The organism is Ruania rhizosphaerae, from assembly GCF_009805705.1.
In the GTDB taxonomy this organism is placed as follows: Bacteria; Actinomycetota; Actinomycetes; order Actinomycetales; family Beutenbergiaceae; genus Ruania; species Ruania rhizosphaerae.
Genome location: NZ_VSMB01000020.1, coordinates 1 through 57,671 on the forward strand (window position 1 = coordinate 1; position 57,671 = coordinate 57,671).

The following is a 57,671-nucleotide window of genomic DNA, read 5'->3' on the forward strand; positions in this document are numbered from 1 at the left end:
CGCAGCACCTCCGAGCCGCGCGACTTGCCAGCGTTGCCCGGGGTGTAGGCAGTCAATCCGGCCAGCACGGGGTTCCGCAGCAGATCCTCGACGGTCGTGTATCGCCAGCCTCCGCGCTTACGGTTCGTCTGCGACGCCCGGGGGAGTGGCGCGTTCTCTTCGTCGAGCCACTGCACCACGCTGTAAATCGAGCCGCCAGCCAGAACGCGGTCCACCATGCCGCGCACGTACCCGACCCGCTCCGGGTCCTGCGCTAGCACCTTGCCGTGCCCGTCCGGGTTCGGCACGTTGCGCCAGCCATACGGCACTGTTCCGCCCACCACGCGCCCAGCCCGCAGTAGGTGGTCTCGGGCAGCCCTCACGCGGGCGCTGATGCTGGCAGCCTCCATCCGGGCGAACGCCGCAAGGATCGTCGCGAACAACTCACCCTGGGCAGTGGTCATGTCGATGGGATCTTCCACGCCGACGATGCCCGCCTTGCGGTCGCGCAGGCTCTCGTGCGCCGTGAGGAAGTCCAGCGTGGACCTGGCCAGGCGGTCGATCTTCCAGATGATGACGGCGTCGTACTGGCTGGGGCTGGCCAGCAGAGCCCGCCAGCCCTCGCGGTCCTGCGGGCGGTTGCGGGTCGCGCTCACGCCGTCGTCTATGAAGACCTCCACCACCTGCCACCCCCGAGCGGCGGCGTACTGCTCGGCAGCCTGCACCTGCCGCTCGATACTGACGGACTCCTCACTGGTGATGCTGATCCGGGCGTACACCACGCAGCGGCGGGCGGTGCTCGGGCTCATGCCTCGCTCCTTGCGTCGAGGTCCGCCTCGATGGTGTCCACGAGGCGCCGTCGCTCGGCGGCGGTGAGGTCCGCGTCGCGTGCTATCGCCATGGTCACCCCGAGAGCGTAGTTCGTCAGCTCGCTGTAGGTGCGGGCAGCAGCGGCGAGCGAGCGCCAGTTGGCCTCCATCGCTGGAGTGCTGGTGGCGGTCATCGTGCCACCGTCCAGGCTGCACGCGGCGCGTAGGGGTGGCCCGGGTGATCACCATCGACCAGGTACACCACCGGCTCCGCGCACTCGTCACAGTTGTAGTCGTGGTGCTCGTCGCACTCGGTCTCGCCGGCGATGTCCTCGCCGGAGGCCACGCCGCCTACCTGGAACTGGAGCGGCCAGTTCGGCTGATGCGCCAGCAGTACCTCGGCGCCCGGGTCGCACTCCTGCAGCTTCTCGATGAGTTCTTCAACGGTCATGGTGCCCTCTCCTTAGGACGGTGGGGTTGGCGGCGCTCAATGTACTTGGAACCTTCAGGGCAACACCGGTGCGGGTAAGACCACGCTGGTGGCGAGCGCACTCTCCCTGGTAGCGCCCGGCGAGCGGATCATCTGCATCGAGGAGGCGGCTGAACTCGTCCCCACCCACCCGCATGTGGTCCATCTGCAGGTACGCCGCCCCAATGTGCAGGGGGCAGGTGAGGTGACACTGCCGGACCTGGTGCGTACGGCGATGCGGATGCGCCCTGATCGGATCGTGCTCGGTGAGTGCCGCGGTGCGGAGGTGCGGGACGTGCTCGGGGCGTTGAACACCGGCCACGACGGCGGGTGGGCCACGATCCATGCCAACACCGCTCGCGATGTGCCGGCGCGCCTCATCGCGTTGGGCGCATTGGCGGGTATGCCTCCCGGGGCCGTTGCCGTGCAGGCCAGGAGTGCCATCCACGCTGTCTTGCACCTGGTGCGACGCCAGGGGCGGCGCATGCTCGCCGAGGTGGCGGTGCTGCGCCCGGACGGCGCCGAGGACTTCGCCTGCGATCTTGCGCTCACGCTCGGCCCGGACGGCGATCTCATCGAGGCCGGTGCCTGGCCTGGGCTCGCCCGCACGCTGGACTCGGGCGAGCCGCGCTGATGCTCGCCCTCGCCGCCCTGTTGCTTGTTCTGGCGACGGCGTTGCTCACCGTTCCCGGACGTCGCCTGCCGTCGATGCCCGCCACTGCGAAGACGACTCGTCCGCGCCGTCCGCGCCGTCCGCGCCGTCTGGGCCGTCTGGGCCGTCTGGGCCGTCTGGGGCGGCTGCGCCGTCGGGATGCGCGTGCCCAGACCCCGGTGGGCACCGTGCTGGTGGAAGTGGCCGCCCGTCTGCGCACCGGGGCGTCGGTCCAGGCGGCGTGGCGGGAGACGTGCGAGCGGTACGAGGACGTGCCCGTGCCGCTACGTGAGCTTGCGGGTGTAACCGGCCCGGGTGCACCCGGGCCAGGTGTGACCGGGCCCGGTGCGCCAGCCGCTGGAGCACGACAGGCAGTGCTGGCGAGCGGTCCTTCACCACGGGCAGACGCCGTCGCAGGGGCGGTGGCCGCGGTACGCATGGCCGAACGCCTCGGCGCACCGTTGGCCGACATCCTGGAGTCCTGCGCCCACGGGGTGGCCGAGGCCGAGGAGGCGGCCGCGCACCGGCGCACCGCGCTCGCTGCTCCACGTGCGACGGCGCGGCTGCTGGGCTGGCTCCCGCTTGCCGGCGTCCTGCTCGGGGTGGTCCTGGGCGTCGACCCGGCAGGAGTGCTCCTCGACGGAAGCTGGGGCACGGCCAGTATGGTGCTCGGTCTCACGCTCATGGCGGCCGGCCACCGGTGGACCGGCGCCCTGGTCGCCGCAGCCGAACGCACCGGCCGGTGATCTCGTGGATGCGCTGGTCCTGGTCCTGGTCGCCACGTCGTTGCTGCCCTGGGCACTGACCCGTCCGGTCACCGGGCGCCCGGCCGGACGCCCGATCGCGGCCCGGTGGCGCCGACGCCGCGCACACCCGGGGCACGTCGATCCAGCCGTACAACTGGACCTGGTGCGCAGTGCCCTCGCCGCCGGCGCATCGGTCCCCGCCGCGCTCGATGCACTCGGCGACGCGCTGGGCCGGGATGCCGGCGCCCAGCTGCGCCGTGTCGTGGCCGCACTTCGGCTGGGAGCCGACTGGGACGAGGCCTGGGACCTCATGGGGCCACCGGAGACGACGGCGTCGACCCGATCAGCGCTCCAGACCTCCGATTCCAGCCGGATCCGCGACTGCCTGGCACCGGCATGGCGGGACGGCGTGGACCCGGACCCGCTGCTGCGACAAGCGGCCGCGACGATTCGCAGCGGCCGTAGCGCTCGAGCGCGGGAGGCGGCGGCACGGCTCGGAGTGCGGTTGGTGCTGCCGCTCGGCTGCTGCCTGCTCCCGGCGTTCGTGCTGCTCGGTCTCGTCCCGGTGCTGCTCTCCACCGGTGCCAACCTCTTCCAGCCCTGATCGCCGTGACCGTGCTGATGACACTGCTGATGACCGTGGTGGCGAGCGGATGCTGATGTGTCCACAGCCCGCCCACTCCGGTCAGCGGCGCTGGCCGGGTGCGGCGCAGCCTGGTGACTCCCGGGGTCGACCGACCCCCGAACGAAGGAGAACACCATGACATCGACCACCATTCGGCCGGCTCATGTGGGCCGACCCGTGGCACGCACTCTCGCCCGGCGATGGGCCCGGCTATGCCGCCGGTCCGAGGCAGGGATGGCCACCGCCGAGTACGCGATCGCAACCCTCGCCGCTGTCGCCTTCGCGGGGCTGCTGCTGACGATCATGGGCAGCGACCAGGTGCGCGGCATGCTGCTGCAGATCATCCAGCAGGCCCTCTCGATCGGTTCCTGATGACCGGCGTCCGCGCACCGCACGATCGCGGTTCGGTGACCGCCGAACTGGCGATCCTGTTGCCCGCCGTGGTGCTGATGCTGGTGGCCGTTCTGACTGCGGCGGCAGCCGGGGTCGCTCAGGTGCGGTGCGCGGACGCCGCCCGTGCGGGTGCACGCGCCGCCGCACTGGGGGAGAGCACCGGACAGGTGGTGGCCGTCGCCGAGCACGTCGCCGGGGCGGACGTCGAGGTGGGCGTCTCCCGCGACGGTGAGTGGGTCACGGTCGGGGTTCGCACGGGCCTCCCGCTGGGGCCGCTCGGCCGGCTGATCGAGGTCTCCGCCGACGCGTCCACCCCCGTGGAGCCGGGATGGGCGGAGGGCGCGCCATGATCCGCCGCACCCGCGATCGCCGTGATCGTGGCTCGGCCACCGTTCTGGTGCTCGCCGTCGTGGCAACCGGCCTCGTCGCCCTTGTTCTCCTCGGTGGCCTGGTCCACGCCAGCCTCGCTCGCGGTACCGCCCAGGCGGCAGCCGATCTGGCGGCCATCGCGGCCGCACGCGATGCTACGCGAGGTGCACCGGACCCGTGCCGGATCGCCGCCGAGGTGGCCGAACGCAACGGCTCTGATCTGACCTCGTGCGTGGTCGCCGATGGCGCACTGGTGGACGTCCGGGTCGATGTCCCGGCCGAGCCGCTACCGGGATGGTCACAGGCCGCCGCGGCCGAGGCCCGCGCCGGCCCGGTCGGGATGGGATGACGATGCGCACGGGATGGCGGTGGCCCCGCCCTCTTCTGCCCGCCTGTCTTGAGACACTGCCCGCCTTGAGACACTGATGGAGTGACCCACCCGGACCCCCTGACGGCGCTGCTCACCCCACGGCGGCAGCAGGCCGGTCTCGTGCACGTGGAGACCGTGCCGGCCCGTGCGGGTCGCCACGCACCGTGGCCGTCGTGGGCAGACGCCGACCTCGTCGCCGGCTACGCCGCGCGCGGGGTGCAGCGCCCGTGGGAGCACCAGGTTGCGGCAGCCGAGGCCGCCTGGGCAGGCCGCCACGTGGTGCTGGCCACCGCCACCGGGTCGGGCAAGTCGCTGGCCGCGTGGCTGCCCGCCATCACTGCCGTGCGCGAAGCGTCCCGGAACCTCGGGACCAGTATCGCCGCACTCAACCGGCGCCCCACCACCCTGTACCTGAGTCCTACGAAGGCGCTCGCGGCCGATCAGCTGCACGGGCTGGAGACGCTCCTGCGCAGCGCGCAGATGCGGGACGTGCGCGCCGCCACCTGCGACGGTGACACCGCCCTCAGCGAACGCGACTGGGTGCGAGACCACGCCGACCTGGTGCTCACCAACCCCGACTTCGTGCATTTCTCACTCCTGCCACGCCACCAGCGGTGGCAACGTCTGCTGCGCGGGCTGCGCTACGTCGTCGTGGATGAATGCCACGCCTACCGTGGCGTGCTCGGCGCGCACGTGGCCGTGGTGCTCCGCCGCCTCCTGCGGCTCGCCGCTCATTACGGTGCTCGTCCGACGGCGATCCTCGCCTCTGCCACCACCGGAGACCCGGCCGCGTCGGCTGCCCGGCTGCTGGGCGTCGATGCCGACGCATTGGTCGCCGTGACCGACGACGCCGCGCCGGCTGGTCGCCGGACCGTCGCCCTCTGGCAACCGCCGGTGCTCGACGACGGTGTTCCGGTCGAAGAGATCGGTGAGGGGGAGGACGGTGTGACCGCGTGGCGGCCCACGGGTGCCCCGGCGGACGGCCCCCGGCGCTCCACCCTCGCCGAGACCTCGGAGCTGCTCGCCGATCTGGTGCGTAGCGATAGGCGGGCACTGGCCTTCGTGCGTTCCCGGGTGGGGGCCGAGGCGATCGCCGATCAGACCCGGTCGATGCTGCGGGACCGGCCCGGCGCTCTGGACAGAACCGCGACGAAACCGGCCGACACAGTCGCCGCCTACCGCGGCGGCTACCTGCCCGAGGAACGCCGCGAACTCGAACGCGCACTCCGCACCGGCGACCTGCGGGCGCTGGCCACCACCAACGCCCTCGAACTCGGCGTGGACATCTCCGGACTGGACGCCGTGCTCATCGCGGGCTGGCCCGGCACCCGCGTCTCCTTCTGGCAGCAGGTCGGCCGCTCCGGCCGGGCCGGCGCCGAAGGGCTCGCTGTGCTCATCGCCAGCGACAACCCCCTCGATGCCTACCTGGTGCACCACCCCGAGACGATCTTCTCCACCCCGATCGAGGCGACCGCCTTCGATCCCGGCAACCCGTACGTCCTCGCCCCGCACCTGTGCGCAGCGGCCGCCGAAGTCCCCTTGACCGAACAGGACCTGGAGGTCTTCGGGCCCACGGCTGCCGACCTGGTAGGTGAGCTGGTCGCACGAGGCATGCTCCGCCGTCGCCGGAACGCCTGGTACTGGAACTACTCCCGGCCGGAGGATCCGGCCGCCCTGACCGACCTGCGCGGCGGGGGAGGGCCACCGGTGCAGGTGGTCGAAGAAGGCACCGGGAGGGTGCTGGGGACCGTGGACGCCGGCCGAGCCGACGCCACAGTGCACACCGGAGCGATCTATGTGCACCAGGGCAGGACCTTCCTGGTCCGGGACTACGCCGACGACGTCGCGATCGTCACCGAGGCGCAGGTCGGCTACCGCACGCGCAGTCGCAGCGAGAAGCAGATCAGTGTGCTCGAGACCCGGGCGGAGCAGCAGTGGGGGCCGGTGCGCTGGTGCTACGGCGCACTCGAAGTCACCGACCGGGTGGTGGGTTACGACAGGCGACGTCTGCCCTCGCTCGAGCTCATCGGCTCCTACCCGCTGGACCTGCCCGAGCACACACTGCGCACCACCGGCTGCTGGTGGACCGCAGCGCCGGAGGTGTTCGACGACCTCGGCCTCGCACCGGCGGACCTACCCGGGGCGTTGCACGCTGCCGAGCACGCCGCGATCGGGCTGCTCGGGCTGGTCGCCACTTGTGACCGCTGGGACATCGGAGGCCTGTCTACCGCAGTGCATGCCGACACCTACCAGCCCACCGTCTTCGTCTACGACGGCTACCCCGGCGGGGCAGGATTCGCCGAGCGAGGATTTGCCGTGGCGAAGCAGTGGATCACTGCCACCCGGGACGCCGTCGCCGGCTGCTCCTGCGAGACCGGCTGCCCAGCGTGCATCCAGTCACCCAAGTGCGGGAACAACAACTCCCCGCTGGACAAGGCGGGGGCGCTCGCGGTGCTGGGGTTGCTGGTGGAGCTGGCACCCGGGGACGAGCGACCGGCCGGCTCGCGACCTGTCTCAACGACCATTGGCGAGTGATTCAAGCGCCCGAACCCGGCACGTGGTGAGGCAGGTCACTTTTCCTGGTTAGACTCACCGGACACCCGCACCACCTGAGCGGGTCTTTGGTCTGTTCGTCGAGGAGGACGGATGCTGCAGCTCGGAACATCGAGCCTCGTGATCGTGTCGGTGATCGCTGTCGTGGCGGTCGTGGCCCTGGTGCTCGCCGTGGTCCTGCGACGGCAAGTACTGGCGGCCGGCGACGGAACCCCGGCGATGCAGTCGATCGCCACCGCGATCCAGGAGGGAGCCCAGGCCTACCTGAACCGGCAGTTCCGCACCTTGGCGATCTTCGCCGTCGTGGTGTTCGCCCTCCTGTTCCTGCTCCCGGGCGACGGTGGCGTGAAGCTCGGCCGCTCGATCGCCTTCCTCTTCGGCGCAGCGTTCTCCGCCGCGATCGGCTACCTCGGCATGTGGCTCGCCACCCGCGCGAACCTCCGCGTGGCGGCAGCGGCCACGGGCCCGAACGGACGCCAGGAGGGCGCACGAATCGCCTTCCGCACCGGCGGCGCCGTCGGGATGAGCGTCGTCGGTCTCGGCCTGGTGGGTGCCGCGGCGGTGGTGCTCGTCTACCGCGGTGACGCCCCCGCCGTCCTGGAGGGTTTCGGTTTCGGCGCCGCACTGCTGGCGATGTTCATGCGCGTCGGCGGCGGCATCTTCACCAAGGCTGCCGATGTCGGCGCCGATCTGGTCGGCAAGGTCGAGCAGGGGATCCCCGAGGATGACCCACGCAACGCCGCCACCATCGCCGACAACGTGGGCGACAACGTCGGTGACTGTGCCGGTATGGCCGCCGACCTGTTCGAGTCCTATGCGGTCACCCTGGTCGCCGCGCTGATCCTCGGCAAGGCCACCATGGGTGAGGCCGGCCTGGTGTTCCCGCTGATCGTCACCGCCATCGGGGCGCTGGTGGCGGTGCTCGGTGTGTTCATCACCAAGGTGCGCGGCAGCGAATCCGGACTACGCGCCATCTACCGCGGCTTCTACGTCTCCGCCCTCATCGGCGCTGCGCTGGCGGCCGTGGCGGCCTTCGTCTACCTGCCCTCCTCCTTCGCCGACCTCACCGGTGTCGGGGAAGCCCTCGCGGACCATGACGGCGACCCCCGCCTGGTCTCGGCCGTCGCCGTGCTCATCGGCGTGGTGCTGGCAGGCGTGATCCTTGGCATCACCGGCTACTTCACCGGCACGACGGCGAAGCCCACCCGGACCGTGGCCGCCGCCTCCCGTACGGGTGCGGCGACCGTTGTCCTCTCCGGTATCGGCGTCGGGTTCGAATCGGCCGTCTGGACCGCGGGCATCATCGCCGCCGCGTTGTGCGGGCTGTTCCTGATTGCCGGTGGCTCGATCTGGTTGGCGCTCTTCCTCATCGCCCTGGCCGGTTGTGGTCTGCTGACCACGGTCGGGGTGATCGTCGCGATGGACACCTTCGGCCCGGTCAGCGACAACGCGCAGGGCATCGCGGAGATGTCCGGCGAGGTTGACGAGGAGGGTGCGCAGATCCTCACGGATCTGGACGCCGTCGGGAACACCACGAAGGCGATCACCAAGGGCATCGCGATCGCGACCGCGGTGCTGGCGGCAACAGCCCTGTTTGGTTCCTACGGCGACGCCGTCAGCATGGCGCTGGCCGAGCTCGGCGCGCAGGTCACCACGGACGGCACGGTCGCGGCCATGCTCAGCTACGAGATCATCAACCCCATCACGCTGGTGGGGGTGATCCTCGGTGGGGCGACCGTGTTCCTGTTCTCCGGGTTGGCGATCGATGCGGTCACTCGGGCCGCCGGTGCGATCGTGTTCGAGGTTCGCCGGCAGTTCCGTGACCACCCCGGCATCATGACCGGTGAGACCCGGCCGGAGTACGGCAAGGTCGTCGACATCTGCACCAAGGATTCCCTGCGTGAGCTTGCGACCCCGGGCCTGCTGGCGGCGTTCGCGCCGATCGCGGTCGGTTTCGGGCTCGGCGTGGGCCCGCTGGCCGGTTTTCTCGGTGGTGCGATCGGGGCCGGGGTGCTGATGGCGGTGTTCCTTGCCAACTCCGGTGGTGCCTGGGACAACGCGAAGAAGATCGTCGAAGACGGTCACTTCGGCGGAAAGAACTCCGAGGCACATGCAGCGACAGTGATCGGTGACACGGTCGGCGACCCGTTCAAGGACACCGCCGGTCCTGCGATCAACCCGCTGCTGAAGGTCATGAACCTGGTCTCGGTGCTGATCGCGCCGGCCGTGGTGATGCTCAGCGTGCCCGAGGATGCCAACCACACGCTGCGGATCGGGATCGCGCTCGGCGCCGCCCTGATCGCGTTCGGAGCGATCGTGGCTGCGAAGGTGCGTGCGGGCAAGATCGACATCACTGACGGCATCGATGAGAAGGAGACGGTCAGCACCGGTTCCTGAGCCTCAGTCTGACGGCAACGACACGGACGCGCACATCTGCGGCTGCCTGAGCCTGCAGACCACGTATCCGTGTCGTTGCGGTCACGGACTCCACTCGTCGACCGATGCGGCGAGGCTTAGCATCAGGTCATGGCTACCGCCCGCACGTACCCCGGCCCTGCCCGCACCGCCCTCATCACCGGCGCCTCCCGCGGGATCGGACGCCACCTCGCCGTCGGTCTCGCCGATGCTGGCCTGGACGTCGCCCTCCTCGCCCGGGACTCGGGTCGGCTGCAGGAGGTCGCCCACGAGATCTCCTCCCACGGGCGCAAGGCGCTCGTCCTGACGGCGGACGTCACCGATACCGACGCCGTCACCCGGGCGGTGGCCACCGCCGAGCAGGAGCTGGGCTCGGTGGACCTGCTCATCAACAACGCCGGGGTGATCGATGCGGAGGTGCCGCTCTGGGAGGCCGACCCGCAGGAGGTGCGGCAGGTACTGGACGTCAATGTCTACGGTGCGTTCCTGGTAGCCCGGGCGACGGTGCCGGGGATGCTCCTGCGCGGCGGGGGCCGGGTGGTTGACCTCAGCTCCGGCGCGGGCGTGCGGGACATGGACGTCATGGCCGGCTACAACATCGCCAAGACTGCGCTCTTCCGCATCGGCGGCGGGTTGCACGAGGCCGGGTACGAGCGTGGCCTACGCGCCTTCGAGGTGGCACCCGGGGTGGTCGCCACCGAGATGACGGCCGGCATGATCGCTCACGCGGACCGCACCGACTGGACGCCGCCGGAGGCCGTGACCGCGATCATCCGCGCGATCGCGACCGGCGAGCTGGATCATCTCTCCGGCTGCTACCTGCGGGCCGGGACCGACACGGTCGAGGATCTACGGGCGCGTGCTGCAGCCGCGACTGACGGGCAGCCCACTGGACGCCGCCTGACTGTCACGGATTGGGAGAGTCCTCTGGGGCAATGACCGGTGCGCGCGGCTACTCGCCACCTCTCGTGCCTGGCACCGTCTCGACATGAGCGGTTCAGCGGGTGGCCTGGCTCGTGACAGGTGTCCACAGCCGGTCGAGGGGCATGACGTGGAGGCGGTCGGCATAGGTGTAGGAGCGAGTCCCGGTGGTGAAGACGACTCCGCCCGCGAACCGTGGACCAAGGAGATCGCGCAACTGGGCCAGACCGCGAAAGTCGGAGCCGGGTGCGCGTTCGTTGGCCTTGACCTCGAACGCGAGGACGGTTCCGTCATCGTACTCGACCACCACGTCGACCTCGGCGCCATCGCTGGTTCGCCAGTGACCGACGGTCACCGCCTCATCGAGCCAGGACAGTTGCTTGCGGATCTCTCCGACGATGAAGGTTTCCAGCAGGTGCCCGAAGTCGGTCAGTGATGCCGGGTCAAGTCCTGCGAGCTTGTCGGGTGTGAGCCGCAGGAGTCGGGCGGCCAGGCCGGAGTCGACGACGTGGACCTTGGGTTTGGCGCTCACTCGCGAGCGCAGTGTCTTGCCCCAAGCTGGCAGTCGTACGACGAGGAAGAGGTCCTCGAGCAGCCTGAGGTGACTGTCGGCGGTGGCCCGGCTGACGCCTAGCTTGTCCGCAGTGGCGGAGGTGTTCACGAGTTGCCCGGTCTGCGCAGCGAGCAGGCCCAGCAGGTCCGTCATTGCTTGTCGTTCACGGATCCGGCTCAGTTCGAGAGCGTCTCGTTCGACCGATGCCCGTACGAAGTCGTCGAACCAGCGCGCTCGAGCCGAGCCGGAACGCCGCACTGCCAGGGGTAGCCCCGGCGCAGACGCGTTCCACGTAGTCCTGGCGGACGGTCTCGGAGGTCGGGATCTGCCCGACCGCGCCGTCAGGGTCGGCCCTGAGCGCCTCGAGCAGGTTCTCCCGGACTCCGGCGACCGCCGCCAGGTTCCCGACGACCGCCTCACGCACCTCGACGTCGTCCAGGTCGAGAACCGACCCTCGGGGGTCGGCTGCGAATCTACGCAGCACCGTGGATTCACCCACCGAGCGGGCCGTGCAATGCGATCACCGGTTCCACGGCGACCAGATCAGCCAGGCGCTCGCTGAGTCTGCGTGGCACGAGCGATTCCAGAACCATGGCACGAACTCAGCAGACATGAAGCCCACTACCTAGCAAATGTGAGTCACCGTACTGAGCAAACGTGAGCCGTTGAACGAAGCAACTATGCGAGCAGCTCGCCTTGCGACGTGGAGCAGGGGTGCCGACGCGCCAATGGCACGGGGGCAACGCCGCGTAGGAATACGGAGCCCTGCTCGACATCGACGCGGGTTGAGCGCGACGGTCCGGCTCGTGCGGCATAGCGCTTCCACACGAACAGGCGAGAATCCGGCCAGGGAATTTGTGGAGGGGTCGGTCGCTCCGGGCCGCCGGATGAGGATCCCCGTTCGGACCGACACGCAGATCAACACATCGTTTGATCGACCTCTACTGTCGTGTCATGTTGAGCGACTTCCTCATCGGAGCGGGCGCCTCCGCGTTGACGGGCCTCGGCCTGTGGGCCTTCCTGCCGCGAGGAGTCGCGCTCACACGCCGATACGGAAACGAGCCTGAGACGTGGATTCTCCAAAACATCTCGCCTGTGCCTGTGCGGATAATCTCGGTCGAGTGGCAGGGAGTCGACACGATGACAGGCGACCGGATCTTGTGGCAAGCGGTCCCCGTCGGTGCGCAACACGACGCTGCCGTGAGGATCGTTCCGGCCGAGGACGACCGCTTCTACGCGCTGACCCTCGAGCACGAACGGTGGTCTGGCTTCGTAGTGCGGCCAGGCGACAGTCTCCACGCGAGGGTTCTATCGAACCGCACGGTACGGATTCGATACCGCCGGGAAGGATGGACTGGCCTCTTCGAGCGGCGTGAGATCCGGATCGACGGCGGCACGTGAGCATCGGCACCAACCGGGATACTCGACACGTGGCCAAGTCTGAGAAGAAGACCAAGAAGGCGAAGGCGGCCCCAAGGTGGGAAGCCGACCCCGCCGGCGTCTTCTTCAGCGACCGGTTCAACGTCAACCCGGCGGTCCTCGACAAGTACGGGGCGTTCGACATCTCTGTAGTCTCCGACCTCCCGGTCTTCATCGACCCCTTCTTGCTGTTCAACAGCAGCAACAGGAAGTACGCGGCGCTCCACCACCAGATCCTTGACTACCTGCGGTTCTTGCGCGACCAGGCCTCCGACGACCTCGACCCTGGCCTCATCAAGAGCTGGTACACGTTTCGAGAGGTCAGGCAGAACTGGCTCGGCTTCACCGTCGGTGGCAACGACGGGCGCGGCCTCGGTCCCAAGTTCGCCAAGGCTCTGCACGCGGCGCTCGGCGAGATTCTTAAGAACTTCGGCGACGAGACCATCACCAGCTCTAGCCACCTGGAGAAGCTCGCACTCATCCGGCCCGGTGTCGGCCGGGACAGCATCTCCGACTTCGCGACCAACCTCATCAAGCACTTCCTGCTCGACTACACCGAGCAGTTCGCGAGGAAGCACTTAGCCGAGAGCGATGTCAAGCAGGTGACGGTCGAGCGCGCCGCGTTCAACTACGGCACCGAGACGTGGATGTCCCGCACCTACGCCCTCCCGTGGACCGAGGGTGACTTCGTCATCCTCACCCCGACTGACCTGCTTACCAGGGACGAGACCTGGATCAACCGCGCCGACATGCTCAGGAGCTTCGACCGCCTGCCCGGCGTCGTCGACAACGACCAACTCCGGGCTGACGTCAACCGGTACTTCAAGTCCATACTCACTCGAAAGCCCACCCAACTTGAGCGCGACCGTGCCCGCACAGCCACGATCACCGCCTTCCCTGAGCTAATCGACTGCTACATCAAGCTCAAGGAAGACACTGGCGACCAAGCTGTCGCCACCAGCAAGGAGAAGGTCGGCAGTACCCTGCGCCTGGTGCGGCAGGTGCAAGTCGCTGCACGCGACATCACCGATAAGACCGACCTGTTCGAGAAGCCGTGGACGTCCTTCGACGAGGCCCTGGCCGCTGTGCACATCTTCAAGGACTACGTTGAGAACCAGGACGGGTACCGGATCATCAACCGCGGCGACGGGAAACCGTTTGCGAGCGAAGCTGAGGTGCAGGCATTCTTCGGCCTCCTGCTCCAGGCCAGCCGGTTCGACGTCAACCGCGAACCGAACAACGGCCGCGGTCCCGTGGACTTCAAGCTCTCGATGGGCTTGGACAAAAGTCTCATCGAGTTCAAGCTCGCGAAGAGCAGCAGCCTCGAACGGAACCTGTCCAACCAGGTCGACATCTACGAGACGGCGAACAAGACGAAGAAATCGGTGTTCGTCGTCATCTGCTACACCGCAGCCGACAAGACCAAGGTCAACCGCGTCATCAAGAGGCTGAAACTCGACCAGCCCGACGCCCGCCCGCTCGTGGTCGTCGACGCGCGCGCCGGCAACAAGCCGTCCGCCTCCAAGGCCTGACTCCGGACCAATTCTGGCCGCGAGGTTCGAATCACGTTACTGAGTTACCCCGGCCACCCGGCGTCCTGCCCCGATGTAGGGGTGCAGTGCGTCAATCTGGGCGGCATGCAGCGGTACTCGCGCCGCATGTGTCATTCCGACCCGCAAGCCGAACCTGCCGGGGCGGAGTCGGCTCAGGTCGGTCAGTGCGTCGGTCAGGGGATCCCTGAACACTGCCAGCCGTGTCCACCGGCGGCGAGAAGAACGTGGGCTGGTCGATCGACCTACCGGTGCGGGCGTCGCGTATCGAACGCCTCCTTCCGAGTGCGCTCTTGCTCGGCGCACCGCTTCCGCCGATCTAGCTAGTCGGACCCTCGGGACTGGACCGGCTGAAGTCCGAGCTTGCCAGTACCGTTGTCCACTGGCAGAGCAACGCACGACGTGTGCGTGTCGATCCTTTGCCACAGACGGCCCCTCGGTACGCTGAACCGAGCGGATTGATGAGTGGCCGCGCTCATACCCGCGATACCTGTGTGCGTCCAGCCGGGAGTGCTCGTGGCGATATGCGTTGAGGAAGACACGCTAGACGACGTCATGCGCCAAGCTATCGGACAGTTGCTGGAGGCCGGTGAGAGACCGGACGTGAGTCAAACTCGGGGCGGGAACATCGAATCCCTCGGTGCGCGTCTTCAATTGAACAACCCGAGGGCCCGCCTGAGCAGAACTGAGTCACGCCGCAAGGTTCCGACCGCGATCGCTGAGCTCGCCTGGTACCTGAGTGGATCTGATAGTGCAGCAGCGATCGCGCCGTGGATCGGCGTGTACACCCAAGAGGCTGAACCAGACGGACGAGTTCACGGCGCGTACGGGCCCCGACTGTTCGGAGCCGAAAGCGGCGCACAGTTCGAGCGGGTTGTCCAGATGCTCAGAGAGTCCCCCGGCACGCGACGCGCGGTGATCGCCATCTTCGACCGGAACGACAACTACGGAGACCGCAAGGAGAACGTGCCCTGCACGTGCACGCTGCAGTTCCTCTGCCGAAACAATCGTCTGCACATGGTGACGAGCATGCGTTCGAACGATGCGGTGCTCGGGCTCCCACATGACGTGTTCGCGTTCACGATGTTGCAGGAGGTAGCGGCCCGCGAGCTCGACCTGGACCTCGGCGTGTATATTCACCAAGCAGCGAGCTTTCACCTCTACGACAATCACGTTTCGATGGCGGAGGCATTCCTCGCCGAAGGTTGGCAAGCAACGACGGAGATGCCACCGATACCCCGGGGCTCACAGGCGGCGTCGCTAGGGGGCTTGGTGGCGGCCGAGCAGCAGATCCGCGAGGGGGTGCGGTTCGAGATGTTGACCATGCCGGCTGAGCCGTACTGGGCTGATCTTGTGCGTATCCTTGCCTGGGAGACGGCACGTAAGGAGCGCGACATTGCAGCAATGCAAGCGATAGCTGTCACCCTTGTAAACGACGAACTGAGGGAGTTCGCACTGCTAACCTAACGCATGCCGCCCATGCTCTTAGAGTGAGAACTGAAATTCATCCTGTCAACCTCGACCCGAATAGGCACCCGCCGATGTATTCGTCTATGGCCCGCTTGCTCGAGCTGCTCGTCACGCAGACTCGCGAATCCACGGTGATCAGCTGGGCTGGTCCCGTGCCGTTTTTTGGCGATTTAAGTTCGGCCAAGGTAGCCACAGTGGGCATCAACCCGAGCAATCTTGAGTTCGTGACGAATGATGGCGTAGAATTGGACCAAGAAGCACGGCGACTCCACACGTTAAGATCATTGGGAATCTCGAGTTGGGATGCAGCCGACGGCACTCATGTTCGTGCGCTAGTCCGGACGTGCGAGAGGTATTTCACTCGCAATCCTTATCGACGATGGTTCGATGTGCTTGAGCGATCGATGGCTCCGTCAGGTTACTCATACTACCCCCTTGGTGAGCGTCGCATGTGTCACCTGGACCTTGTGCCGTTCGCCACGTCAGAAAAGTGGGCCTACTTGCCTCCGGCAAACAGACGTGCACTCGTCGATCAGGGACGGGAGGCGATGGCGGAGTTGATTCGCGACTCGCCTCTGGAGTTCCTAATACTGAACGGCCGCTCGGTCGTCACCGAGTTCGAGACATTCGCTGGGGTTCGTCTGGATGCGCACCTGAGGGACGACTGGTCGCTGCCGCGACGCGACGGCAGCCAGGTCGAAGGTATGCTGTACACAGGTCAGATCGACAGGCTCGGCTCAATCGAGTTCGAACGGTCCGTACAGGTGATCGGATACAATCATAATTTGCAAAGCAGTTTCGGTGTGACGTCGACTGCGATGCGAGCTATCGGCGAATATGTGGGTGATCAAATTGCCAGTGCGACCAATAGTAAGGCCTGCAGACCGACCCCTGTATGAAAAAATACTGGCCGTCTTGGAGACGTTCGATCCTTCGATCGAGGCGCTCCCAGGTATCGCAGATCGGGATTCCCGAGAGTGCCTGACGGCGCAGTTGATCGAGAGCATGAGGCGCCGGCGATTCGTAGTCGAATACTTGCGCAGCGCCAAACTCAGCGACTCGTGCCTAGTCCCCGCGACCGGAAAGTTCGACCCGATCCGTGGTGCAATCCTAAAGTCCAGGGACGGCGAACTCGACGAGGCGTGCTGGCTGGTTTTCCTGTCGGTCCAGTTCGGCTACCATCGTAAACGCGGTTGGGATCTTGTGTCAGCATTCTATGGCCGCGATGGCGGGACCAAGCTGTGGACTTGGGAAGAGGCGAGTAGAGATCTGCCTGGCGTTCGCGCATGGCTGGATGCGAACCGAGCGCAACTCAGCGCATCGGGACTCGCGTTCGGCAACCACCGCAAGTACGAGAGCCTGTCTGGATCCTCGGGACCGGGCACCGGTTCGGTAGTCTCCAGCTACGTCGGCTGGGTCGCGTCGGCTGGCCATGCCGGGGGCAGGCCTGAGGCGGTGTCAGCAGCCAACGGCGAAGAACAGTTCCGGCTCGTGTTCAAGGCCATGAAGAAGGTCCATCGGTTCGGTCGGATTGCGCGGTTCGACTATTTGACGATGCTTGGCAAGACGGGCGTGTTCCCGGCTCTGGTGCCGGACTCAACGTACTTAGCGAACGTGAGCGGGCCAAGGGCGGGGGCTTCCCTATTGCTGGATGGCGGCTTGAAATCGCAACACAGTCCGCGTCAACTCGAGAGACGACTGGTCCCGATCCGTGAGGCGATTAATGTAACGAACGATGTGTTGGAGGATGCTCTCTGCAACTGGCAGAAGAGCCCTACTGCGTTCGTGCCTTTTCGAGGGTAGTGCCGTTCCAAGCGAACCATCGTTTCAGGCTGTTGTGCTCATTCCTGCCCAAGATTCCGCTGTTCTGAAGTTGCCCCACCACGATACCAGGTGAGATCCCGGCGATCTGAGCGATTTTAATGATTTGGCGGTAAGACTGGGGCCGCGAGTCAAGGTCCGCTCCGCCGAGTAGTAGATGGGCGACGAGCCGATTCGCTTCGTACTCTAAATGGTTATCCTGGGTAGCGTCCTCGGCGTCGTCGGAATCGATGAACGGCCCGGTGAGGTCGTGCATCAGCGCATGCGCCGCCTCGTGGTAAAAGGTGAACCAGAAATGGTCGTCCGATAGGTGGCGCGCACTCAGTGAGATGAGCGGGGCTCCCTTGTACAGCCGAGTAGCTCCACTTGCGGTGCATCCCTTTGGCGTGCGGACTACCACGAGTCGAACGCCAGCGGAGGCGCAGGCTTCGACAAGTGCTGGCACAAATCTGGTCGGGTTTGACTGTCGGGTCAAAGCCCGGACTTCAGTTAGTGCCCGCTCGAAGCCTTTTGGTGTGAATGCGCTTTGGATAGTTACTCGGTTGGCTTGGAGCTCACAGGCTCTAAACCACACGGCTGTCGCGTTGGTCTGGTGTTCGTGTGCACGCGAGGTTCGGAAGAGGGCGTTGTCAACTTGGGCAGCGTAGGTGGCGTCCCATTCTGCGACGGTGTGGACGTCGAAGTAGTCCAGGCAGGCTGCTATACGTTGCTTCCAGGTCGTGGGCTGGGCGATCCAGCCCCATTCAGACATCTGCTTGAGTGGGAGCGCCCTGGACCAGGCATCCGCATGTACGCGATCGAGGTCATCGCGGTATTGAGCTTCTCGGGTGAGCCAGAAAGCGGCGGTTGCGCCAAGGTGATCCGAAAGTGCACGTGCCGTCGAGAGATTGATGCCCAAGTCGCCAGAAAGTAAGCGTTCGAAGTCTAACGTCGTGAGGCCGGTTGCGTCGGCGACACGTTTGGGCGTTAAATGACGGTCACGCATTACAGCCTGGATTGTTTCGCCAGGTGGGGAAGCCCACCGTGTCGAAATTCCACCATTGCTCATGACGGCCTTCCAATCTGAGTCAGGCGAATTCGACGGACCTGTGGCCAGTCGACGCTGCCGGTGTCGGTGATTCGTGGCCGTTTATGGTTCGACTCGAACGTCATGACGACTTCATCGGCGAGTTCAACTTCGAGCAAGTCGCACTCCTGTCCCCTTCGCGTCGTTCGACCGACGGGCATGTCGTCGATGCAGTCGACGGCTCGGAGGTCCGCGAGCCGGAGTCGTAGGACGCCTGCGACGTCCTCGCCCAGCTGCGACGTGGCGACATCGGGGTCCTCACATATCGTCCGAAGCTCCTCGGTTTCAAAGGAAAGTATCATCGGGTCGCCGTCCTGAACTTGGTCCAGTCTCAAACCTACCCTCTCTGGTGGAGCAGACGAACGCGGCACGCGGTGTGCTTCTCCTTCCGCTAGCGCGGATCACCGACCCGGCTCGCCCGGGTGCGGCGATGCCCCGTCCAGACGTCCCCCGGCGTAGACGACGAGGTCTGAGACGGTCACGAGGCTCTTGATGTCTTCATCGGGAATAGGAATCGACAGACGGTCTTCAATCGCCACCACGATCTCTGCGATGGCAAGCGAGTCGAGATCGAGGTCGTCGGTCAAAGACTTGCTGAGCGCGAGATCTTCAAGGGGGATGCCTGTCACATCATTGATCACGTTGCGCAGGGCTGCGAGTACCTCTTCGTTGGTCGCCACCCTGTGGTCTCCTTCCAATGTGCCGCCCCTGGGACGGCGGTGCACCGAGTGCCACGTTTGCGCCCGGACTCACCGCCACCTTACGGGCCGCGCGACGAGTGAGCCTACGCTTGTGGTGCGAATGACCTCAACGCGGAACCGTCCGCGCGGAAATTGGGGGTCCTCGTCTGCTCACGTCATCCTGGTGGAATACAGCGATCGCACCCCACGCTGGCTGAACCGTCCCGTAAGCCGAACCACAACCGGCAAAATCCCGGGCCAGAAGGTCATGCAGACCCGACCACCCGGCTGACGTCCCGTAGCGGCCGTCCGGGCTTCATTACCGGGACCGGGAGGTCTTCTGACATCCGGACATGACAGCCCCGAACCCGCCACCAGACGTGGCCGAGCGACCCGGCTTCAGGAGTCGCTGGTCGGCCCGCTCGGCCGACCCGTCTCGTGCGGTTCGGCGTCCACTGCAGCCTCGCCCAACGCCGACTCCGCGTGATCGTGCGGCTTCACGGGCCACAGCAACCCCAGCCCGACCACCAGCACCAACACGATCCCGAGGATGCCCCAGTACTGGGCCTCGTCGGACGTCGCGGCGTCCGTGGTGGCGATTCCGACCGAGATCGCCACCGAGAACATCGCGGGGGCCAGGAAGCTCACGGCCCGCCCGGTGGTCGCGTACAGGCCGAACACCTCGCCCTCCCGCCCGGCAGGGATGAGCCGGGCGAGGAACGTACGCGAGGCCGACTGCGCGGGCCCGACGAAAGCAGCCAGGACCAGGCCGCACGTCCAGAACACGGTACGGCCGCCGTCGTGCAGGAAGAAGATCAACAGGCCCATGACCACCATCGAGATCAGGGCGGCCATGATCACCCGCTTCGGGCCGATCGCATCGTCTAGCCGGCCTGCGAGGATCGTGGCGATCCCGGCGACGACGTTCGCGACCACGCCGAAGATGATCACGTCGCCGGGGGAGAAGCCGAACACGCCGGCGGCGATCACCCCGCCGAAGGTGAACACCCCGGCGAGCCCGTCGCGGAAGACCGCGGAGGCGAGCAGGAAGTAGACCGTGTTGTGGTCGCGGTTCCACAGGTCGACCACCGTGCGCCACAGCAGTTTGTAGGAGCCGATGAGCCCGACCCGGGCCGTCGTCGGATCGCTGCGCCGCCGCCGGTCTCGCACCGTCAGCAGCACCGGGATGGAGAACGCCAGCGTCCACACCGCGCACAGCAGCATGCTGATCCGCACGTCGAGACCGTCCTCGGCGGTCACCCCGAACAGGCCGACGTCGGGCTCGATGAAGCCGAGGTAAACCACCAGTAGCAGTACGATCCCGCCCAGATACCCCATACCCCAGCCCAGGCCGGAGACGCGGCCCACGTTCCGGGGCGTGGAGACATCGGCGAGCATCGCGTTGTAGTTCACGCCGGCGAACTCGAACGCGATGTTCCCGCCCGCGAGGAGCGCCAACCCCAGCCACAGGTACTCGGGGGCGGGCAGCACGAAGAACAAGCCCGCCGACGCAAGGATCACCAGGACCGTGTTGACCGCCAGCCACAGCGTGCGACGCCCCGCCCGGTCCGCCCGCTGACCCGTGACGGGGGCGAACAGCGCAATCAGGAACCCCGCGCCTGCGAGCACCCAGCCGAGTGTGCGCTCGGCCTCCGGGCCGAACGGGTCGGAGGTGAGATACACGGTGAACACGAAGGTGGTGATCACCGCGTTGAAAGCTGCCGACCCCCAGTCCCACAACGACCAGGCGATCACCGGCCAGGTGAGGGTCCGATCCTTCGATGCCCACGGCAGAGGCGTGCTCGTCATGGACACACTGTGGCACTCGCGGGTGGCCAGCGGGTGTCCATCGCGCAAATCACACGTCGAATTGGCTACCCACGAACCCCACCCGCAGGAATCGCACGTCAATCTGGCGGTCGATCGCAGGTCCAGCAGCCAGATCGACGTCCGATTCCTGGCTATTCTGACGGGCGCCGTCACCCCTGGCTACGCTCGAACAACCAGATCGACGATTGATTTCATGGAGGGGGAGGCGGATGGTTGAGCCGGACGTCCAGGCAGTGCGGGCATTGCGCGCAGACTTCACCGACGCCGGCTACTCGGTGGATCGGCTGACCGAGCTTCTCGGCCCCGTCCCGATGGCGGCCCTGGGCCGCGAGCAGGTGCTGCCCGCGGTTCAGTCAGCTCGTGCCGCCGGCTCTGAGCCCACCGCACTGCTCGCCCGCCTGTTCCTCCTCGGCGACATCCTCACACCGGCCGAGGCGGAAGCTGCCCTCCCACGTCTCGGCGCCGAGCAGGCGCAACGGGCCGGGCTCCTCAGCGCCGACGTCCACGGGCTGCGCGGCGCCATCGACCTGCGCCCCATCGATACGCCCGACGGCGCGTTCTACCTGGCCGCCGATCTCGGGGAAGCCACCACCGGACGTGCCGTCGAACGCGACCACGTGCTCGGCGTCGGCGGAGCCTCGCGGACTCTCGCGGAGCTGACGGTCCGGCGCCCGGTCCACCGCGCACTCGACCTCGGCACAGGCTCCGGGGTGCAGGCACTCAACATCGCTCCGTTCGCCGACCAGGTCGTGGCCACCGATCTCGCGGCCCGGGCGCTCACGTTCGCCCGCTTCAACGCGGCCCTGAACGGTGTCGAACTCGATCTGCGCGAGGGCTCGATGCTGGAGCCGGTGGCTGGTGAGCGGTTCGACCTCGTCGTCTCCAACCCGCCGTTCGTGATCACGCCGCGCGAGTCGGGGCTGACCGAGTACACCTACCGGGACGGCGGCCGGCGCGGCGATGACCTGGTCCGTGACCTGATCACCGGGGTGGCGGACGTGCTCGCCCCGGCTGGCATCGCCCAGCTCCTCGGCAACTGGGAGGTGCACGAGGGGGAGGGGCCCTTCGATCGGATCCAGCAGTGGCTGGCCGACTCCGGCCTCGACGGCTGGGTGATCCAGCGTGAGAGCGCCGATCCGGCCGAGTACGCCGAGACCTGGTTGCGCGACGGCGGCATCACCCCCGACCGCGACCGCGCCGCCTGGGAGCGTGGGTACGCCGCGTGGCTGGCGGACTTTGAGGCCCGTGGCGTGACCGCCGTCGGGTTCGGGTACGTCACCCTGCACAAGCCCAATATCCCCGACGGCGCAGCGTCGCCTCCGCAGCCGTGGCACCGTGTGGAGGAGGTCACCGGCACGCTGCCCGGTGCCCACACCGGCGGTCTGTGGCCGGCAGTCGAGGCCACGCTGACGGCGAAGGACGCACTCGTGCGGCTCACCGACACCGAGCTCGCTGACCATGCGCTCACGGTGTCCCCAGACGTGACCGAGGAGCGCCACTACCGGCCCGGATCTGCGGACCCGGAGGTGATCGTGCTGCGGCAAGGGGGAGGCTTCGGGCGCACGGTCCGTGCCGACACGGCGCTCGCGGCCGTGGTGGGCACCTGCGACGGCGACCTGACCGTGGCGCAGATCGCCGCGGGTGTCGCAGCGCTCACCGGCCTGGAGCGGGACGCGGTGCTCGACTCCGTGCTCCCCGACGTCCGGGGACTGGTGACCGACGGGTTGCTGAGACTGCCTCGGCGCTGACTGTGCGGTGGATTTCAGTCACTGTATGACTGCGGTCCACCGCACAGCACCGGAACCCATCCGCCCGGCGTGGTCTCCCAGTGATCTCCCAGCATCGGTGCTTATCGTGCAGCATCATGGCCACGATGACTCCCGCGCGACCGCCTGGTGCGATGCCCTCGGCACCGCAGCCGGGGCGCGCTCGTCTGCGCGGGGCCGTGCCTCCGCTGCTGGGCGCGGTGGCCTGCGCGGTGGCGGTGATCGTGCTGTGGCGCATCTTCGTCACCACCGCCCGCGGGCAGCAGCTCGACGATGCCGCCGCTCTGGGCGCCTCCTTCGGGCGGGACACACTCGATCCGGTGCTGAACCCGGTGCTGACCGTCGTCTCCGAGCCGTTCGTCGCGGCCGCACTGCTCGCCGCGGTCATCGGTGCAGTGATCCAGCGCCGGCCCGCGATCGCGCTCGGTGCCGTGGCCATTCTCGGTGGTGCCAACCTCACCACGCAGGTACTCAAGGACCTGCTGGCACGGCCGGACCTGGGCGTCACCTACGTCCTGGAGAACTCGCTGCCTTCCGGGCACACGACCGTGGCGGCGTCGGTGGCGGCCACGGCCCTGCTGATCGCGCCACGCCGCTGGCGGGGAACGGTCGCGGTCGCCGGTGTGGCCTACAGCGCACTTACCGGTCTCGGCACCCTGGTCGGAGGCTGGCACCGCCCCTCGGACGTGGTCAGCGCCTTCCTCGTGGTCGCGGTCTGGTACTTCCTGGTGGAGGCGGCGCGCCAACTCCCCGCCCGGGCGGCTCTCCCGCGCGGATACCGGCCCGCCCCACCGGTGAACGCGGCCACCGTACTGGTCGCTCTCGGAGCCCTGACAGGGCTGCTGTCGCTGGGGATCGGGGCCTGGGTGCTCAGCGCTCTTCCGCCGGTGGGCACAGTGATGGCCGCCACGGGCGGCTTGACCACCGCCGCCTATGTCGGGGGTAGTCTCGCGGTGGCAGCCGTCGCCTGCCTGACGACGGCTGGCATGCTGGTGATGCGGCCCTACCGCCGGGACTGAGCTGGCTCGTCCGGGTGGTGAGGCCGGCACCAGGTACTGTGCGCGGTGCGACGAGACGGCCCGGCACGTTGTACCGTCGCACCTCGAGAGCACTGTGCGTAGCTGCGCACCCCGAACGAAGGAAGGTCCGCGTGACCGCAACGGCCCGCAAGCTTGTGATCGTGGAGTCCCCGGCGAAGGCACGCACGATTGCTGGCTATCTGGGGTCCGGTTTCGATGTCGAGGCCAGCGTCGGGCACATCCGTGACCTTGCCCAGCCCTCCGAGTTGCCGGCGGAGATGAAGAAGGGGCCGTACAAGAAGTTCGCGATCGACGTCGAGAACGGCTTCGACCCCTACTACGTGGTGGACGCGGACAAGAAGAAGAAGGTCACCGAGCTCAAGAAGCTCCTCAAGGATGCCGACGAGCTCTACCTCGCCACAGATGAGGACCGCGAGGGCGAGGCCATCGCCTGGCACCTGCTCGAAGTGCTCAAGCCGAAGGTGCCGGTCAAGCGGATGGTCTTCCACGAGATCACGCGAGAGGCGATCCAGCGGGCCCTGGCCGAGCCACGCGATCTGGACACCCGGCTCGTCGATGCCCAGGAGACCCGCCGCCTGCTGGACCGCCTCTACGGGTACGAGGTCTCCCCGGTGCTGTGGCGCAAGGTGCGTCAGGGCTTGAGCGCCGGACGTGTGCAGTCGGTGGCCACCCGGATGGTGGTCGACCGCGAACGTGAGCGGATGGCGTTCCGCGCAGCCGAGTACTGGGACGTCAAGGGCTCCTTCACCGGCGGCCGGGGTGCGACGGCCGGCACCACCTTTGGTGCACGCCTGGTGGCCGTCGACGGTGCGAAGGTCGCCACGGGTAAGGACTTCCGCGACGACGCCACGCTCAAGAACCAGAAGACGCTGCACCTGGACGAGGCGACCGCCACCGGGCTGGTCTCGGCGCTCGAGGGTGCCGACGTCACGGTGAGCTCGGTCGAGGAGAAGCCCTACACCCGCCGTCCGGCGGCGCCGTTCACCACCTCCACGCTGCAGCAGGAGGCCTCCCGTAAGCTGCGGATGAACTCCCGCGCGGCGATGCGCACCGCCCAGACGCTGTACGAGAACGGTTACATCACGTACATGCGTACCGACTCGGTGGCGCTGTCGGGTCAGGCGATCGACGCTGCCCGCCGGCAGGCCACGGAGCTGTACGGGGCGGATTTCATTCCTCAGAAGCCGCGCTTCTATGCCTCCAAGTCGAAGGGTGCGCAGGAGGCGCACGAGGCGATCCGCCCGGCGGGGGACTCCTTCCGCACCCCGGCGCAGGTCTCCGGCGCACTGAGCGGAGACGAGTTCCGCCTGTATGAGTTGATCTGGAAGCGCACCGTCGCCTCGCAGATGGCCGATGCGAAGGGCTCGACGGCGTCCGTGCGGTTGCAGGGCACGGCGTCCGATGGTCGTGTGGCCGAGTTCGCGGCCTCCGGCACCGTCATCACCTTCCGCGGCTTCCTCGCTGCGTATGAAGAAGGTCGCGACGTCGAGCGCTACTCCGACGGCGAGAATGCAAGCGGCAAGGACGCCCGCTTGCCGGACCTGCAGACCGGTGACGGCGTGGCGACCGATGCGCTGGTGGCTGAGGGGCACGAGACCTCCCCACCACCGCGCTACACCGAGGCCAGCCTGGTCAAGGCGTTGGAGGAGCGCGGCATCGGCCGTCCCTCGACGTATGCGGCCACGATCTCGGTCATTACCGACCGCGGCTACGTGCTGCGGCGCGGCCAGGCACTGGTGCCCAGCTGGGTGGCGTTCTCGGTGATCCGGCTGCTGGAGGAGCACTTCCCGAAGCTCATCGACTACGACTTCACCGCCGAGATGGAGTCCGACCTGGACCGGATCGCGGCTGGGGAGGCCGACCGGGTGGACTGGCTCGCCGGCTTCTACTTCGGCCGCGACGGCGCCGAAGGTCTGCAGAACCTGGTGGAGGACCTCGGCGAGATCGACGCCCGGGAGATCAACTCGATCACGATCGCGGACGGGATCACCCTGCGGGTGGGGCGGTATGGGCCGTACCTGGAGGGAACGCCGTCGGAGGAGGGCGGGCAGGCGCGACGCGCCTCGGTGCCGGACGACATCGCCCCCGACGAGCTGACAGCCCAGAAGGCGGAGGAGTTGTTCGCCGCCAGCGCCGACGACGGCCGCGAGCTGGGTGTGGACCCGGCGACCGGGCACACGATCATCGCCAAGAACGGCCGCTTCGGACCGTATGTGACCGAGGTGCTGCCCGAGCCGGAGGCACCGGCCAAGGGAAAGAAGAAGCCCGCCAAGCCGAAGCCGCGTACGGGCTCGCTGTTCAAGGACATGGATCTGGCGACCGTCGACCTCGAGGCCGCCCTCAAGCTGCTGTCCCTGCCGCGCGTGGTGGGCAAGGACCCGGAGTCCGGCGATGAGATCACCGCTCAGAACGGTCGGTACGGGCCGTACTTGAAAAAGGGCACGGACTCCCGTTCGCTGACCTCCGAGGACCAGATCTTCGACATCACGCTGGACGAGGCGCTGGAGATCTACTCCCAGCCCAAGCGCGGCCGGGGAGCCACGGCCGCCAAGCCGCTGAAGGAACTCGGCGAGGACCCCTCGAGCGGGAAGCCGGTGGTCGTCAAGGACGGCCGGTTCGGCCCCTATGTGACCGACGGCACCACGAATGCCACGCTGCGTGCCGCCGACTCGGTGGAGACGATCGCCGCGGACCGTGCATACGAGCTGCTCGCAGAGAAGCGTGCCAAGGGCCCGGCGAAGAAGAAGGCCCCGGCGCGTAAGCCTGCGGCTAAGAAGGCACCGGCGAAGAAGGCTGCTACGAAGAAGTCCTGATTGGGCTCGCTCTCCGTGCGCCTAGGGTGAACCCATGACGATCCACGATCCCACCTACGGTCCCGACCCTGCCGACGCCCCGCCGCTGCGCTGGGGGATCCTCGCTGCCGGCGGGATCGCGGCCAAGTTTGCCGCTGACGTGCCTGCACACTCCTCCGGCACGGTGGTCGCCGTGGGATCGCGCAGCCTGGAACGGGCCCAGGCTTTCGCCTCCACACACCAGATCCCGACGGCGCACGGCAGCTATGCGGACCTCGTCGCCGACGAGCAGGTCGAGGCGGTCTACGTGGCCTCGCCGCACTCGGAGCATCTCGAGCACGCGATGCTCGCGATCGAGGCGGGAAAGCCGGTGCTGATCGAGAAGTCCCTGACCCGTAACGCTGCCGAGGCGCGGGAACTCTTCGCGGCGGCGAAGGCACGCGGGGTGTTCGTGATGGAGGCCATGTGGAGCCGGTTCCTGCCGCACATGGTCGCGATGCGACAGGTCATCGCCTCCGGTGAGATCGGCGACGTGCACATGCTCACTGCCGAACACGGTCAGGGGCTGGACCACCTCGAGGACGAGCACCGGCTGAAGAACCCGGACCTGGCCGGTGGTGCGGTGCTCGACCTGGGTGTCTACCCGATCTCGTTCGCCCAGGCAGTGCTGGGGGCCCCGGATCAGATCACTGCCGTGGGCACGATGACCACCACCGGGGTGGACGAGAGTGAGGCGATCACCCTGCGGTACGGCAACCGGGCGCTAGCACTGCTCGGCGCCAGCCTCAAGGGTGCCACCCGCAACGCGGCGACGATCACGGGCACCAAGGGCCGGATCGAGATCGAGCCGACGTTCTATGCCCCGACCTCGATGACCGTGCGCCCCCGTGAGGGCGATCCGCGCACGATTGCCCCGTCCGTCGGTGGCGGATTCGAATACCAGGCGGCCGAGGTGGCCCGCTGCGTCGCAGGGGGCCACCTGGAGTCCGACGTGCACACCTGGGCCCACACCCTCGCCGTCATGGAGACCATGGACGAGGTGCGCCGGCAGCTCGGGGTCGTGCTGCCGGGGGAGTGAGGTGCACGCCGGCCCGAGCAGCACGGCACAGGCTCTCTCCGGGCTGAGCCTGACCGGAGGAGAGGGCTGGACGGCGGCCCTTGCCGTTCGTGATGCCCTCCGTCTGCCGTGGTCACCGGAGATTCCCGCGCTCGAGCCTGCTGTCCCGCCGCGCTCCGGCGGCGCTGCGGACGTCTCCGAGCGCGACTGGTTCGCGTGGCTACGGCAGGTGGCCGACGCGCCGCGATCGAGACCCGTCCCGCACCACAGCGCGCCGCTTCGGGAGGCTCAGCGTCAGGTGCGACCGAGCCTGCAGGAGCACGAGGAGATCTGGGACCGCCAGATAGCCGACCTGGCCGACGCACTCCGGGACGTGCTCCGTGGGGCCATCGCGGGTGGTGGTCGTATCACCTACCTCATTCAGATCGTCCCGGTGGCCGGGGCGTGGAGCCTCGATGTCAGCGCGGCCCACCTGCTCGCCAGTCCCGCGGCGCTCGCGACCCCCGATGCCCGGCGGGAACTGCTCGGGCCGCGGCTCCGCCGTGCTGTCACCGGCTGAGGTTCTGGAACTGCCGCACTGCCAGCGGTACGAAGACGACCAGCAGCAGGACGGGCCAGATCAAGGCTCCCGCGATCGCGTGCCCCTCGATCCAGTAGGTGCTGGTGGCCAGATCAACCCCCGGCGTCTGGAAGAGCTCGCGGATCGCTGACGCTGTCGAGGAGACCGGGTTCCAGGCTGCGACGGTTCCCAGCCAGCCGGGCATCATCTGCGGTGGTGCGAAGACCGAGGAGATGAAGCCGAGCGGGAAGGCGATGGCGAACAGGTTCCCGGCGCCCTCGGTGTTCTTGACCCGCAGGCCGATCCAGATCCCGACGAAGATCAGGGCGAACCGCAGCCACAGCAGCAGACCGAACGCCGCAAGCGTGTCCGTGACCGGACCGGCCGGGCGCCAGCCGATCGCCAGCGCGATGCCGACGATGACGGCGAGGTCTACCGCCGCCTGGATGATGTCGGCCACGCCCCGGCCCGTCACCACGGCGGAGGAGGACATCGGCATCGACCGGAAGCGGTCCATGAACCCCTTCTCCTTGTTGAACGCCACCGGGAACGCGGTGTTCATGAACCCGAAGGCGATCGTCATGGCGAACATCCCGGGCATGGCGTAGTCGATGTACCCGACGCCCGCACCCATCCCGGTCACGTCCATCGCGCTGCCGAAGACGTAGACGAACATCAGCACCATGACCACGGGCATCCCGAGCTGCCAGGCGAACGTGGACGGCTGGCGCAGCAGGTGCATGAATTCCTGCATCACGATCGTCCAGGTGTCCTTGAACACCCACAGCAGGCGGCTGCCGGGAGTCTCGTCGGGTGCGGCGAGCGGCTGGGTCGATGTGGTGCTCATGAGGTCTCCTCAGTCGGTCCGGTCAGCACGGCCTGGTCGCCCGTCAGCTGGAGGAAGGCTTCGTCGAGGGTCGGGCGGCGGAGCGCGATGTCGGCCAGGTCGAGGCCGGCCGCCCGGATCTCGGAGGCCACGTCGGTCAGGGCGCGGACGCCGTCGGGCACCGGCACGCTGAGGGTGCTGCTGCCGGGTGTCGTGTCCGCCACGAGCTCGGTGGCACGCTGCACGAGCTCCACCGCCTGGTCGAGATCGCCGAGGTCGGCAACGGTGAGTTCGAGCCGCTCATCGCCGATGCGGCGCTTGAGTCCGGCCGGTGTGTCCTCGACGAGATTGCGTCCGTGGTCGACCACGCTGATCCGGTCGCAGAGCTGGTCGGCCTCGTCGAGGTAATGCGTGGTCAGCAGCACCGTGGTGCCCTGGGCCGCAAGCTGACGGATCGCGTGCCACACCTCGCGGCGCCCCGCCGGGTCCAGCCCGGTGGTCGGTTCGTCGAGGAACAGCACCTGCGGGGCGAGGATCATCGAGGCCGCCAGATCGAGGCGGCGGCGCATCCCGCCGGAGAACTTCTTCGGCGCCCGGTTCGCGGCGTCGGTGAGGCTGAACTGTTCAAGCAGCTCATCCGCGCGTCGTGCGGCCGATCGCTTGTCGAGCCGGAACAGGCGCCCGAACATGGTGAGGTTCTGCCGGGCGGTCAGCAGATCGTCGACTGCTGTCTGCTGGCCTGTCAGGCCGATGGCACGCCGGACCAGACGTGCTGAGGTCTTGACGTCGTGACCAGCCACTGTGGCCCGGCCCTCGTCCAGGCGGGTCAGCGTGGTCAGGATGCGCACGGTCGTGGTCTTCCCCGCGCCGTTCGGGCCGAGCAGCCCGTGCACGGTGCCGCGCGGGACGGCGAGATCGACGCCGTCGAGAGCGACGGTAGGGCCGTAGCGCTTGGTCAGGCCTCGCGCTTCGACCGCCAGGTCGGTTGGTGGCATGTCCCCTCCTTCTGGGTGCGGTGTACGCACAAACTACTGCGTACGATGCACCCGGTCAAACTGCGTACGATGCACGCGGAAAGATTGTTACAGTAGGAGACCATGGCCACCACCACATCCGAGTCGCACCGGAGCCAAGCGCACGCGGAGCTCGTCCGTGCTCTCGAACTGCTCTGGCACGGCCACACGCCGACCGGACGCGGCCCCAAACCGGGGCTGACCGTCGCGGCGATCGTCGACGCGGCTATCGATGTCGCCGATGCCGACGGGGTCGAGGCGCTCTCGATGCGCCGTATCGCCCGGGAGCTGGGGGTGGGCACCATGACCCTGTACCGCTATGTGCCCGACAAGAACGTGCTGCTCGCCTTGCTCCTTGACCGGTTCTCGGCGCCGAGCGAGGAGCAGCCGCTCCTGCCGCGCACCTGGCGGGACACCCTCGAGTTCGATGCGCACTCAGGGCGGGCCCTGTACCTGCGCCACCCCTGGCTGCTTCAGGTGAACATGGCCAGGCCCGCGCTGGGGCCTGGGAGTGTGGCCGGGCTGGAGCGGACGATGTCCGGACTGACCGATCTTGCGATGAGTGACCAGGACAAGCTCAACGTCATCACTGCCCTCGACGGCTACGTCACCGGCGCCGTGCGCCAGCAGATCTTCTACGAGCAGATCTCCGAGGAGTCCGGGCTCGACGACGAGGCGTTCTGGGGGGGCCAGCTGCCGTTCATGGAGGCGGCGATGGCATCCGGTACCTACCCGACGATGGCCTCGCTGAGCAGCGACACGTTCGAGGGAACCTGGGAGGAGACCTTCGATCTGGGACTGAGCTGCTTCCTCGACGGGCTGGAACTGCGGGTCCGGCGAGGATAGTCGGCGGGCGCCGATACGCTGCACCCGTGACCCCCGGACTGTTCATCTCTTTCGAAGGCGGCGACGGCGCCGGCAAGACCACCCAGCTGAACCGGCTCGCCGACTGGATCGCGGAGACGACCGCGCGTGAGGTGGTGTGTACCCGCGAACCGGGAGGGACCGCCGTCGGGAAGACGTTGCGCGAGGTGCTGCTGCACGGGGTCGACCTCGACCCGCGCACGGAGGCGCTGCTGTTCGCTGCCGACCGTGCGTACCACGTGGCCTCCCTGGTCCGGCCCGCCCTGGAACGCGGTGCCGTGGTTCTCACCGACCGCTACCTCGATTCCTCGGTGGCCTACCAGTCGGGTGGCCGTGCCCTTCCGCCCGAGGAGGTCGAGCAACTCTCCCTCTGGGCCACCGAGACTCTGCTTCCCGATCTCACCGTGCTGCTGGACCTGGACCCGGTGCACCTGGCTGAACGAATCGGCGACCACCCCGACCGGCTCGAACGGGCGGGCAGCGAGTTCCACCGCCGCACCCGCCAGGCATTCCTCGACCGCGCCGCCGCCGATCCTGGCCGGTGGCTCGTGGTCGACTCCTCGCGGCCGAAGGGCGAGGTGGCCGAGCAGATCCGCAGCCGGGTCCAGACGCTGCTGGAGGACATGCCGTGAGCGTGTGGACCGAGCTCGTCGGGCAGGACCGCGCCGTCGAGGTGCTCTCTGCCGCAGCATCCGAACCCGCCGCGATGACGCACGCATGGCTCATCACCGGACCACCGGGCTCCGGAAGGTCCGTGGCTGCGCGCGCCTTCGCCGCCGCCCTGCAAGACCCTCACGACAGCGATGGCACCGGCCACGAGGTCCGCACGGCGCTCGCGGGCACGCACGCCGATGTCACCGTCTTCGCCACCGAGAAGGTCCAGATCAGCATCGCCGAGGCCCGCGAGCTCGTCGGGCTCGCCCAGCGTTCCCCCTCCCAGGGGCGCTGGCGGGTGATCATCGTCGAGGATGCCGACCGCATGACCGAGCGCACCGCGAACGTGCTGCTCAAGGCCATCGAGGAGCCGCCGCCGCGGACCGTGTGGATCCTGTGCGCCCCGAGCCCCATGGACGTGCTCGTCACGATCCGCTCCCGCTGCCGGCCCGTGAACCTGCGGGTTCCTCCGGCCGAGGCGGTCGCCGACCTGCTCGTGCGGCGTGATGGCATCGACCCCGAGTTGGCCCTCACCTGCGCCCGTGCGGCACAGAGCCACATCGGGATGGCGCGCCGCCTCGCCACCCATCCGGATGCCCGCGCCTACCGGGAGAAGGTCCTCGCGGTCCCCACGTCCATCAGGGGTGTCGGGGACGCGGTGCTCGCCGCGCAGACCCTCGTCGAGGACGCCACCGAGCAGTCCAAGCTTGCGACCACCGAACGTGACGCCGCCGAGAAGGCCGAGCTGCTGCGCACACTCGGGGCCGAGGAAGGAGCGCGGATCCCGCCCGCACTGCGTGCACAGATCCGCCAGCTGGAGGAGGAGCAGAAGCGCCGAGCCCGCCGCTCCCTGATCGACCTGCTCGACCGGGCGATGATCGATCTGCTCTCCTTCTACCGGGACGTGCTCCTCACCCAGCTGGGCAGCGACATCCCGCTCATCAATCAAGCTCAGACCCAGCAGGTGCAGGCGATGGCCGGCGCGACCGCCCCGGAGCAGTCCGTGCACCGGATGCAGGCGGTGGGACTCGCGCGCACCCGCATCGCCGCCGGAGCGGCGCCGTTGCTCGCCGTCGAGGCCCTCACGATCGCGTTGCGCCCGCAGGGATGACGGCGGAACTGCGCATCCCCCACACGTAGACTGCCGTCGTGGTCTTCTCCCGCGCACGCCTCGCTGCCTCCGCTGTCGGCCTCGCACTCCTCACGGGGTGCACGAGTGCAGCGCCGATGGTGCAGCCCACCGCCACCAGCGCACCGGTCCCGGACGAACTGGAGCAGTACTACACGCAAGAACTCGACTGGTCCGAGTGCGGGACCAACTTCGACTGTGCCGATGTGACAGTGCCCATGGACTACGACGAACCTGACGGGGAGACGATCACGATCGCCGTCAAGACCTTCCGCGCCGCCGACACGGCTCAGGGGGCGCTGTTCGTCAACCCCGGTGGTCCCGGCGGCTCCGGCATCGAGATGGTCGAGAACATCAGCTCCTACTTCGGCTCGGAGCTGCTGCGCAACTTCGACATCGTCGGTTTCGACCCGCGCGGAGTGGGGGAGTCCTCTGCGGTGCGCTGCTACGACAGCGCCGAGCTCGAGGAGTACTACTCCCTGGAGTTCGACCTCGAGACCGACCAGGGGTGGGACGACTACGTCCAGGCGCTCACCGACTATGGCGACGCATGCGAGGCCAACACCGGCGAGCTGATCGGCCACGTCGACACCATCAGCGCCGCCCGTGACCTCGACGTGTTGCGCGCCGTCATGGGCGAGTCGACCCTGACCTACCTGGGCTACTCCTACGGAACCCTTCTCGGCGCCACCTACGCCGACCTGTTCGGCGACAACGTCGGCCGGCTCGTCCTCGATGGAGCGATCGATCCCTCGTTGAACTTCACCGAGGTCAGCACGGGCCAGGTCCGCGGCTTCGAACGGGCCTACCGCTCCTATCTCGAAGACTGCCTCGCCGGTGCCGACTGCCCGTTCTCCGGGACGGTCGACGAGGCCATGCAGCAGACGATCGATCTCGTCGAGCAGACACGCGACACCCCAGTCGAGACCAGCGATCCGGACCGGCCCGTCGACGACGCGTCTCTGTTCAACGCGATCACCGTCACCATGTACAGCCCGGCGTCCTGGCCGTCACTGACCAGCGCTATCGACGCGCTGCTCGCCGATGACGGTTCCCAGGTGCAGTTCCTCTCCGACTACGCGCTCGAACGCGAGGACGACGGCACCTACCCCGAGGACCAGGGTGCCTTCCGGGCAATCGACTGCCTCGACTACCCGGTCGAGCTGGACCGGCAGACCAGTACGGCGAACGCTGAGGCGAACGAGGAGCTCTCCGAGTTGTTCGGTGAGGCGTTCAGCTACGGGGAGCCCGGGTGCGCCACCATGCCCGTCGCCTCCGACGCCGTCCGGGAGGAGATCGCCGCCCCCGGTACACCGCCGATCGTCGTCATCGGCACCACCCGCGATCCGGCCACACCGTACGAGTGGGCCGAGGCGCTCGCCGAGCAGCTCGAGTCAGGCGTCTTCATCGGCTACGACGGTGACGGTCACACCGCCTATGGCGCGGGCAGCGCGTGCGTGGACGAGGCCGTCGAGGCCTTCCTGCTGGAGGGCCTCGTGCCGGAAGACGGCCTCGCCTGCTGAAGCTGCGCCGTCGGGAATGAACGTGAAGCCCACCACAGGAGGGCTCTCGTTTTGGTGCAGCCCGACGGCGCCCGGTACAGTGGGTGCCGCCTCATCACTGATGAGCGCGCCGCCTTAGCTCAGTCGGCAGAGCGATTCACTCGTAATGAATAGGTCATCGGTTCGATTCCGATAGGCGGCTCAGGAGCACAGTCGGCCCGGTTCCAACGATTCGTCGGAACCGGGCCGATCTGCGTCTCGGGTCCAACCCGGCCTCACGATCGCCGTTCGTTAGCCACTTTCGATCCGCTCCACATCCTCGACCCCAACCCACACCCCGATGGTCCTGCTTCGGTCGTCGAGGATCCGCACGAGCACGCCGGGTCGGCTGGGCGGGATGCTATGTAGGGGTGGAGGGTGAGGCAACTCGCAAACTCAGTAGCACACCGGTAGCTTCACGCTGCGTTACGCTGCTCTACATCAAGCAACGCATGACATCGCAATCGGGGAGGATGGGATGGCGTCCGCAACGCTGGGCAGCAACTACGTAGTCTCCAACGAGGGAGCCTCAACGCTCGCCCGTCTTGCCGAGCACCCATCTCGAGTGCCGTCGGAGGGTTTCGTTTCGCGTCGCGCCGACTCTGCTCGTCTCGGAGCATTGAGTGATGCTGTGAAGCGGAGTTCGACGCCCAGCAAGGAACGTTGACTTCAGCTGAGCCGATCCCCTATGACGTCGCGTCGCTGGAGGATTTGAAGGCTTACCCTGACCTGCTCGCCCATGTGGAGAGAAGGCTCAGCACCTTCCCGTGCAGCCGATCTGAGCACTTGGAGCGGTTCGCCCAGGGCGGATATCGCGGTTACGAGAAGCACGGGCACTCGCGGACCTATGTCCTGCTGACGCCCTCTACCGCCCATGAGATCGACGTGCCAGCGATCTTCAGCGTCGGGCAGACGTCGGTTGACTTCAGCCAGGCGAGCAGCTCACTCCGCAAAAGGTTGATGGGCAACTACTCGCAAGACCGAACAGGCGCGTACCTCATCGCGGAGTTGGCCCGGTCTGACGACTATGGGTCGGCTGACCTTCCCGGCCGGCTTCTTCTCGAAGAGGCCATGGCGGCAATTGGGGCGGCCAGGCAGCATGTCGGCGGGAGGTATGTGCTTGTGGACTCTCAGACCGGCGTGTTCGAGCACCTGTACGAGCCCTACGGGTTCCGGCGACTCGGCCTCTGCGACCCGCCACGGGGCATGGAGGGCAAGGAGTTCATGACGAGCGTGATGGTCCTCAAGGGGCGGTAGCAGCACGAGAGCGCCAGACGACGGCATTGGTCTCTTTGGTCGTGAATTCCCCACAGGGCCGGGAGCACTTGGGGTGTGCTCCCGACGTATCTGGCGCGTCAATCCGGCACCATAAGCATCCGGTGCGTCAGCCCGGCCACACCCAGTCCGCCACCTCCGGGATGTCCTGCCCATGATCGCGGGTGTACTGGCGTGCCCGTAGCCGCGCGTCCGCCATCTGCTGACGCAGCCCCGCCGCTCGCGCACCGAGCGAGGGCACCCGGTCGATCACGTCCATCACCAGGTGGTACCGGTCGAGGTCGTTGAGCATCACCATGTCGAAAGGCGTGGTGGTGGTGCCCTCCTCCTTGTAGCCGCGCACGTGGATGTTCGGATGCCCGGTCCGGCGGTAGGTGAGCCGGTGGATGAGCCAGGGGTAGCCGTGGAAGGCGAAGATGACCGGCGCATCAGTGGTGAACACCTGGTCGAACTCGCGATCGGTCAAGCCGTGGGGATGCTCCGCGGCGTCCTGCAGCCGCATCAGGTCCACCACGTTCACCACCCGCACCCGGAGCTCGGGCAGGTGCTGGCGCAACAGGTCGGCCGCGGCGAGTGTCTCCAGCGTCGGCACGTCCCCGGCGCAGGCCAGCACCACGTCCGGACCTGCCCCGGCGACCTCGGTACCGGCCCATTCCCAGATGCCCAGCCCGCGCGCACAGTGCGCCTGTGCCTCCTCCAACGGCAGGAACTGCGGCCCGGGCTGCTTGCCGGCCACGACGACGTTCACGAGCTGCCGCGAACGCAAGCAATGGTCGTAGGTGCACAACAGGGTGTTCGCATCCGGTGGCAGGTACACCCGCACGAGCTCGGCCTTCTTGTTCATCACGACGTCGAGGAAGCCCGGATCCTGATGGGTGAAGCCGTTGTGGTCCTGACGCCACACGTGGCTGGAGAGCAGGTAGTTCAGGCTCGCGATCGGTCGCCGCCACGGGATCTGGTTCGTGGTCTCCAGCCACTTGGCGTGCTGGTTGAACATCGAGTCCACGATGTGCACGAATGCTTCGTAGCTGGTGAAGATGCCGTGCCGGCCGGTGAGCAGGTAGCCCTCGAGCCATCCCTGGCACTGGTGCTCGGAGAGCATCTCCATCACCCGCCCGGCGCGAGCGAGGTGATCGTCCACCTCCGGGCGCAGATACTCGGCGTTCCACTGCTTGCCGGTCACCTCGTAGACCGCCTGCAGCCGGTTCGAGGCCACCTCGTCCGGCCCGAAGAGGCGGAATGTCTCCGGGTTGAGGCGGATCACCTCCCGCAGATACTCCCCGAGGGTGGCGGTAGCCGCACCGTGTGTGGCGCCCGGATCGGGGACGTCCACGGCGTGGTCGGCGACATCCGGCAGCACCAGGTCACGTAGCAGCAGGCCACCGTTGGCGTAGGGGGTGTCGCTCATGCGCATCGACCCTTGTGGAGCGAGCGCGGTGATGTCCTCGGCTACCCGGCCGTCGTCGTCGAACAGGTCCTCGGGCCGGTAGGAGTGCAGCCACTCCTGCAGCAGCTCCAGGTGCTCGGGATTGTCCTGAGGCGCGGAGATCGGCACCTGGTGCGAACGCCACGAGTCCTCGGCGACCTTCCCGTCGATCGTGGCCGGGCAGGTCCAGCCCTTGGGCGTACGCAGCACGATCATCGGCCACGCGGGTCGCACGGTGGAGCCGGACTCCGCCTCGGACTTGATCCGGGCGATGTGGTCGAGCACCTCGTCGAGCAGAGCCGCGAACCGCTCGTGAGTGCGCTCCGGGTCCTCGTCGTCGAACCCGCCGGTGAACACATACGGGGTGTGCCCGTATCCGCGCAACAGCGCCGTCAGCTCCTCCTCCGGGATCCGGGCGAGCACCGTCGGGTTGGCGATCTTGTAGCCGTTGAGGTGAAGGATCGGCAGCACGACGCCGTCAGTGTGCGGGTTGAGGAACTTGTTGGAGTGCCAGCTGGTCGCGAGCGCACCGGTCTCGGCCTCCCCATCACCGATCACGGCCGCCACGAGCAGGTCCGGGTTGTCGAACGCGGCGCCGTAGGCGTGCGAGAGGGCGTACCCGAGTTCCCCGCCCTCGTGGATCGACCCCGGGGTCTCGGGCGCCGCATGGCTGGGGATACCGCCGGGGAAGGAGAACTGGCGCATCAACCGGCGCAGACCGTCCTCGTCACCGGTGATGTGGGAGTAGATCTGCGAGTAGGTGCCATCCAGATAGGCGTTCGCCACCATCCCCGGGCCGCCATGACCAGGGCCGGTGATGTACAGCGCCGGCTGCTGCCGCTCACCGATCACCCGGTTCAGGTGTGCGTAGAGGAAATTCAGACCCGGCGTGGTGCCCCAGTGGCCCAGGAGCCGCGGTTTGATGTGCTCCGGTGCCAGCGGCCGCCGCAGCAGTGGGTTGTCGAGCAGGTAGATCTGGCCCAGGGAGAGGTAGTTCGCTGCGCGCCACCACCGGTCGACCTGTCGCAGCCTGGCGTTGTCTGGGCCCATGTTCGTGCTCATCTGCCTGCGTCCTCCTTCGAGAACTGCCGGCCGCAGCCGACGTGGACACGTCCACTCCTATCCAAACCCACGCGGCCGGTGTCTGCCTCTCGGGGGGCCGGCCGGATGGCGAGTCGCCGGAGCATGCGGCACAGTGACGCACAGGATCCGACTCGTCACGAAGAGGAGCGTCGCGATGCCCGGACTGGTGTTCATCGGAGCAGGACTCGCCACCGCCACCGCCGTCACAGCATTGCGGGAGGCTGGTGACACCCGGCCGCTGACCATCGTCGGCGATGAAGGAGAGCTGCCCTACGAACGCCCCGGGCTGTCGAAGGGCGTCCTCCTCGGCGACGATCCGGTGGACTCGCTCTACGTGCACGACGCCGACTGGTACGCCGAGCACGAGGTGCGCACGATCCTCGACGACGCCGCCGTATCCCTCGACACGACGGCCCGCACGGTCCGGCTCACCTCCGGCGAGATGCTCGACTACGACGACGTCGTCCTCGCCACCGGTGCGGCGGCGCGCCGGCCCACGATCCCGGGTGTCGACCTTCCCGGTGTGCTCACCTTGCGGCGCATCCCCGAATCGGCGGCGCTGCGTGCGGCATTCACGCCGGATCGGTCGGTGGTGATCGTCGGGGCCGGATGGATCGGCCTCGAGGTCGCCGCAGCCGCCCGGACAGCTGGCGCCTCCGTGACCCTCCTGGAGTCCGCCGACGTCCCGCTGCGAGCCGCACTCGGCCCTGAGCTCGGCGCCCACTTCGCCCAGCTGCACCGCGATCACGGTGTCGATCTGCGCACAGGAGCCACCGTTCACGCCATCGAAGGAGAGGAGACCGTCGCCGGCGTCGACGTCGACGGGCAGACGATCCCGGCAGACCTGGTGGTGCTCGGTGTCGGCGCCACCCCGAACGTCGAGCTGGCTCAGGCGGCGGGACTGAAGGTCGAGAACGGTGTCGTCGTGGACGAGCAGCTGCGAGCGGCTGGGCACGTCTACGCGATCGGCGACGTGGCCGCCGCCAGGAATGCCGCCATGGGCACCACGCTCCGGGTGGAGCACTGGGACAACGCCAAGCGTCAGGGGGCCCTCCTCGCCGAGGTGCTCACCGGCTCCGGCGCCCGCTATGACTGGGCTCCCTACTTCTTCACCGACCAGTACGACCTCGGGATGGAGTACGTCGGCCACAGTGCTCCCGATGACGAGGTGGTGCTGCGTGGTGCCCCGGAATCGGGGGAGTTCCTCGCGTTCTGGACTCGCGACGGCGCACTCACCGCGGCCATGAACGTCAACATCTGGGACGTCTCGGACGATCTGCGGGCGCTGCTCGGTCGCTCGATCGCCCCGGCCCGCCTGGTCGACGAGTCGATCCCGCTCACCGAGCTGTGATCTCCCGGCGCGGCCGGACTTTCCGGCTGCGTGCAACGATGGGCTCGCTGGTGACACAGAACCTCTGACAGTGGCGTGCCGGCACCAGGAGAGGTCGATGACGAGCAATGACGAGACGTGGTTCGAGGACCAGTTCACCGCCCACGTCGACGCGGTCCACCGCTTCCTGCTGCGACGGGGCGCCGGCACCGACGCCGAGGACCTCTGCGCCGACGTCTTCGCCACCGCCTGGCGCCGTCGGGACGACGTGCCGGCCGGGCACGAACTCCCGTGGCTCTACCGCACCGCGGGTTTCATCCTCGCCAACCACCGGCGCAAGCACCGCCCTGTCCCCGTGGCTGAGGTCCCCGAGGATCACGACGGCGCCCCCTCCGACCCCGCCGACCTCGCCCTGGCGGATGTCGAGCTCACGGAGATCCTGACGGCGTTGAGCGCCAAGGACCGTCACGTTCTGCTGCTGCATGCATGGGAGGGCTTGGACGGCGTCGCGCTGGGTCACGCCCTCGGCATCAGCCGTGGTGGAGCGGCGGCCGCTCTCTCCCGTGCCCGGTCTCGCTTACGGGAGGTGTGGCAGGAACGCGTTGGGGCGTGATGTCCGCCCACGATGCGCAGCATCTGCAACGTCTGACCTGGTCACCACACAGGCACGGTAACGACCACCCCGAGACCGGGAGATCCGATGACTGATCACGACCGCGAGGAACCGCTCGACCGGCTTCGCGCCAGCGACCCCGCCGCCGAAGCGCCGGCTGTGGACCGCGCCCGCGTACGCGCGGCCGTCGATGCCCGGCTGGCGGGTGACCACTCTGTCGGCGAGGCACCGGCAGATCAGCTGGCCGCGCGCCGTCGCCGGAGGTGGCCCCAGTACGCGGCCGCAGCCGCTGTGGCGCTCCTCATCGGCGTCGGCGGATACTCGCTCGGTGCCACCGGCGCAGGAGGCGCTGACACAGCCGCGCAGGAGGCGGCCGCGGGAGACGACTCGGGATCGGAGATGGCGGAGCAGGACTCCGCGACCTCCGACATGGCGGCACCGGGCCCCGGATCGTCGGAGGAGGCCGACGGCGCCAGCGAACTGTCCATCGGCCCGTACTCCCCGCGCACGGTGTTCACCGCGTCGGGGCTGAGCACCGAAGCGGGCTCAGCGCCCGTGTACGGCCTGGATGCCTCCGGCGTGGCGACCGCCGAACGCGCCCGCCAGATCGCCGACGCGCTCGGACTCGAGCCCGAGCCGGTCGAGCAGGACGGCGCCTGGAGCATCGGTTCCTACAACACCGGCGAGCCTGTGCTGCGGCTCCACGCCGACGGCACGGTCGAGTACTCCGACCCGGCCCGCGATCCGTGGCAGTGCGGTGAGGCCACCGTGCGCGACGACGCTGATGATGTTGACGACGCCCCGGGCACCGAGGAGGGCGGCAGTGAGCCTGCCTCACCGGGATGCGCTGATCCGCAGGGTGAGGCACCCACCGCCGAGGAGGCCGAGGCGATATTCGCCGAACTGCTCACCTCCCTCGGTGTGGACCCGGCCGACTACGCCGTCACCGCCGACCGGGGTACGGAGGGCCCGGTCGCCTACGTGAACGCCGACCTGCTCGTCGAGGGCGAGACGACCGGCGTCACCCTCGGTGGTGGGGTGACCCCCGACGGCGTCACCCACGTGTGGGGATCGCTGGCCACTCCGTATGACCTGGGAAGCTACGACGTCATCTCCGCACAGGAGGCCGTGGAGCGGCTCATGGACCCCCGGTTCGGTGGGTCGAGCAGCGACGTGATGCCCTATGCGCTCGAGGACTCCGCGGCCGAGGGTCCGCCGCCCGCCTCCGAGCCCGAGTCCATCGAACCGGGAGCGTCCATCCCGTGGCCGGTCCGGCAGGTCACCATCACCGGTGCCGAGCTCGGGCTGCAGACCCTGTACACCGACGCCGGCCACGTGTTGCTCGTGCCCACCTACACCCTCACCGGTAGCGATGCGGGTGGTGACGCAGGCACCTGGACCGTGATGGCGGTGTCCGAGAGCGGTCTCGACCTCGGCTGAGCCCACCCGTGGCAGACTGGCGAGGTGTCGAACGCGAGCATCCAGACCACCACCGATCCGGGCGTCGCCGGCCTGGTGACCGCCCTGAGTGCGGAGATCTCCGGTGACGTGGACGCCAGCACGCGCCGCCGCGCCGAGTACAGCACGGATGCCTCCAACTACCGGGTCCTCCCGCAGGTGGTGGTGTTCCCGCGCAGCACCGAGGACGTGCTCGCCACCCTTCGCGTGGCCCGGGAGCGCGGGGTGCCGATCACCGCCCGTGGCGCCGGAACCTCGATCGCCGGCAACTCCGTGGGTACCGGTGTGGTCATCGACTTCTCGCGGTACCTGAACCAAGTGCTCGAGATCGACCCGGAGGCCCGCACCGCCCGCGTGCAACCCGGGGTCATCATGTCGGACCTGCAGAAGGCTGCCGCACCATACGGGCTCCGGTTCGGGCCCGACCCGTCCACGCAGTCGCGCGCCACCCTCGCCGGCATGATCGGCAACAACGCCTGCGGACCGCACGCCGTGGCCTGGGGGCGGACCGCCGACAACACCATATCCCTCGACGTGGTGGACGGAGCCGGGCGGCGGTTCACTGCGGGTGCCGGTGACCTCAGCGCCGTTCCCGGCCTGGAGGAACTCGTCCGCGAGAACCTCGCCACCATCCGCACCGAGTTCGGCCGCTTCGGCCGGCAGGTGTCGGGTTACTCGCTCGAGCACCTGCTTCCCGAGAACGGGGCCGACCTCGCGAAGTTCCTCGTCGGCAGCGAGGGAACCCTGGTCACCGTGCTGGAAGCGACCGTGCGACTCGTGCCCATCCCGGCCGCGCCGGTCCTGCTGGCCGCTGGCTACCCGGACATGCCCAGTGCCGCCGACGCCGTGCCGGCGATGCTCGCCCACGGTCCCCTCGCCGTCGAGGGCCTCGACGCCGAACTGGTGGAGATGGTGCGCCGCCACAAGGGTGACCACGCCATCCCCGACCTGCCTGAAGGCGCAGGCTGGCTCCTCATCGAGGTGGGCGGCGAGACCGAGGCCGAAGCCCTCGCCAAGGCTCGTGAGATCGCTGCCGACGCCGGCACCGAGGCCGTACAGATCGTGCCCGCCGGCCCGGAGGCGACGGCTCTCTGGCAGATCCGCGCCGACGGCGCCGGCCTGGCCAGCCGCACCCTCGACGGTGCGCAGGGCTGGCCCGGATGGGAGGACGCTGCCGTCCCGCCCGAGAAGCTCGGGGCCTACCTGCGCGACTTCCAGGCACTCATGGCCGACCATGGCGTCTCGGGGTTGCCGTACGGGCACTTCGGAGACGGCTGCATCCACATCCGCATCGACTTCCCCCTCGACCCCGAGGACGGCCCGGAGGGTGTGGCCGTGTTCCGCCGGTTCATGGTCGCGGCCGCCGAGCTGGTCGCCTCCCACGGGGGATCGCTCTCCGGCGAGCACGGTGACGGCCGGGCGCGCAGCGAGCTGCTGCCGTTGATGTACTCCCCGGAGGCGATCGCGGCCTTCGAGGCGGTCAAGGCCATCTTCGACTCCGGTGACGTGCTCAACCCCGGCGTCGTGGTCCGCCCGCGCGCCATGGACGACGATCTGCGCCGTCCGTACGTGCGCGCCTTGCCGATGCTCTCAGGTTCGGGTTTCTCCTTCTCCCATGACGGCGGCGACATGGCCATGGCGGTACACCGCTGCACCGGAGTGGGCAAGTGCCGCGCCGACCTGCCGAGTTCGTTCATGTGCCCCTCGTACTTGGCCACCAAGGATGAGAAGGACTCCACACGCGGCCGGGCGCGGGTGCTGCAGGAGATGGCCAACGGCTCCCTGGTGCAGGGCTGGGAGGCTCCCGAGGTTCACGAGTCCCTCGATCTGTGCCTGTCCTGCAAGGCGTGCTCCTCGGACTGCCCCACCGGGATCGACATGGCGCAGTACAAGTCCGAGGTGCTGCACCGCACCCACCGCGGAAAGATCCGCCCGGTCGCTCACTACGCGCTCGGCTGGCTGCCGCGCTGGGCCCGCGCCATCACCAGCGCGGGAGTGCTCGCGAAGGTGACCAACGCCGTCCTCGGGGTGCGCCCGATCGCTCGCCTCGTCCTGCGCCTCGGTGGCATGGATTCCCGGCGCAGCATGGTCACCTTCGCCGAGGAGCCGCTGCGCCGCTGGTGGCACAGGCGCCCGACGGCGCAGGTCCAGCAGGTGGAACAGTCACCGTTGCGGGAGGTGCTGGTGTGGGCGGACTCGTTCTCCACGTATCTCGACACGGCCGGTGGCCGGGCGATGGTCGAGCTGCTCGAGCAGGCCGGCTACACCGTGCGGATGCCGGAGGCGAGCGCCTGCTGCGGCCTGACCTGGATCTCCACCGGTCAGCTCGACGGTGCCCGCACGCGGCTGCGCCAGACGATGGACGTGCTCGCCCCCTACGCCAAGGCCGGGATCCCCATCGTCGGGATCGAGCCCTCCTGCACTGCAGTGCTGCGGTCGGACCTGCCGGACCTGTTCCCGGATGATCCCCGCGCCCGCCTGCTCGCGGAGAACACCCTCACTCTCGCCGAGCTCCTCACGGGTGATCATCGGCCCGCCGGCTGGACCCCACCGGACCTGACCGGCACCACGGTGATCGCTCAGCCGCACTGCCACCAGCACGCCGTGATGGGCTACACCCACGATCTGGACCTGCTGCGCCAGGCCGGCGCGGAGGTCACCACGCTCACCACCTGCTGTGGCCTCGCCGGTAATTTCGGGATGGAGGCCGGTCACTACGACGTCTCCGTGGCCGTGGCGGAGCAGTCGATGCTTCCCGCGCTGCGAGAGGCCCCCGACGGTGCGGTCTTCCTCGCCGACGGGTTCTCCTGCCGGACCCAGGCCGAGCATCTTGCCGGGGTTCGCGGCGTACACTTGGCCCAGTTGCTCACGACCCCTGGGGGCAGGGCGGATCGCGAGCAACCGTGAACCCCGCCTATCATCCATCGAGAACGGTCGCCTCAACGCCATGCCGTCCTTCGCCTTCGATTCCGGTCTTCTCGTCCCCACTGTGCTCGGCCGACGAACGAGCACGCCACTGACTCCTGAGCTGAGACGGGCGTTGCGGCAGTACCTGCTCGACGTCGTCGATGTGGACCTGCTGCCGATCTCCTGGTCGGACGAGGCCGAGCCGGTGCTGACGGCGATGGACCCTGCCGGTCAGGCCGTCACCGCCATCGTGGTCGACTCGATCGACGGCGTGGGGCTGGTGCGGGCTCTGGCTCGTGCCGGGGAGACTGCTGCCTCCTCGTGGCTGGCGATCGCCTCCCGGCACCCCGGCGGGGTGGACGAGTTCCGCCGGGCCTGGGCGGCGTTCCGGGAGACGCGCCCCGCAGGTGCCCAACCGGGACCGCAGTTGATCGTGCTCGCGGGGGCGGTCGATCCGGAGGTGCTGGCGGCGACCCGGGTGATGCACGGGGTGCTCGTGTACTCGGTCGATGCGCGGGAAGGATCGAACGGCGAAGAGCTCGTCGATGTCTCGGCCGTGCACCGGCCCACGGTGCGAGTGCTCGACCACGACGTGGTGCACGAACCTGAGCAACTCGCGCTCCTTGCCGACGGCGCAGCTCCGGGTGCACTCGTCGCCCTCGCGCCGCCCGCGGTGGCCGGGGACGAGGCTCCTCCGATCGAGGATACGGCGGTCATCCCACCGGTGGTGCCCGACGACGCTGGCGACGAGCCGAGCATCGACCCGCAGCTGGTGGCGGTGGCCTCGCTCGTGGGTGCGCCGATAGGTATCGAGGCACAGCTGGATGGTCAGGTGCGGACAGGGTCGTTGCAGGCGGACGGAGCCGTCCTGGTGGACGGTGCGGCTCACCCCACCTTGGAGAGCGCGGCGGCGCGCATCGGCGGCGACCCGGCCCGTGCCTGGTCGTTGTGGCAGATCGCCGGGTTCCCCATGGCAGACGCGCGCGACGAGGCCGCGCGGGCAGCGGAGGAAGAGCCGGCGGTCGAGACGCGCTCGCGGCGTCGACGCCACTGAGTGTTCAGAGGGACGGCGGGGGTGCCGTGCTCTCCCGGACGACGAGCTCGGTGGCCAGATCCACCCGCAGTGCCGACGGTTGCTCCCCACGGGCGAGTGTGAGCACCATCTGCGTCGCGGTCGCGGCCATCTGCCGGAGCGGCTGGTGCACTGTCGTGAGCGTGGGGGAGTACCAGGACGCGATCGGCAGGTCGTCGTAGCCGACCACGGAGAGATCTTCGGGGATGCGTAGGCCCAGCTCTCGGGCAGCATGGATCAGTCCCACCGCCTGCATGTCGGACCCGGCGAAGATGGCGGTCGGGCGGTCGGGCCGGCTGAGAAGCTCGCGGGCGTGGCGCTCACCGCCGGGAATGTAGAAGTCTCCCCACCGGATCATCGACGGGTCGTAGGCGATGCCCGCCTGGTCGTGCGCACTGCGGAACCCGTCCACCCGGGCGCGTGAGCACAGCACGTCCGGCGGTCCGGAGATCACGGCGATGCGTCGGTGCCCGAGTTCGATCAGGTGCCGTGTCGCTGCTAATCCGCCATCCCAGTTCGTGGATCCGACCGCCGGGATCCCGGGGCGGGGCTCGCCGTCGGTGTCCACGACGACCGAGGGGATCCCGCGGGAGGTGAGTTGGTCGTGCTGGGCGTCGGTCAGGCGGGCGAGCACGAGGATGACCCCGAGGGGACGGCGGGCGAGCACATAGTCGAGCCACTCTTCAGCGGGCCGATGTCGTCCGCCCAGTTCGGAGAGAACCATGCCCGCTCCAGCAGCCCCGGCGGTCTTCTCCACAGCTCGGATGATCTCCATCGACCATTCGTTGGTCATCTCGTGAAAGACCAGGTCGATGATGGGGGGACCGGTGCGGACGGGGCCGCGGTTGCGTCGGCGGTACCCGTGCTTGGCAACGATGTCCTCCACGCGAGCGCGCGTCGCAGGTGCCACGTCGGAGCGGCCGTTGAGCACCTTGGAGACGGTCGGCACCGAGACACCGGCTTCTGCCGCGATCGACGAGATCGTCGATGAGGTTCGCTCTGTGCCGACCATCACTACCTCTCCGTCCGCAACTATCGGAGAGACGCTACCACCCCTCTGTGTTCGTAGCGGGCTTGACGTCGGCGATCGGGTCTCTTAGCCTCTCCGTACTATCGACAAGAAAACCGATAGTTTCGAAATGCATTCGGCGTGCAACTGCTCGCGAAGACGAAGGAGTCTGATGATGTCTCACATCGACATTGGGAAGATCTGCGAGGGGACGGCGTCCCGGCGAAGTTTCCTGGGGATCTCTGCTGCCTCGGCCCTCACCCTCGGCCTGACTGCATGCGAAGGGGGCACGCAACCGGGTGAAGATCCCGACGGGGCCGGCTCGGCGAACGTGTGGATCCTCACCGGCGGGATGTGGCCGGTGATCAGCGACTCCGTGAGCCGGTGGAACGAGGAGAACCCGGATCAGGCGATCTCGGTCGAGGAGTTCGAGAACGATGCCTACAAGGAGCGGATCCGCACGGCCGTCGGCGCCGGTCAAGCTCCGACGCTCGTGCTCAGCTGGGGTGGGGGCACCCTCGCCGACTATGCCAACAACGACCAGATCATCGACCTCTCCGGTGCGACGGGGGATCTCGAGGAGCGGCTCCTGCCGTCGGTCGCGCTGAACGGGCAGGTGAACGGCACCACGTACGCCGTTCCGGTCAACGATGTGCAGCCGGTGGTCCTGTTCTACAACCGTGACCTGTTCGCCGAACACGGGCTCGAGGTACCCGAGACGTATGAGGACATGCTCGCGGTCAGCGACGAGTTCCAGCGGCATGACGTGCTCCCGTTCGCGCTGGCAGGCGCGAGCGTCTGGCCCGAGCTCAAGTGGATTCAGTACCTCACCGACCGCATCGGCGGGCCTGAGGCATTCCAAGCCGTCCTCGACGGCGAACCCGACGCCTGGTCCCACCCAGCCTTCATGGCAGCCACCACGCGCATCCAGGAACTGGTCGAGGCGGGCGCATTCGGTGACAACTATGCCTCCGTTGCCGCAGATCAGAACGCTGACCTCGCGCTCGTTCACACCGGACGTGCTGCCATGGTGCTCTGGCTCAGCTCCGCCTACGCCACGTTCCGCAACGATGCTCCCGAGTTCACCGAGACATCGCTGGGCTGGACCACGTTCCCGACGGTCGATGGCGGCGAAGGCGATGCGGGCAATATCGTCGGGAACCCGGCCAATGTCTTCTCCGTCTCGGCCGCGGCATCCGAGCGCGAGCAGAATGCCGCACTCGGGTGGATCGGTGAGCGCCTCTATGACGACACGCAGATCGAGGAGATGATCGCCGCCGGCGCGGTGCCACCGGTCCAGGGCATCGCTGATCGGCTCGCGGAGAGCGAGAACGGCGAGTTCCTCAGCTACTCCTACGACCTGGCCAGCGCCGCACCGCACTTCCAGCTCTCCTGGGACCAGGCGCTTGCACCGGGCCCTGCACAGGAGCTGCTGACCAACCTGAGCCAGGTGTTCCTCATGCAGATCACGCCGGAGCAGTTCGTCGACAACATGAACGCCACGCTCTGACATGGCGCGTGCGACTCAGCGATCGGAGGTCAGCGGGCGTACCGCCGGTCCACCATTCGTGATGGCAGTCCCGGCGCTCGTCTTCTTCGCCGTGTTCGCACTGGTCCCGCTCGGGGGTGTGGTGGTCCTGTCCTTCATGGAGTGGGACGGCCTGGCCTCGCCCCAGTGGGCAGGACTGGCGAAGTGGGAGCAGACGCTCGCGGACCCGGTGACGCGGCGCGCCATGTGGCTTACGTTCGTCTTCACCACTGTCTCGTATCTCTTTCAGGCGCCGGTCGCTCTGCTGCTGGGCGTGTTCATGGCGGGGAGTCAGCGCTACCGCGCGCTGCTGTCGGTCCTGTACTTCCTTCCCCTCATCTTCTCGGCGGCGGCCGTCGGCATCACCTTTCAGTCACTGCTGGACCCGAACTTCGGGCTGTCCCGGGCGTTCAATTCCGACCTGCTGGGGCAGAACTGGCTCGGCAATCCGGACCTGGCGCTGTTCGTCGTGGTCTTCGTGGTGGCGTGGTGCTTCGTGCCACTCCACTCGCTGCTCTACCAGGCCGGGGTGCGCCAGATTCCCGCCGCACTGTATGAGGCAGCCACCCTCGACGGCGCCGGGCGGCTCGCCCAATTCGCCCACATCACCCTGCCACAGCTGCGGTACACGATCATCACCTCCTCCACGTTGATGCTGGTCGGCTCCCTGACCTATTTCGACCTGATCTTCGTGCTCACCGGAGGAGGCCCCGGTGGTGCTACGCGCATCCTCCCGCTGGACATGTATCTCAACGGATTCCGCAGCTACGACATGGGCCAGGCGAGCGCCGTCGCCGTGATCCTCGTCGTCGTCGGGCTGGCGCTGGGCCTGATGCTCAACCGGCTTTCCGGTGCCAGCAAGATGGAAAGTCAGCAGGAGGGCCTGTGAAAGAGCAGAAGCGTCCGAACGTCCTGGGCGGCCTCGCCGGATGGCTCTGGCTACTCGTCGTGATCGTACCGATCTACTACATCGTTGTGACCAGCCTGCGCCCGCAGCAGGACTACTACGACGAGAATCCTCTCTCGCTGCCTGGCAACCCCACCCTCGACGCCTATCAGATCGTGCTCGAGAACGAGTTCGTCCGATACCTGACCAATAGTGTGCTGGTCACTGTGGGCGCCGTTGCCGTCATCCTCGCGGTCTCCTTGATGGCCTCCTACTACGTGGTCCGGTCGGCCACTCGCCTGGCGAAGCGGACCCTGGAGCTGATCCTGCTCGGCATCGCGATTCCGCTCCAGGCAACGATCATCCCCGTCTACTACCTGATCGTGCAGATCGGGCTCTATGACACGTTGTGGGCGCTGATCCTGCCCAGCATCGCCTTCGGCGTGCCGATCAGCGTACTGATCATCAGCAACTTCGTCCGTGACATTCCCGGTGAGCTGTTCGAGTCGATGCGTGTCGACGGCGCGGGGGAGTGGCGGATCCTGCCCACGTTGGTGCTGCCGCTCTCCCGTCCAGCGCTGATGACTGTGGGCATCTATCAGGCACTTCAGGTGTGGAACGGGTTCCTGTTCCCGCTGGTTCTCACGCAAAGTTCCGGGGTGCGGGTGCTGCCACTGTCCCTGTGGTCGTATCAGGGGGAGTTCTCGACGAACGTCCCCGCCGTGCTTGCGGCCGTCACACTCTCGGTCCTCCCGATCCTGGCCGCCTACGTGATCGGACGCCGGCAGCTGGTCAGTGGTTTGACCGCCGGCTTCGGCAAGTAGTGGGGAGATCACCTGCATGACTTCTTGACCCCACTGACCGACCATCAGCATCGTCCGACACACATCGAAGGAGTCCGATGGCGCAGCACGCCGCCCCCGACGCCCACTGGCAAGACACCGCCCTCCCGATCACTGAGCGTGTCCAGGCACTGCTCGAGGCGCTCACGCTCGAGGAGAAGGTGGCCCAACTCGTCGGCCTGTGGGTCGGGGCCAATCCGGAGACCGGTGACGTCGCTCCGCAGCAGTCAGAGATGGCCACCGAGCCGGTCTCCTGGGAGCGGGCGATCCAGCACGGCCTCGGCCAGCTCACGCGGCCCTTCGGCACCACCCCGGTCGATCCCGACGCCGGTGCACGCGGCCTGGCCGCCTCGCAGCGGGAGATCATGGCTGCCCAACGCCAGGGCATCCCGGCACTCGTGCACGAGGAGTGCCTGGCTGGGTTCGCCGCCTGGAAGGCCACCGCGTACCCGGTACCACCGAGCTGGGGGGCGACCTTCGATCCCGAGCTGGTCACGCAGATGGCGGCCCGGATCGGTGCCACCATGCGGGCGGCCGGGGTGCACCAGGGGCTCGCCCCGGTGGTCGACGTCACCCGCGACTACCGATGGGGTCGCGTCGAGGAGACCATCTCCGAGGACCCCTACCTCGTCAGCGCCGTCGGTGCTGCGTACGTCCGCGGACTGGAGTCGGCTGGCGTCATCGCCACTCTCAAACACTTCCCGGGCTACTCCGCCTCCCGCGCCGGCCGCAACCTCGCACCCGTGTCGATGGGTCCGCGGGAACTGGCCGACGTGATCCTGCCCCCGTTCGAGGCGGCGCTGCGCGCCGGCGCCCGCTCGGTGATGCACTCCTACACCGAGATCGACGGCGTCCCCACCGCCGCGGATCCGCGTCTCCTGACCGATCTGCTGCGCGGGGAGTGGGGATTCGACGGCACCGTGGTGGCCGACTACTTCGGCGTGCGGTTCCTGCAGACTCTGCACGGCGTGGCCGGTGATGCCGCCGCTGCCGCCGTGCTGGCGCTCGAGGCGGGTGTCGATGTCGAGCTACCCTCCGCCGATGCCTATCCGGAGTTGGTGGCGGCGGTCCGCTCCGGGGAGATCTCCGAGACCCTGGTCGATCGTGCCTTGCGCCGGGTGCTCGCACAGAAGGTCGAACTCGGCCTGCTCGACGTGGGTTACGAACCCGAACCCGCCGGCCCGGTGGTCCTCGACGACGCCGAGGGCCGGCAACTCGCGCTCCGCCTGGCCCGCGAGGCCCTGGTGCTCGTTGCCAACGACGGCGTCCTCCCCTTACCACCGAAGCGCCGGCTGGCCGTCGTGGGGCCCCTGGCCGACGACCCCTACGCCATGCTCGGCTGCTACTCCTTCCCGGCCCATGTCGGCGTCCGCCACCCTGAGCACGGGATGGGTATCGACATCCCCACCGTGCTGGCCGAGTTGCGGACCCGTGCCCAGGTCGAGCACGCCCGCGGCGTCGACGTCACCGATCCGGACGTCAGCGGGATCGAGGCAGCCGTCGCTTCCGCCCGGGACGCCGACGTGTGTGTCGCCGTCGTCGGCGACCGGTCCGGGCTCTTCGGTCGTGGAACTTCCGGTGAGGGGTGCGACGCGGCCGACCTGCGCCTTCCGGGAAAGCAGCAGGAGCTGCTGGAGGCGCTACTCGCCACCGGAACCCCCGTCGTCGTGGTGGTGCTCAGTGGCCGGCCCTATGCCCTGGGCGAGCTGGCCGAGCGGGCGAGTGCCGTCGTCTGGGGGTTCTTCCCCGGGCAGCGCGGCGGGCAAGCGCTCGCGGAGATCCTCACCGGCGAGACGTCCCCCTCGGGGCGCCTGCCGCTGAGCATCCCAGCCGAGCCCGGCAGTGGGCCCGGCACCTACCTGGCTCCGCCACTGGGACGCCCCAGCTCGGTCACCACCATCGACACCACACCCGCGTACTGGTTCGGGCACGGCCTGACCTACACCACCTTCGAGTGGACGCAGGTGCAGGTGGCGGACCCGGTGTGGGACGTCGCAGGCACCGCGACGGTCACGATGCAGGTGCGCAACACCGGCCACCGAGCCGGCACCGAGGTGGTGCAGCTCTACCTGCACGACCCGGTGGCCCAGGTCACTCGGCCCGTGGTGCGCCTGGTCGGGTTCGCCCGGCTCGACCTCGACCCGGGGCAGTGTGCGACCGTGACCTTCGAGGTGCCCGCCGACGTCACTGCGTTCACCGGTCGCAACCTGCAGCGGATCGTCGAGCCGGGGCGGATGGAACTGCGGCTGGCGCGTTCGGCAGGGGACGTCCGCGCCGTCCTCGCGCTCGACATGGTCGGCGAGGTCCGCACGGTCGGTCACGACCGGGAACTGTTCTCGACCGTCCGCTCAGAGTATCGGTAGGAGGTCGCGCAGGTCGGTCAGGCCGTCGCTGAGGAACTCGGGGCGCAGGGCCTGACTTGTGGTCACCTCGTCCCAGGTGCCCCGCCCGGCGGCCACCCGGATCCACACGGCGGCGTCGTCCACCAGCACCGTGACGCCGGTGCGATCGGCGACCACCTGCGCGAACGCCTGCGCCACCAGCTGGCGTGCCCCGGCATCCACCGGTGCCGGGGCGGCCAGTGCCGGTGCCAGGTCGTATCCGTGCACCACCAGTTCGATCAGCCGGGTGAGGACGAAGTCGGAGAGTCTGATGGCTCCGCGGCGCCCCCGGACCACCACATCGCCCTGCTGGGCGAGCGTGCCGAGATGGGCGAAGGCCCGCTCGGCCACCGCGTCGAGCCCGCCGAGCGGATCGTCGGCGATCTGCTGGGCCATCTCCCGGGTGACGCGGTCGATCCGATCGGCATCGGCGGCATAGGAGGAGAGGTAGTCGGCCACGCCCATCGGCTCCGCGGACGGGTCCGGTTCGCAGGCGGTGATGGCGTCCAGCGCACGGCCCAGGTGTGCGATCAGGTCCCCGACGGTCCAGCCGGGCAGGGAACTCGGGGTGGCGAGCACGTCACTGCCGAGGTCGTCCAGGCGCTCGCGCAGGAGATCCCACTGGTCGCGCAGCTCGTCGCAGTATCGCGTCAACGTCACCATGGGCGATAGCGTCTCAGACATGGATGCACAGACGCGATGGGGATTCCTCGGCCCGGGCCGGATCGCCGAGAAGGTGGCGGCCGACTTCGAGCACGTGCGGGCAGGTGCCCTGGTGGCGGTGGGCTCGCGCTCGGCCGAGCGGGCCGAGGCGTTCGCGGCCACGCATGCGCAGCGCTCGGGCCACGAGGTGCGTGCACACACCGGCTATGACGCGCTGCTTTCCGATCCCGAGGTGGATGCCGTCTACATCGCCACCCCGCACACTGACCATGCGAGCCAGGCCATCGCTGCCATCGAGGCCGGGAAGGCGGTGCTGGTGGAGAAGTCCTTCACCGCCACCCTCGACGGCGCCCGCCGGGTTGTCGAGTCAGCCCGCCATCACCAGGTGTTCGCGATGGAGGCGATGTGGACCCGCTTCCAACCCGCGGTCCGGGCCGCGAAGAGCCTGATCGCCGACGGCGTGATCGGCGAGGTCCGTGCCGTCCAGGCCGACCTCGGGGTGCGGCGGGAGTTCGACCCTGACGACCGGATGTTCGCACTCGAGCTCGGCGGTGGCACCCTGCTGGACCTGGGCGTGTACGTCGTCTCCTTCGCCCAGCACATCATGGGCACCCCGGACCGCGTGGTCGCGACCGGGTCGGTGCTGCAGACCGGGGTGGACGGCGAGGCAGGAATCCTGCTCGGCTACGACGACGGTCGCAGCGCCACGCTGCAGACGTCCTTCCACCTCCCGCTGCCGGGGCAGGCTCGCATCTACGGCACCCACGGCTGGATCGACATCCCGCCCCGGTTCCACCACCCCGTCTCGCTGGTGCTGCACCGCCAGGGTGAGGATCCGTTGCACGAGCAGCTGCCGCCGTCGGGAGCCGGCTACGCCGAGGAGTTCATCGAGGTGGGACGTTGTCTCGCCGAGGGGAGGACCGAGAGCGAGGTGATGCCGCTCGCGGACACGCTCGCCGTGCAGGCGGTGTTGCAGGAAGCGGCCGACCAGCTCGGGGTGCAGTTCACCGAGCGGTGAGCAGCTCGGACAGGATCGGTGTGAGCTGGTCGTCCTCGATGAGGAAGCCGTCGTGGCCGAAGGGGGAGTCCAGTTCGCGGTAGAACCCGCGGGGCGCTCCGCGGGCGATCCGTTCTGACTGCGAGGGCGGGAACAGCCGGTCCGAACGCACCGCCAGCGCGAGCGTGGGCATGTCGAGCGTGGCCAGGGCTGCTTCCACGCCGCCACGGTCACGTCCGATGTCGTGGGTGAGCATCGACTCGGTCAGCACCACGTAGCTGTTCGCATCGAATCGACGCGCCAGCTTGTCCGCGTGGTGGTCGAGGTAGGACTGGACCGCGAACCGTCCGCCACCACCCAGCGGGTTCTCCCCGCCCTGTGGCAGCCGGCCGAAGCGTTCGTCCAACTCCTCCGCACTGCGGTAGGTGGTGTGCGCGATCTGCCGCGCGATGCCCAGGCCCGTGTGCGGTCCGTCCCCGTCGGCGGCGTCGTAGTAGTCCCCGCCGCGGTAGCGCGGATCAGCCCGGATCGCACCGATCTGGGCGTGAGCCCAGGCGATCTGGTCGGCCGAGGTCTGCGCACAGGTGGCGATCGCCGCCAGCGCCGCCACCCGCTCGGGCGCGATCAGGCCCCATTCGAGCACCCGGTGGCCACCCATCGAGGCGCCGATCACCAGCTTCCATCGGCCGATTCCGAGCCGGTCGGCCAACTCGACCTCGGCCGCGACCTGGTCCCGCACCGTCACGTACGGGAACCTGCTGCCCCACGGGGTGCCGTTCGGGGCGTCGGAGGCCGGGCCGGTGCTGCCCTGGCACCCGCCGAGCACATTGGGTGCCACCACGAAGAAGCGATCGGTGTCGATCGTCTTCCCGGGGCCCACCGTGGACGACCACCAGCCCGGAGAGCGGTGCCCCGGACCCGTCTCACCGGTGACGTGCGCATCTCCGGTGAGTGCGTGCAGCACCAGGATCGCGTTGTCCCCGGCGGCGTTCAGCTCGCCCCAGGTCTGGTACGCGAGACGCACGTGCGGCAGGCGCCCACCGGCTTCCAGGTGCAGTGGACCCAGATCGGCGAACTGACGTTCCCCGGCCGGATCGCCATCACGCCATGCCCCGGACGCGGGGATGGGCGTCTGCGGGGCGCGACGACGCCCGGGGGAGCGCCGAGCGGGCGCGCCGGGCACAGCGCGCTCGGGTGCGTTCTGCTCCCGGGCGCTCTGCTCGCCCTTCTCGATGGTCACGGGGTCCACGGTAATTGCTCTGCGGTTCACACGCGCGCAGTGGCTCAGGCGCTCGCAGTCGCCGCGGCACCGGAACGCACCGCGGCAGCCGCCTCGAACCCGCGCTCGAGGTCGGCCAGGATGTCGTCGAGGTGCTCCAGTCCCACCGACAAGCGCACCAGACCGGGGGTGACGGCGCTCGCGGACTGTTCGTCCGCCGTCAACTGGCTGTGTGTGGTGGAGGCCGGGTGGATCACCAGCGAGCGCACGTCACCGATATTGGCCACCAGCGAGTGCAGTTCGAGTGCATCCACGAACGCCTTTCCCGCCTCGAGGCCACCCTCGATCTCGAAGGCGAGCACCGCACCGGGGCCCTTCGGTGCGTACTTCTGGGCGAGGGCGTAGTACGGGCTGGACGCGAGTCCGGCGTAGTTCACCGACAGCACGTCGGCGCGCGCCTCGAGGAACTCGGCCACCTTCTGGGCGCTGCCCACGTGCCGGTCCATCCGCAGCGAGAGCGTCTCGATGCCCTGGAGCAACAGGAAGGCGTTGAACGGTGAGATCGCCGGTCCGAGGTCGCGCAGCAACTGCACGCGCGCCTTCAGAATGAAGGACATGTTGACCCCGAATGCGCCACCCTCGCCCAGATCGCGGGCGTAGACGAGGCCGTGGTAGCTCGGGTCCGGGGTGTTGTAGTTGGGGAACTTCTCCGGGTTGTCGGCGTAGTTGAACGATCCGGCGTCCACGATGACGCCGCCGATCGAAGTGCCGTGACCGCCGAGGTACTTCGTGGCCGAGTGCACGACGACGTCCGCTCCGTGCTCGAACGGGCGCACCAGGTAGGGGGTCGCCACGGTGTTGTCGACGATGAGGGGCACACCGACCTCGTGCGCGACGGCGGCCACGGCGGCGATGTCGAGCACGTCACCCTTGGGGTTGGGGATGGTCTCGCCGAAGAACACCTTGGTGTTCTCCTGCGCAGCAGCGCGCCACGCGTCCGGGTTGTCCGGATCGTTGACGAAGCTCACTGTGATTCCCAGCTTCGGCAGCGTGTAGTGGAGCAGGTTGTAGGTGCCGCCGTACAGGGACGAACTGGCGACGACGTGGTCGCCGGCCTCGGCCACGTTGAGGATGGCGAGCGTCTCGGCTGCCTGGCCGGAGGCGACCAGCAGGGCGCCGACGCCACCTTCGAGGGAGGCGATCCGGTCCTCGACCACGGCCGTGGTCGGGTTGTTGAGCCGGGTGTAGATCGGGCCGAGCTCGGCCAGGGCGAACCGGTTAGCCGCCTGATCGGTGTTCTCGAACACGAACGAGGTGGACTGGTAGATCGGGACGGCGCGTGCCCCGTGATCGGAGTCGGCTGTCTGCCCAGCGTGGATCTGACGGGTCTCGAAGTGCCAGTTGGCGGTCATCGCGGGTCTCCTTCATCGGGGGCCGGGATGAGCGGGCTCGACATCTCCAAGCCCTCGAACCCAGCGTGATCGGGCTGAGCGTGCGCGTCAGCGCGGCGCTCGGCGGTCCATGTCGTCACAGTACGGTCCGGCGGCAGTGATCTCATCTGGCTGACGGCAACGTCTCACATCGCGGATTCTTCCGGTGTGAGCACAGGGCGTGATGATCGATGACTGTGGCAGATGTGACTACTGTGACTATTGCGCCTGGTGTTCACATTCGGTGCTACATCGACTACCTTGGGGAGCGGTCACGGCAGCAGCGTCAACACGACACGCCGAGTGGGTGTCGGTTCGTCGGCGTTTCGTGGCTGGTGACTATCCCTGATCGAGGAGACGTTGGTGCGAGTACAGAAGGCCTGGCGACCAGCCGCCGCCGCGCTGGGTGCTGTCGCGCTCTCCCTCGGCCTGTTGGCCTCCCCTGCCTCGGCCGATGTGCCGAGCGTCGAGGACATCGAGGATGTGCAGGATGCTGCCGACGACACGGCCGCCCAGATCGCGGCGCTGGAAGTGCGCCTGGCCGAGAACGCCGCGGCCCGCGACGAGTCGCAGATGGCGGCGGCGATCGCGGCTGAGAAGTACAACCAGGCCGCCGTCGAGCGCGACCAGGCTCGCGCGGACGCTGATGCCGCAGCCGATGCAGCGGCCCAGGCCGATGACGACGTAGCCGCGGCCAGCCGGGATGTCGCCCGGATCGCGAACGCCGCCTATCGCAACGGTGGAGAGCTGCAGCAGATCGGCATCTTCCTCTCTGCCGACGGACTCGACGATGCGATCGAGAGCGCCACGACCTTCCGGATGCTCGGTGGGGACGCGGACGACGCCTATCAGCGGCTCGATGCCGCCGAGCGGGTCGCCGATGTCATGCAGGCTCGAGCGGATCAGGCGCTCGCCGATGCCGAAGCGGCAGCAGCCGACCTCGAGGAGGCATCCCGGGAGGCCGACGCGGCAGCACTGACGGCTGAGAACGTCGTGGCCGACAACGAGGCGGAGCGAGACTCGCTCATCGCCGAGCTTGCGGCGCTGCGCAACACCACGTCCGAACTCGAGGCGGAGCGCCAAGATGCGCTCGACGCCGAGCGCCGTGAACGGGAGAACGCCGCAGCGGCCGCAGCGATCGGCGCACCCGCCACAGAGCGTGAGGACGATCAGGACGAGTCCGGTTCGGGCCAGTCTGACTCAGGTCGGTCTGAGTCCGATCAGAGCGCTTCGCCGGATCCTGCTCCCAGTCCGGACCCTCGACCCAGTCCCGAACCGCAGCCAGAGCCCGAGCCGGAACCCAGCCCGGAACCGGAACCCAGTCCCGAACCGCAGCCCGAGCCGGAGCCCGAGCCCGAGCCGGAGCCAGAACCGGAGCCTCAGCCCGATCCACCATCCACGCCCGCCAGCGCCGGCCAGGGTGCGGTGAACTGGGCGATGACGCAGGTCGGCGACCGGTACCTGCTTGGCGCGAACGGGCCTGATGCCTGGGACTGCTCCTCCCTGACGCAGGCGGCCTATCGGTCCGTTGGGATCACACTGCCGCGTACGTCTCAGGCTCAGTACCGGGCGACCGCGAATGTGCCGATCGACCAGATCCGCCCGGGCGACCTGATCTTCT

The 57,671-nt window shown here is 68.3% G+C and carries 51 protein-coding genes and 1 tRNA gene (1 of these 52 running past the window's edge); 36 read left to right on the plus strand and 16 right to left on the minus strand.

All coding sequences use genetic code 11. The features are described 5' to 3' along the window. From FV560_RS18945 to FV560_RS18955, 3 genes are all read right to left on the minus strand, one after another. On the minus strand, positions 1-788 hold a 788-nt coding region (locus tag FV560_RS18945), incomplete at its 3' end, for a recombinase family protein (RefSeq protein ID WP_159623361.1). After that, entirely contained in the window at positions 785-982 is a 198-nt protein-coding gene (locus FV560_RS18950; protein ID WP_159623363.1) for a hypothetical protein, read from the minus strand. The genes FV560_RS18945 and FV560_RS18950, both read right to left, overlap by 4 nt. Beyond that, positions 979-1,239 carry a hypothetical protein gene (locus tag FV560_RS18955; RefSeq protein WP_159623365.1) on the minus strand — a complete coding sequence of 87 codons (261 nt, stop codon included), beginning with the start codon at positions 1,237-1,239 and terminating at the stop codon, positions 979-981. The genes FV560_RS18950 and FV560_RS18955 overlap by 4 nt, the downstream gene beginning before the upstream one ends. 88 nt (positions 1,240-1,327) lie before the next feature. Here FV560_RS18955 and FV560_RS18960 point away from each other — a divergent pair, with 88 nt between their 5' ends. The 9 genes from FV560_RS18960 (at position 1,328) to FV560_RS19005 (ending at position 10,319) form a co-directional block, all read left to right on the plus strand. Continuing rightward, complete coding sequence (locus FV560_RS18960) at positions 1,328-1,891, plus strand: ATPase, T2SS/T4P/T4SS family (RefSeq protein WP_235020235.1); 564 nt, start codon at positions 1,328-1,330, stop codon at positions 1,889-1,891. Continuing rightward, complete coding sequence (locus FV560_RS20195) at positions 1,891-2,655, plus strand: type II secretion protein F (RefSeq protein ID WP_200837812.1); 765 nt, start codon at positions 1,891-1,893, stop codon at positions 2,653-2,655. The genes FV560_RS18960 and FV560_RS20195 overlap by 1 nt, the downstream gene beginning before the upstream one ends. Before the next feature lie 4 nt (positions 2,656-2,659). Then, on the plus strand, positions 2,660-3,259 hold the full coding sequence (locus FV560_RS18975) for a type II secretion system F family protein (protein ID WP_159623369.1): 600 nt from the start codon (positions 2,660-2,662) through the stop codon (positions 3,257-3,259). 156 nt (positions 3,260-3,415) lie between these two features. After that, positions 3,416-3,652: a DUF4244 domain-containing protein gene (locus FV560_RS18980; RefSeq protein ID WP_159623371.1), complete on the plus strand. Its 237-nt coding sequence runs from the start codon at positions 3,416-3,418 to the stop codon at positions 3,650-3,652. Next, positions 3,652-4,023 carry a TadE family type IV pilus minor pilin gene (locus tag FV560_RS18985; RefSeq protein WP_159623374.1) on the plus strand — a complete coding sequence of 124 codons (372 nt, stop codon included), beginning with the start codon at positions 3,652-3,654 and terminating at the stop codon, positions 4,021-4,023. Before FV560_RS18980 ends, FV560_RS18985 begins: the two co-directional genes overlap by 1 nt. Beyond that, the gene (locus FV560_RS18990; protein WP_159623376.1) at positions 4,020-4,391 is read left to right on the plus strand and encodes an Rv3654c family TadE-like protein; all 372 of its coding nucleotides are present in this window, start codon (positions 4,020-4,022) and stop codon (positions 4,389-4,391) included. Before FV560_RS18985 ends, FV560_RS18990 begins: the two co-directional genes overlap by 4 nt. An 81-nt stretch (positions 4,392-4,472) precedes the next feature. After that, on the plus strand, positions 4,473-6,947 hold the full coding sequence (locus FV560_RS18995; protein WP_159623378.1) for a DEAD/DEAH box helicase: 2,475 nt from the start codon (positions 4,473-4,475) through the stop codon (positions 6,945-6,947). Positions 6,948-7,058: 111 nt separating this feature from the next. Continuing rightward, positions 7,059-9,362, plus strand: a complete 2,304-nt coding sequence (locus FV560_RS19000; RefSeq protein WP_159623380.1) for a sodium-translocating pyrophosphatase — start codon at positions 7,059-7,061, stop codon at positions 9,360-9,362. Between the two features lie 129 nt (positions 9,363-9,491). Then, positions 9,492-10,319 (plus strand): SDR family NAD(P)-dependent oxidoreductase, encoded by an 828-nt coding sequence (locus tag FV560_RS19005; protein WP_159623382.1) that lies wholly within the window; start codon positions 9,492-9,494, stop codon positions 10,317-10,319. Positions 10,320-10,377: 58 nt separating this feature from the next. Here the strand turns inward: FV560_RS19005 and FV560_RS20445 are convergent, their stop codons facing one another. Beyond that, a complete protein-coding gene (locus tag FV560_RS20445) occupies positions 10,378-11,007 on the minus strand; it encodes an ATP-binding protein (RefSeq protein ID WP_235020236.1) in 630 nt (209 codons plus the stop codon). 10 nt (positions 11,008-11,017) lie between these two features. Further along, positions 11,018-11,338, minus strand: a complete 321-nt coding sequence (locus tag FV560_RS20450) for a hypothetical protein (RefSeq protein WP_235020237.1) — start codon at positions 11,336-11,338, stop codon at positions 11,018-11,020. Between the two features lie 473 nt (positions 11,339-11,811). Between FV560_RS20450 and FV560_RS19015 the strand changes: the two genes are divergently transcribed. The 5 genes from FV560_RS19015 (at position 11,812) to FV560_RS19035 (ending at position 17,096) form a co-directional block, all read left to right on the plus strand. After that, positions 11,812-12,255: a hypothetical protein gene (locus FV560_RS19015; protein ID WP_159623384.1), complete on the plus strand. Its 444-nt coding sequence runs from the start codon at positions 11,812-11,814 to the stop codon at positions 12,253-12,255. Positions 12,256-12,284: 29 nt separating this feature from the next. Next, positions 12,285-13,805: a hypothetical protein gene (locus FV560_RS19020; RefSeq protein ID WP_235020238.1), complete on the plus strand. Its 1,521-nt coding sequence runs from the start codon at positions 12,285-12,287 to the stop codon at positions 13,803-13,805. 483 nt (positions 13,806-14,288) lie between these two features. Then, positions 14,289-15,290 carry a thymidylate synthase gene (locus tag FV560_RS19025; RefSeq protein WP_159623386.1) on the plus strand — a complete coding sequence of 334 codons (1,002 nt, stop codon included), beginning with the start codon at positions 14,289-14,291 and terminating at the stop codon, positions 15,288-15,290. A 23-nt stretch (positions 15,291-15,313) separates the two neighbouring features. Beyond that, positions 15,314-16,192 (plus strand): hypothetical protein, encoded by an 879-nt coding sequence (locus tag FV560_RS19030; protein WP_200837814.1) that lies wholly within the window; start codon positions 15,314-15,316, stop codon positions 16,190-16,192. Positions 16,193-16,208: 16 nt separating this feature from the next. Next, positions 16,209-17,096 carry an alpha-glutamyl/putrescinyl thymine pyrophosphorylase clade 3 protein gene (locus tag FV560_RS19035; RefSeq protein ID WP_159623388.1) on the plus strand — a complete coding sequence of 296 codons (888 nt, stop codon included), beginning with the start codon at positions 16,209-16,211 and terminating at the stop codon, positions 17,094-17,096. Here FV560_RS19035 and FV560_RS19040 read toward each other — a convergent pair. From FV560_RS19040 to FV560_RS19055, 4 genes are all read right to left on the minus strand, one after another. After that, complete coding sequence (locus FV560_RS19040; protein WP_159623398.1) at positions 17,068-18,099, minus strand: ImmA/IrrE family metallo-endopeptidase; 1,032 nt, start codon at positions 18,097-18,099, stop codon at positions 17,068-17,070. The genes FV560_RS19035 and FV560_RS19040 overlap by 29 nt on opposite strands. 59 nt (positions 18,100-18,158) lie before the next feature. After that, a complete protein-coding gene (locus FV560_RS19045) occupies positions 18,159-18,551 on the minus strand; it encodes a killer suppression protein (RefSeq protein ID WP_159623400.1) in 393 nt (130 codons plus the stop codon). Between the two features lie 30 nt (positions 18,552-18,581). Further along, entirely contained in the window at positions 18,582-18,860 is a 279-nt protein-coding gene (locus FV560_RS19050) for an acyl carrier protein (RefSeq protein ID WP_159623402.1), read from the minus strand. 399 nt (positions 18,861-19,259) lie between these two features. Then, a complete protein-coding gene (locus FV560_RS19055; protein WP_159623404.1) occupies positions 19,260-20,669 on the minus strand; it encodes an MFS transporter in 1,410 nt (469 codons plus the stop codon). A 230-nt stretch (positions 20,670-20,899) separates the two neighbouring features. On the opposite strand from FV560_RS19055, the gene FV560_RS19060 reads away from it, so the two are divergent. From FV560_RS19060 to FV560_RS19080, 5 genes are all read left to right on the plus strand, one after another. Then, a complete protein-coding gene (locus FV560_RS19060) occupies positions 20,900-22,438 on the plus strand; it encodes a DUF7059 domain-containing protein (protein WP_159623406.1) in 1,539 nt (512 codons plus the stop codon). Between the two features lie 125 nt (positions 22,439-22,563). Further along, positions 22,564-23,475: a phosphatase PAP2 family protein gene (locus tag FV560_RS19065; RefSeq protein WP_159623408.1), complete on the plus strand. Its 912-nt coding sequence runs from the start codon at positions 22,564-22,566 to the stop codon at positions 23,473-23,475. A gap of 131 nt (positions 23,476-23,606) precedes the next feature. Beyond that, complete coding sequence (topA, locus tag FV560_RS19070; RefSeq protein ID WP_159623410.1) at positions 23,607-26,309, plus strand: type I DNA topoisomerase; 2,703 nt, start codon at positions 23,607-23,609, stop codon at positions 26,307-26,309. 34 nt (positions 26,310-26,343) lie between these two features. Continuing rightward, the gene (locus tag FV560_RS19075; protein WP_159623412.1) at positions 26,344-27,366 is read left to right on the plus strand and encodes a Gfo/Idh/MocA family protein; all 1,023 of its coding nucleotides are present in this window, start codon (positions 26,344-26,346) and stop codon (positions 27,364-27,366) included. A gap of 1 nt (position 27,367) precedes the next feature. After that, positions 27,368-27,904: a hypothetical protein gene (locus tag FV560_RS19080; protein WP_159623414.1), complete on the plus strand. Its 537-nt coding sequence runs from the start codon at positions 27,368-27,370 to the stop codon at positions 27,902-27,904. Here the strand turns inward: FV560_RS19080 and FV560_RS19085 are convergent. Further along, on the minus strand, positions 27,894-28,751 hold the full coding sequence (locus tag FV560_RS19085; protein ID WP_159623416.1) for an ABC transporter permease: 858 nt from the start codon (positions 28,749-28,751) through the stop codon (positions 27,894-27,896). The two genes, FV560_RS19080 and FV560_RS19085, sit on opposite strands and share 11 nt — an antisense overlap. Beyond that, positions 28,748-29,725, minus strand: a complete 978-nt coding sequence (locus FV560_RS19090; RefSeq protein WP_159623418.1) for an ATP-binding cassette domain-containing protein — start codon at positions 29,723-29,725, stop codon at positions 28,748-28,750. The genes FV560_RS19085 and FV560_RS19090 overlap by 4 nt, the downstream gene beginning before the upstream one ends. A gap of 102 nt (positions 29,726-29,827) precedes the next feature. Between FV560_RS19090 and FV560_RS19095 the strand changes: the two genes are divergently transcribed. The 6 genes from FV560_RS19095 to FV560_RS19120 all read left to right on the plus strand — a co-directional run bounded on the left by FV560_RS19095 (position 29,828) and on the right by FV560_RS19120 (position 35,188). Then, positions 29,828-30,589, plus strand: a complete 762-nt coding sequence (locus FV560_RS19095; protein ID WP_159623420.1) for a TetR/AcrR family transcriptional regulator — start codon at positions 29,828-29,830, stop codon at positions 30,587-30,589. 26 nt (positions 30,590-30,615) lie between these two features. After that, positions 30,616-31,239, plus strand: a complete 624-nt coding sequence (gene tmk / locus FV560_RS19100) for a dTMP kinase (RefSeq protein ID WP_159623422.1) — start codon at positions 30,616-30,618, stop codon at positions 31,237-31,239. Then, complete coding sequence (locus FV560_RS19105; protein WP_159623424.1) at positions 31,236-32,372, plus strand: DNA polymerase III subunit delta'; 1,137 nt, start codon at positions 31,236-31,238, stop codon at positions 32,370-32,372. Before tmk ends, FV560_RS19105 begins: the two co-directional genes overlap by 4 nt. 38 nt (positions 32,373-32,410) lie before the next feature. Then, positions 32,411-33,913 carry an alpha/beta hydrolase gene (locus FV560_RS19110; RefSeq protein WP_159623426.1) on the plus strand — a complete coding sequence of 501 codons (1,503 nt, stop codon included), beginning with the start codon at positions 32,411-32,413 and terminating at the stop codon, positions 33,911-33,913. 108 nt (positions 33,914-34,021) lie between these two features. After that, a tRNA-Thr gene (locus FV560_RS19115) sits at positions 34,022-34,094 on the plus strand. Between the two features lie 500 nt (positions 34,095-34,594). Further along, positions 34,595-35,188 carry a hypothetical protein gene (locus FV560_RS19120; RefSeq protein ID WP_159623428.1) on the plus strand — a complete coding sequence of 198 codons (594 nt, stop codon included), beginning with the start codon at positions 34,595-34,597 and terminating at the stop codon, positions 35,186-35,188. A gap of 127 nt (positions 35,189-35,315) precedes the next feature. On the opposite strand, the gene FV560_RS19125 is transcribed toward FV560_RS19120, so the two are convergent. Beyond that, positions 35,316-37,694 (minus strand): phosphoketolase family protein, encoded by a 2,379-nt coding sequence (locus FV560_RS19125; RefSeq protein WP_159623430.1) that lies wholly within the window; start codon positions 37,692-37,694, stop codon positions 35,316-35,318. A 175-nt stretch (positions 37,695-37,869) separates the two neighbouring features. On the opposite strand from FV560_RS19125, the gene FV560_RS19130 reads away from it, so the two are divergent. The 5 genes from FV560_RS19130 to FV560_RS19150 all read left to right on the plus strand — a co-directional run bounded on the left by FV560_RS19130 (position 37,870) and on the right by FV560_RS19150 (position 45,077). Then, positions 37,870-39,066 carry an NAD(P)/FAD-dependent oxidoreductase gene (locus tag FV560_RS19130; protein ID WP_159623432.1) on the plus strand — a complete coding sequence of 399 codons (1,197 nt, stop codon included), beginning with the start codon at positions 37,870-37,872 and terminating at the stop codon, positions 39,064-39,066. A gap of 97 nt (positions 39,067-39,163) precedes the next feature. Next, on the plus strand, positions 39,164-39,658 hold the full coding sequence (locus FV560_RS19135; protein WP_159623434.1) for an RNA polymerase sigma factor: 495 nt from the start codon (positions 39,164-39,166) through the stop codon (positions 39,656-39,658). A gap of 87 nt (positions 39,659-39,745) precedes the next feature. Next, positions 39,746-41,098 (plus strand): hypothetical protein, encoded by a 1,353-nt coding sequence (locus FV560_RS19140; RefSeq protein ID WP_159623436.1) that lies wholly within the window; start codon positions 39,746-39,748, stop codon positions 41,096-41,098. Between the two features lie 24 nt (positions 41,099-41,122). Further along, positions 41,123-44,023 (plus strand): FAD-binding and (Fe-S)-binding domain-containing protein, encoded by a 2,901-nt coding sequence (locus FV560_RS19145; protein WP_235020239.1) that lies wholly within the window; start codon positions 41,123-41,125, stop codon positions 44,021-44,023. Positions 44,024-44,063: 40 nt separating this feature from the next. Beyond that, positions 44,064-45,077 (plus strand): hypothetical protein, encoded by a 1,014-nt coding sequence (locus tag FV560_RS19150; protein ID WP_159623438.1) that lies wholly within the window; start codon positions 44,064-44,066, stop codon positions 45,075-45,077. Positions 45,078-45,081: 4 nt separating this feature from the next. Here FV560_RS19150 and FV560_RS19155 read toward each other — a convergent pair whose 3' ends face one another. Further along, positions 45,082-46,107, minus strand: coding sequence for a LacI family DNA-binding transcriptional regulator (locus FV560_RS19155; RefSeq protein WP_159623440.1), 1,026 nt, complete (start codon positions 46,105-46,107; stop codon positions 45,082-45,084). A gap of 172 nt (positions 46,108-46,279) precedes the next feature. Between FV560_RS19155 and FV560_RS19160 the strand changes: the two genes are divergently transcribed. The 4 genes from FV560_RS19160 to FV560_RS19175 all read left to right on the plus strand — a co-directional run bounded on the left by FV560_RS19160 (position 46,280) and on the right by FV560_RS19175 (position 51,723). Further along, a complete protein-coding gene (locus tag FV560_RS19160; RefSeq protein WP_159623442.1) occupies positions 46,280-47,614 on the plus strand; it encodes an ABC transporter substrate-binding protein in 1,335 nt (444 codons plus the stop codon). A gap of 1 nt (position 47,615) precedes the next feature. Continuing rightward, positions 47,616-48,521: a carbohydrate ABC transporter permease gene (locus FV560_RS19165; RefSeq protein WP_200837816.1), complete on the plus strand. Its 906-nt coding sequence runs from the start codon at positions 47,616-47,618 to the stop codon at positions 48,519-48,521. After that, positions 48,518-49,342, plus strand: coding sequence for a carbohydrate ABC transporter permease (locus FV560_RS19170; protein ID WP_159623444.1), 825 nt, complete (start codon positions 48,518-48,520; stop codon positions 49,340-49,342). Before FV560_RS19165 ends, FV560_RS19170 begins: the two co-directional genes overlap by 4 nt. A 77-nt stretch (positions 49,343-49,419) precedes the next feature. After that, positions 49,420-51,723, plus strand: coding sequence for a beta-xylosidase/alpha-l-arabinosidase (locus tag FV560_RS19175; RefSeq protein WP_159623446.1), 2,304 nt, complete (start codon positions 49,420-49,422; stop codon positions 51,721-51,723). Here FV560_RS19175 and FV560_RS19180 read toward each other — a convergent pair. After that, positions 51,709-52,404, minus strand: a complete 696-nt coding sequence (locus tag FV560_RS19180; protein WP_159623448.1) for a maleylpyruvate isomerase N-terminal domain-containing protein — start codon at positions 52,402-52,404, stop codon at positions 51,709-51,711. The genes FV560_RS19175 and FV560_RS19180 overlap by 15 nt on opposite strands. A gap of 19 nt (positions 52,405-52,423) precedes the next feature. On the opposite strand from FV560_RS19180, the gene FV560_RS19185 reads away from it, so the two are divergent. Further along, on the plus strand, positions 52,424-53,422 hold the full coding sequence (locus tag FV560_RS19185; RefSeq protein ID WP_159623450.1) for a Gfo/Idh/MocA family protein: 999 nt from the start codon (positions 52,424-52,426) through the stop codon (positions 53,420-53,422). On the opposite strand, the gene metX is transcribed toward FV560_RS19185, so the two are convergent. Further along, positions 53,409-54,641 (minus strand): homoserine O-acetyltransferase MetX, encoded by a 1,233-nt coding sequence (gene metX, locus FV560_RS19190; RefSeq protein ID WP_476748644.1) that lies wholly within the window; start codon positions 54,639-54,641, stop codon positions 53,409-53,411. The two genes, FV560_RS19185 and metX, sit on opposite strands and share 14 nt — an antisense overlap. A gap of 44 nt (positions 54,642-54,685) precedes the next feature. Beyond that, on the minus strand, positions 54,686-56,032 hold the full coding sequence (locus tag FV560_RS19195; protein WP_159623452.1) for a bifunctional o-acetylhomoserine/o-acetylserine sulfhydrylase: 1,347 nt from the start codon (positions 56,030-56,032) through the stop codon (positions 54,686-54,688). A 381-nt stretch (positions 56,033-56,413) separates the two neighbouring features. Here FV560_RS19195 and FV560_RS19200 point away from each other — a divergent pair, with 381 nt between their 5' ends. Further along, on the plus strand, positions 56,414-57,671 hold the 5' portion of the coding sequence (locus tag FV560_RS19200; RefSeq protein WP_159623454.1) for a C40 family peptidase. 149 nt of this gene lie beyond the right edge of the window; only the first 1,258 of its 1,407 coding nucleotides appear in the window; the start codon lies at positions 56,414-56,416; the stop codon falls past the right edge of the window.

Bases quoted from the DNA above. Each gene is read 5' to 3' on its own strand.
- FV560_RS19060 (WP_159623406.1), top strand. From the start codon at position 20,900: ATGGTTGAGCCGGACGTCCAGGCAGTGCGGGCATTGCGCGCAGACTTC.
- FV560_RS19075 (WP_159623412.1), top strand. From the start codon at position 26,344: ATGACGATCCACGATCCCACCTACGGTCCCGACCCTGCCGACGCCCCG.
- FV560_RS19150 (WP_159623438.1), top strand. From the start codon at position 44,064: ATGCCGTCCTTCGCCTTCGATTCCGGTCTTCTCGTCCCCACTGTGCTC.
- FV560_RS19160 (WP_159623442.1), top strand. From the start codon at position 46,280: ATGTCTCACATCGACATTGGGAAGATCTGCGAGGGGACGGCGTCCCGG.
- FV560_RS20195 (WP_200837812.1), top strand. From the start codon at position 1,891: ATGCTCGCCCTCGCCGCCCTGTTGCTTGTTCTGGCGACGGCGTTGCTC.
- FV560_RS19175 (WP_159623446.1), top strand. From the start codon at position 49,420: ATGGCGCAGCACGCCGCCCCCGACGCCCACTGGCAAGACACCGCCCTC.
- FV560_RS19085 (WP_159623416.1), bottom strand. From the start codon at position 28,751: ATGAGCACCACATCGACCCAGCCGCTCGCCGCACCCGACGAGACTCCC.
- FV560_RS19000 (WP_159623380.1), top strand. From the start codon at position 7,059: ATGCTGCAGCTCGGAACATCGAGCCTCGTGATCGTGTCGGTGATCGCT.
- FV560_RS19005 (WP_159623382.1), top strand. From the start codon at position 9,492: ATGGCTACCGCCCGCACGTACCCCGGCCCTGCCCGCACCGCCCTCATC.
- FV560_RS18955 (WP_159623365.1), bottom strand. From the start codon at position 1,239: ATGACCGTTGAAGAACTCATCGAGAAGCTGCAGGAGTGCGACCCGGGC.
- FV560_RS19095 (WP_159623420.1), top strand. From the start codon at position 29,828: ATGGCCACCACCACATCCGAGTCGCACCGGAGCCAAGCGCACGCGGAG.
- FV560_RS19195 (WP_159623452.1), bottom strand. From the start codon at position 56,032: ATGACCGCCAACTGGCACTTCGAGACCCGTCAGATCCACGCTGGGCAG.
- FV560_RS19130 (WP_159623432.1), top strand. From the start codon at position 37,870: ATGCCCGGACTGGTGTTCATCGGAGCAGGACTCGCCACCGCCACCGCC.
- FV560_RS20445 (WP_235020236.1), bottom strand. From the start codon at position 11,007: ATGACGGACCTGCTGGGCCTGCTCGCTGCGCAGACCGGGCAACTCGTG.
- FV560_RS19140 (WP_159623436.1), top strand. From the start codon at position 39,746: ATGACTGATCACGACCGCGAGGAACCGCTCGACCGGCTTCGCGCCAGC.
- FV560_RS19055 (WP_159623404.1), bottom strand. From the start codon at position 20,669: ATGACGAGCACGCCTCTGCCGTGGGCATCGAAGGATCGGACCCTCACC.
- FV560_RS19065 (WP_159623408.1), top strand. From the start codon at position 22,564: ATGACTCCCGCGCGACCGCCTGGTGCGATGCCCTCGGCACCGCAGCCG.
- FV560_RS19090 (WP_159623418.1), bottom strand. From the start codon at position 29,725: ATGCCACCAACCGACCTGGCGGTCGAAGCGCGAGGCCTGACCAAGCGC.
- FV560_RS18950 (WP_159623363.1), bottom strand. From the start codon at position 982: ATGACCGCCACCAGCACTCCAGCGATGGAGGCCAACTGGCGCTCGCTC.
- FV560_RS18985 (WP_159623374.1), top strand. From the start codon at position 3,652: ATGACCGGCGTCCGCGCACCGCACGATCGCGGTTCGGTGACCGCCGAA.
- FV560_RS18990 (WP_159623376.1), top strand. From the start codon at position 4,020: ATGATCCGCCGCACCCGCGATCGCCGTGATCGTGGCTCGGCCACCGTT.
- FV560_RS19185 (WP_159623450.1), top strand. From the start codon at position 52,424: ATGGATGCACAGACGCGATGGGGATTCCTCGGCCCGGGCCGGATCGCC.
- FV560_RS19125 (WP_159623430.1), bottom strand. From the start codon at position 37,694: ATGAGCACGAACATGGGCCCAGACAACGCCAGGCTGCGACAGGTCGAC.
- FV560_RS19180 (WP_159623448.1), bottom strand. From the start codon at position 52,404: ATGGTGACGTTGACGCGATACTGCGACGAGCTGCGCGACCAGTGGGAT.
- FV560_RS19165 (WP_200837816.1), top strand. From the start codon at position 47,616: ATGGCGCGTGCGACTCAGCGATCGGAGGTCAGCGGGCGTACCGCCGGT.
- FV560_RS18980 (WP_159623371.1), top strand. From the start codon at position 3,416: ATGACATCGACCACCATTCGGCCGGCTCATGTGGGCCGACCCGTGGCA.
- FV560_RS19135 (WP_159623434.1), top strand. From the start codon at position 39,164: ATGACGAGCAATGACGAGACGTGGTTCGAGGACCAGTTCACCGCCCAC.
- FV560_RS19155 (WP_159623440.1), bottom strand. From the start codon at position 46,107: ATGGTCGGCACAGAGCGAACCTCATCGACGATCTCGTCGATCGCGGCA.
- FV560_RS19040 (WP_159623398.1), bottom strand. From the start codon at position 18,099: ATGCGTGACCGTCATTTAACGCCCAAACGTGTCGCCGACGCAACCGGC.